A 49,965-nucleotide genomic window follows, 5' to 3' on the forward strand; every position below is an offset into this window, starting at 1 on the left:
CGAAGGATAAGCTCCGCTCGACTTGCATGTATTAGGCACGCCGCCAGCGTTCGTCCTGAGCCAGGATCAAACTCTCCAATAAGGTTATTGAAAAGAGCGATTCGCTCATTTTGAAACATCTGACGAGAATTTGCATTCTCATTTTTGGACTTCACTTTCGTGAAATCCCACTCACTCGATGTTCAGTTTTCAAAGATCAAGTTCTCGTTTTTCTTCATCGTTGCTTGTCAGCAGCGACCTTTATAATATATCACAGCGCCCTTATTTCAGTCAAGCGTTTTTTTGATTTAATTTTTCGCTTTGCTTATTGGCAAGCTATCAAAGAATATCTTGTCCAAAGGGCCGAGACTTAATGTATCATAAATCAAGAACCCGCGTCAACCTCTAAAACAAAGTTATTTTCAAACCTATAAGCATAAGCACTCCCGGAAGACCAAGAACCGTTACAGCGCCTATAGTCGCAGGATTCAGAGGAATGTAAATCTCCGTGATTAGCCCGGAAAAATTCACTACATAAATGCCAAGCGCCGCCAGAAGTAGATGAGTGCCAAACAGACTGAGCCAAGCCCAGCCCAACTTTTTTCTAATAACGATCATAATCAGTAAAATGCCCGATATCACCAATACAGCAAAAGCCGCCGTTCTTAGCATGATGCTCCTCCTTTGTTTTTGGCCTTCTAAACTTAGAGTTGACTGCGGTTGAGCCCCAGACTTTTGGCGTGCTTCAGATGGATCTGATATTTACGCTCTGCAGCCTCCAAAATATATATCGCATAATCAATCTGATCCTGACCCAGTGCCTCATTGAACATCAGGTGCGCCCTTTCCCACTCTGATTGCGCCTTGCGAACCTCAAGAAACACGTTCCACTTCTCTTCCTGTCCCAAGCTGTAATCCTCTTCTCCGCCAGCCTTTTTCTTCAACGCTCTCCACCAAGCCATGCCCATTCCTCCTAAGAATAACTTCAGGGCGTCATCCAGCAATTCACCCTTATGTATTCTCATTCATATCGAAATGGGGACAAACTTAGAACTAAAAACGGCGGATAAAATTGAATGCCCGATTCATGCAAGAGATAAAAAAAGAAGCCCTAGCGGGCTTCCTGCATTCAAATATAACGTCAGCGCTGCTTAGAACAGCTCACGACGGCCTTCAAGAGCCTTGGACAAGGTGACCTCATCCGCATACTCAAGATCGCCGCCTACAGGCAGACCGTGGGCTATCCTGGTGATTTTGATCTCAAAGGGGCGGACAAGACGTGAGATGTACATAGCCGTGGCCTCACCTTCAATATTGGGGTTGGTCGCCATAATAAGCTCCTTCACCCGCTCATCGCTCAGACGGGTCAGCAGCTCCTTCAGACGGATGTCATCCGGGCCGATCCCCTCCATCGGTGAGATTGCCCCCTGCAGAACATGATAATAGCCGTCGAACTCCTTGGTCCGCTCAATAGCCACAAGATCTTTGGATTCCTGGACTACGCAGATTACGGAAGCATCGCGGGTTTTGTCCTGGCAGATGCGGCATGGATCTGTGTCGGTGATATTACAGCATACCGAGCAATAATGAAGATTGCGCTTAACGCTGACCAACGCTTTGGCAAAATCAATTACCTCGTCCTCTTTCATGTTCAATGCATGAAAAGCCAGCCGGGCGGCCGACTTCGGTCCGATTCCGGGCAAACGCGTAAAAGCTTCGATCAGCTTGGCTAGCGGTTCTGGATAATACAAGGTGATAGTTCTCCTTTGGACTGGATAAAGTACGGCTTAGAACAAACCAGGAATCTTCATTCCGCCGGTGAATTTACCCATGTCATTATTAGCCAGCTCTTCAGCTTGGGTAAGGGCATCATTTACAGCAGTCAGCACAAGATCCTGCAGCATTTCGATATCCTCAGGATCAACAGCCTCAGGCTTAATCTGGATGGCGAGTACTTTCTTGTGGCCGTTGACTTGAACGGTAACCACACCGCCGCCAGATGAGCCTTCAATAGTTTTGCTGCCCAGCTCTTCTTGAGCCTTAAGCATTTGTTCCTGCATTTTTTTAACCTGCTTCATCATTTGGTTCATATTATTCATACATCGTCTCTCCTTTTGGATGCGCACTTGGCGCTGATAGGCTAAAATACTACTCTTTTATGACAACAAGGTCTTCCCCAAAGAGCTGGATCGCCTCGTCAATCCATGGTTCAGTCTGTGAATCTGCAGTTTCATGCTCATGCTCCAGCCGCAGCTCCTCTGTACCGGTCTGTGCAACAGACTTCACAGCTGCCTCATTCCAGTCACGCTGCATCATCGTTACCAGACGGTAAGGCTTGCCCAGGCGGGCAGCAAACACATTCTCAATAACCTGTCTATTAGCCGGCTTCTCGGTTGTGTCGCGATGGATCGTGTTCTTAAAAGCAACCAGTATTGCATCCTCCATAACGGAGACTGGCTCACCATCTACAAACCACGCATGAACCGTTACCTTCTCCTCCTTCACTCCCTGCAGGACAAGGCTCCACTGCTTATACACATCGGCAAAATCGGCACTGTCTTTGCCAGCGATAAATTTATCCAGTTGCGGAGGGAGCTTGGAGTGAGAGGATACCCGCGGAGCCTGGCTCTGTGCGGCCGCTTGCTTCTTCGCAGCTCCCTGATCACGTCCTCCACCAGAAACCGCCCCGGACTGTAAGGCCTGTTCCAGCTTCTTCTCCAAAGCGGCAATCTGCCGTTTGAGAAGCTCCAGCTCACCGGGATTTGCAGTCTGAGGCTGGCCGCCGGAGTGACTGGAAGCAGTTGCTGCAAAATTAGGCGCAGCCTCCTGAAGAGAGGCCCCTTCCTGCTGCAGGCTGCACAGCTTCATCAATGCCACTTCAAACAAGGTCTGCGGATGAGTGGCATATTTCATCTCACCCAGATAGCGCGTCAGCGTCTCAACAATCGTAAACAACCGATCCCTGGAAAATGCAGCCGCCATATTGCGGAAATCTGCCGGGTTTAAAACACGATCCGTTAAATGATCCGCTCCCGGCACCATTTTGATCATCAGTAGATCCCGGAAATAGTACAGCAGGTTCTCCAGACATTTATCCGCACTCTTGCCTTCATGCATAAGCTGCTCGACAAGCTCCAGAAGCAGTCCCATATCCCCTTCCAGAATAGCAGTAGCCAGGCGCGCGAACTGCTCGGAGGGAATTCCCCCGGTCATCCCCAACACCTGCTGATAAGTTACATTACCATCTGTAAAGGACGATATCTGGTCCAGTATGCTGAGCGCATCGCGCATTCCGCCATCGGACAGACGGGCAATGTACTGCAGCGCATCCGCGTCTGCTGCAATTCCTTCCTTCTCACAAATCTCGGTTAGGCGGGCCGTCTGCTCTTCCAGCGAAACCCTGCGGAAATCAAAACGTTGACAGCGGGATATAATCGTCGCCGGCAACTTATGGGGTTCAGTCGTCGCCAGGATGAACATCACATGGGGAGGCGGCTCTTCAAGCGTCTTCAGCAGCGCATTAAACGCTTCTGTTGTCAGCATATGCACTTCATCAATAATATACACTTTACGGCGCACTTCGGTAGGTGCATATTTCACCTTATCCCGCAGGTCCCGAATCTCTTCAACACCCCGGTTAGACGCCGCATCAATCTCCTGTACATCCATTATGTTGCCTGCAGTGATCCGCAAGCAGGAGGGACATTCATTACATGGCTCCGGCCCCGCACCCCGCTCGCAATTGACCGCTTTGGCGAGCACTTTGGCAGCGGTTGTCTTGCCGGTTCCCCGAGGGCCGCTGAACAGGTAGGCATGCGAAACCCGCTGTTCACGAATCGCATTCTGCAGCGTTTGAATAATGTGCTGTTGCCCTACCATGTCATGAAACGACTGCGGCCGCCAAGCACGGTACAGCGCGATATGTTCCACTATGCATTACCCTCTCTTAAGCTGCCGCTTTCGGCATTTGTCGCTAACTTATTATACTATATTCACCAGACTTTGACCAAAAACAAAAAGCATCTTCGCTTGTGGCAAAGATGCTATTCTTCGGCAATATGTAAACCGCGCACCTGTTATTGATGGCTGCGATCCAAGCGGCAACCCTACAACACTGCTCGGGCTAGGCCACCCTCCGGCACAAGAGTAGACTTACTTATGGCTGCTTCCTTCCGGACCTGACCAGGTTCATAAGCACTCATTGCGGAGGACCCAACCGTCAACACAGCCCGTAGGGACCAAGGCCTCACATCGACAGCACCTCTAACAGGAATTCAACCTCGCTACAGCGGATTGCGAGTTACAGGGCACCGCTACCTCCCCGTCTAGCGCGGCGAAGATAAGTATAGCTTACGGCTGGACAAAAATCAAGGCTCCAGATAAAGGAGAAGCTCCCGGATATTGCATCCAGGAGCCAATGTAATCCTTAAACCGCTAAGCGGCAAAATGATTAGATACCATATTTCTTCTTGAATTTATCAACACGTCCGCCGGCATCCAGGAATTTCTGCTTGCCAGTGTAGAACGGATGGCAACTGGAGCAAATTTCGACTTTCAGCTCTGGTTTAACGGAGCCAGTTTCGAAGGAATTGCCACATGCGCAGGTCACCTTAGTCAGATGGTACTTTGGTTGAATTGCTTCTTGCATTTGAATTTCACCTCTCATGCCCTAAGCCTCATGCGGACCTAGAGTTATTAAAATACACAACGGTATTCTAGCACGAAAAGATGGATTCCGCAATATGTTTGGATTCTATTTATTCTGCTACATGTGTACGCGCCGCTGCTTGGCACGGGCCAGGTCTGCAGGCGGAACATGCGTGTAGGAGCCTATAACAACGTTCGGAAGTTCTTCGCGGAAGATCTCAAGCATCGTCTTCATCCCCAGAATCTCCCCTTGAGCCGGGGGAATCAATTCCAGATAGCTCTCCGGATCAATATTGAGGTTGCGCATCTGAATCAGCTTCAAATCCGTACGTCTGACGAATTCCACCATTGCCTCAATCTCTTCCTCACGATCTGTTACTCCCGGGAAGATCAAATAGTTGATTGAGGTGTACACTCCTTGTGAGGCGGCATACTTCAGAGACTTCTCCACATTAGCCAGCGTGTAGCCGCGCGGTTTGTAGTAAGCGTTGTAGTGCTCATCCAGTGCACTGATCGTGCTCACCCGCATTAAATCCAGGCCGGCGTCAACGATTCCCCGAATATGATCACTCAGGCCAGCGTTCGTATTGATATTGATATACCCCATATCTGTGATGGAACGGACTTCACGAATGGACTCAATGATCAGCTTGGCCTGGGTGGATGGCTCGCCTTCGCAGCCTTGGCCGAAGCTTACTATGGACTGCGGTGTCTTGAGGTGCTCCAGCATCACTTGAGAAATTTCATTCACTGTAGGGCGGAAGTTCATCCGCGTCTGTGGAGATACAAAGCCGCTGTCATCAGGCTGTTCGGAAATGCAGCCAAAGCAGCCGGCATTACAGGAATAGGATACGGGAACAGCTCCCTCCCAGCGGCCTAAAAAGGTATTGGAAGAGGTCAGGCATTCATAGCCAAGCGCACAGTTGGAGAGATGGTCATACAGACGGTTCTCCGGGTACTTGGCGGTCAGGTTACCGACACCCGTTTTTACCTTCTCCCGGTCACAATTCAAAGGGTTCCACTGCTCTGGATCATCGGTAAGATCAGCAGCCACGTAAAAGCCGCCATCTTTCCACACTACTGCGGAATAGCCAAAGAGCGGGAGCTTATACGACTTGTCTGTCTTGACATACCCGGGAAGACATAGACGGGTAAAGCCCTGCGGCAGCAATGCCCCCACTGCCTGGGACCCTTCCGGCAATGACAGCATTTCACCCGTCTCAGGGTTCATGCCCACTGCCCGCGTGTTCGGCAGACCGACTAAGGTAGCGCCCTCGGGCAGCGGAATTAATTCTTCCTCCAGTATCTCAACAATCATATCTCCGCTGCGGGCCAGCCCGTGCAGCTCGGGATGATCATATACATTTCCTTGCTCATCGGCATATACCAAATACATGTTAGTCTCCTCTTGTTATCTTTTCTCAGGTTGTAGGAACAGAGGGCGTCTTCGGCCGCGTTGTCCGGCGCGCGGATGAACCGCTGTTAGAGGTTCCCCCATTACTGGCCGTACTGCTCGGAGATGAGGCTTCTTTGTTCCCTGCAACATCAAAGGATGCCAGGAATTCGGCATTTGTCTTGGAATCACGCAGCTTTTTGAGGAAGCCCTCCACAAAGTCGTAGGACTCGTTCATATTTTTGCGGATCGCCCAAATGGTATCCAGCTCTTCCTTGCTCAGCAGCACCTCTTCGCGGCGTGTGCCTGAGCGGCGGATATCAATGGCCGGGAAAATGCGCCGTTCCGCCAGCTTGCGGTCGAGGTGAAGCTCCATGTTGCCTGTACCTTTAAATTCTTCATAAATAATGTCATCCATACGTGAACCGGTATCAATAAGCGCTGTCGCAAGTATGGTCAAGCTTCCGCCCTCTTCCACATTCCGCGCAGAACCGAAAAACCGCTTAGGACGGTGGAATGCCGCCGGATCAATCCCCCCGCTGAGTGTTCGTCCGGACGGTGGAACGACGAGGTTATAGGCACGGGCCAGACGGGTAATGCTGTCAAGCAGTATCACGACATCCTTTTTATGCTCGACTAAACGCAAGGCGCGTTGCAGCACCAGCTCGGCAACTTTGATGTGATTCTCGGGAAGCTCATCAAATGTGGATGCCACTACCTCACCTTTCACAGAACGCTGCATATCGGTTACTTCCTCGGGACGCTCGTCGATCAGCAGTACGAATAGGGAAATATCAGGATTGTTAGTGGAAATACTGTTGGCAATTTCTTTTAAGAGGAGCGTTTTCCCTGCTTTGGGAGGTGCTACAATCAAACCGCGCTGCCCCAGACCAACAGGAGCAAGCAAATCCATTATTCGGGTAGATAAATGGGTAGGGGATGTTTCAAGCGGCAGCTTATCTTGCGGATAAAGAGGTGTTAGCGCCGGAAAATGCAGACGCTCCGCTGCACTGGCAGGATTCTCGCCGTTGACGGCGTTGACTTGAAGCAATCCGAAGTAACGTTCGTTTTCTTTGGGTGTCCGGCATTTGCCGGATACAAGATCTCCGCTTCTGAGATCAAACTTACGAATCTGTGAAGCCGAGATATAAATATCCTCTGCACTGGGCAAGTAGTTGATCGGCCTTAGGAAGCCATAGCCTTCCGGCAGAATTTCGAGTACGCCTTCCATAAACATAAGACCGCTCTGCTCTGCCTGTGCCCGAAGAATTGCAAAGATCAGCTCCCGTTTCTTGAGCGTCCCGTAGTATGGAATCTGGTATTTCTTAGCCAGTTTATACAAATCGGTCAGCTTCATTTCTTCCAAATCGGAAATTTGAAGATCCATGTAATAACCACCTATTCAATTTTTATAATGAGTTCATCTATCATGTCATCCGGGAAAATAGGAATCTATTAAATCCGCCTATAAGGATATCATTACCCAAACTGGAAGGGGATATGCAATTCCCGGGCAGAAATCCCCCTCCAGTCCAGCGGATAATTCCATTCTATTCTATTTCGTTCTCACGCCATACTTCGGCTCCCAGGTTACGCAGGTTGGTGACCAGATTGTCATAACCGCGGTCTATATACTCCACACCCGTAACTTCGGTAATCCCTTCCTCTACCGTCAGCCCGGCAATAACAAGCGCCGCGCCGGCGCGCAGATCAGAAGCCTTTACCTTTGCGGCATTAAGCTTGCTGCCTTCGATAATAGCTGAACGTCCTTCGACACGGATTTTGGCTCCCATGCGAACAAGCTCCGGTACATGCTTAAACCGGTTACTGTATACAAAATCACTGAGTACGCTAACACCTTCTGCCTGAGTGAGCAGACTTGTCATCGGAGATTGCAAATCGGTGGCAAAACCGGGGTAAATCAATGCTTTAACATCCGCATGCTGGTATTTGGCTCTGCCGATGACCCGGATGCTCTCATCCAGCTCCTCAATGCCCACGCCCATCTCCAGCAGCTTGGCGGTCAGCGCCTCCAAATGCTTCGGAATAACATTATCTATCAACACATTGCCGCGCGTAGCCGCTGCTGCAATCATGTAAGTTCCAGCTTGAATCCGGTCAGGAATAATGGAGTGGCGGCAGCCGTGCATTTCCGCAACGCCTTCGATCCGGATAGTTTCGGTACCGGCGCCTTTAATAACAGCGCCCATAGAGTTCAATAGGGTAGCTACATCTATAATCTCAGGCTCTTTAGCCGCGTTTTCAATAATTGTTGAGCCTTTAGCCCGTGAAGCCGCCAGCATAATGTTAATGGTGGCCCCCACGCTCGAAACGTCCAGGTAAATTTTCGCACCGCGCAGTTCTTTGGCGTATAAGTGAATAGAGCCATGATCATTGGTCACAGTCGCACCCAGTGCCTCAAAGCCTTTAATATGCTGGTCAATCGGACGCGGCTCAAAGTTGCAGCCGCCAGGAAGACCAATTGTCGCTTCCTTAAATCTTCCAAGAAGCGCCCCCATCAAATAATAGGAGGCCCGGAGTTTCTTGACCGGTCCGTTAGGCATTGGGATGGATACGATACGGGAGGGATTAATTCTCATTTGGTTGCCTGTCCAGGAGACAGTAGCACCAAGCTCTTCAAGAATTTCGGAGTAAACAGCTACATCACTAAGGGCTGGCAAGTTATCCAGAACAACTTCAGATTCGGCCAAAATCGCCGCAGGAATAAGCGCAATTGCGCTATTCTTCGCACCGCTGATGGTTACAACGCCCTCTAATGGACGTCCACCGCCAATCATTAATTTTTCCATAAATTTATCTGGTTCCCCCTACGTGTATTGCAGCTTGCCCAGGCAATACCTGCTGTGGCTTAAGTATGACAAGTAGAAACGGTTGCGCCGTCCTTGCATCAAGGACGGCACCCGTTTCTGCAACAAATATAAGGGCCGGCTGGCTAATGCAGCACTTGACTCCTTATATTATGGAAAGACACCGGCTAGGCGGTGTGCTCTCCTCATCTTAGATATTCAGTTCAAATACTTATATTCATAGGCAGCATAAAGATGCCTGTCCGCTCACGGCATGAATAAATTAGGCTTTGTTGTTGGAACCGAACTCGCGGATTTTACCGATAACGGTTTGTTTGATGGCTTCACGGCCTGGTGCGATGAATGTACGAGGATCGTAAGCATCCGGTTTAGCAGCGAGAACTTCACGAACAACCTTAGCAAATGCAATTTGGTTCTCGGTGTTCACGTTGATTTTGGAAGTACCCAGGGAGATGGATTTCTTGATGTCATGTTCAGGAATACCTGTACCGCCATGAAGAACCAGCGGAAGCTTAACTGCATCGCGGATTTCTTCCATTTCTTTGAATCCGAGGTTAGGCTCGCCATGGTAAGGACCATGTACGGAACCAAGAGCAGGAGCCAAAGTGTCGATGCCTGCTTCTTTGACGATGCGTACGCATTCGTGCAGGTCAGCATATTGGATGCCGCCGATAACGTCGTCTTCTTGTCCGCCGACAGTACCTACTTCAGCTTCTACCGAAACGCCTTTAGCGTGAGCATACTCAACGACTTTTTTAGTCATTTCGATGTTCTCGTCGATAGGGTGGTGGGAGCCGTCGATCATTACGGATGTGAATCCGGCGTCAATAGCTTCTTTACATTTCTCAAAGCTGGAACCGTGGTCCAGGTGAATGGCAACAGGAACAGTGATCTTCATGTCATGAACAAGGCCTTCAACCATCTTAACAACAGTGTAGAAGCCGCCCATGTGACGAGCTGCACCTTCGGATACGCCAAGGATTACCGGTGATTTCTCTTCTTCTGCTGCACCAAGAATCGCTTGAGTCCACTCCAGGTTGTTGATGTTGTACTGACCAACAGCGTATTTTCCTTCAAGTGCTTTGTTTAACATGTCTGTCATAGATACTAATGGCATGGTTTCAATCCTCCTAAGAATGTTGGGTTGCCTATAAAAGCCGACATCACATACAGGCCTATTATAGCACATCCTGTGTCAAATACTAAATAGGACAAACAAAAAAATGTCCCGGTGGGACGATATTCACCCAGCCCATGCCTAAAGCAAATTCTTCCTCTTTAGAGTATCCATAACAGGACATACTCAAACTGCCGGTTCCCGGGTCAACTGCACTCTTCAATCGACTTACTATTAAGATGCATATTAACCGCTACCCGCATCTCATCAATATCAAAAGGCTTGGTGAAATGCATTAACGCCCCCAGCTTTGTCGCTTCTTTAATCATATCCAGCTCTCCATAAGCTGTCATCATAATAACCTTGATCGCCGGGTTGATATCCTTCAAATGCTTCAAGATTTCAAGTCCGTCCATTCCCGGAATCTTCATGTCGAGTAAGACCAAGTCGGGCGACTCGCTGCGGACAATGTCTAAGGCCAATTTTCCGTTAGCTGCTTGAAATGTGGCATACCCTTCACTATTGAATACTTCCATGAGGAGAATCCGGATACCGTTCTGATCATCGACTATTAATACTTTTTTCTTTTCCATACCATACCCTCCCAGAATTTAAAGCAGATTGTCCATTCCGCGCACTCGTCACAGCTAACGACCCCTTGACAGCATAGTCTATACGAAACCTATTATTCGTGCTTTACAGTCAAAATCCTGCTAATTGGTTAAAATGCGTAAAACTATGTCATATAATGGACCGCAATCAGGCTGATGAGAACAGGGGATTTGAGGGCTGAAGCTTCGTGCTGGCAGGTATAGTTATATTTCTATAAAGAAAGCCTCCTGGCGGAGGCTCTCAAAGGCCTGTAGGGCCTGAATTATCTGTATTTTACAGTTGTTCGGAATGAGTCAACGAAGCTTTGACAAATTCACGGAAAAGCGGCTGCGGACGGTTCGGACGGGAGGTAAATTCCGGATGGAACTGTACCGAAAGGAACCAAGGGTGGCCCGGAAGTTCGACAATTTCCACCAAACGGCCATCCGGGGAGGTTCCGGAGATCACGAGACCCGCTTTTTCAATCTCATCACGGTAGGCATTGTTGAACTCATACCGGTGACGGTGGCGTTCGTATACCAATTCATCGTCATAGCAGGACATCGCCAGTGATTCAGGAAGAAGCTTGCATGGGTATAGGCCCAGGCGCATCGTTCCGCCCATATCCTCGATATCCTTCTGCTCCGGCAGCAGGTCGATCAGCGGATACGGTGTAGATGGGTCAATCTCGGAGCTGTTCGCACCGGCCAGTCCCAGAATGGAGCGGCCATATTCGATTACGGAAACCTGCATCCCCAGGCAAATGCCGAAGAAAGGAATGGATTGTTCACGGGCATAGCGGATGGCAGAGATTTTACCTTCGATTCCCCGGTCGCCGAAGCCGCCTGGAACCAGAATGCCGCCAATTCCGCCCAGCAGCTCGTCCACATTCTCGTCAGTCACCAGCTCAGCGTCCACCCAGCGGATTTTGACTTCCGCGTTAGCTGCGAAGCCGGCATGCGAAAGTGATTCCACTACGCTCAAATAAGCGTCATGCAGCGCTACATATTTGCCGACAATGGCAATCTCAACGGTGCGTTCCAGCTTCTGAATCCGCGCCAGCATGCTCTCCCATTCACGCATATCCGGTGCAGGGGTAGTCAGCTTCAAATGGTTAACTACGATCTCATCCAAGCCTTCATCGCGCAGGTTAAGAGGAACCTCATAGAGCGTCGAAGCATCGCGGCATTCCACTACTGCATTTGCGTCGATATCGCAGAACAAGGCAATTTTGCCCTTCATATCTTCAGAAAGCGGATATTCTGTGCGGCAGACAATGACATTCGGCTGAATTCCGATGCTGCGCAGCTCTTTTACGCTATGCTGTGTCGGTTTTGTCTTCACTTCTCCCGCAGCCTTGATGTAAGGAATCAGGGTTACGTGGATGTACATCACATTTTCACGGCCGATATCGCTTTTGATCTGACGGATCGCTTCCAGAAACGGCAGGCTCTCGATATCGCCCACGGTACCGCCGATTTCGGTAATTACCACGTCAGAGCCTGTCTCGCGGCCTGCGCGGAATACGCGTTCCTTGATCTCGTTCGTGATATGCGGAATGACCTGAACCGTACCGCCCAGGTACTCCCCGCGCCGCTCCTTGCTGATGACGGAGGAATAAATCTTACCGGTTGTCACGTTGCTGTTCTTCGAAAGATTGATATCAATAAACCGTTCATAGTGCCCAAGGTCCAGGTCCGTTTCCGCGCCATCGTCGGTTACAAACACTTCGCCATGCTGGTAAGGACTCATGGTTCCAGGGTCTACGTTAATATAGGGATCGAATTTCTGGATCGTTACCTTCAAACCTCTGTTCTTGAGCAGCCTGCCCAGAGAAGCGGCGGTAATGCCTTTGCCCAGGGAAGACACAACACCACCCGTTACAAAAATATACTTTGTCACTGTAAAACCCTCCTAAATAAAGTCCAGAAATTCAGGCGACGCTTGCTGTTTATCGTAACCCTTTTTTCCATTATCAAAACAGGGAACCCAAAAGTTACTTTTCCACTCTATCCGGGAAAAAACCATTTAAAAAAACAAAAAAGTGACACCCGTAGAGCCGGGGCACTTTTTATTTTAGAAAAAATATTAACTTCCATCAGAAGCCCATGCAATAGTTTACTCTGACGGTCCCACCCATGTCAAGGGAGGAATTATGCCTGAGCACGCTCTTCTAATATTTGTCGTCTTCGTCCTCATCATCCATATCCTCAGAATCGCTGTCTTCGGAATCCTCGTCTTCCACATCGTCTTCGTCGATGTCATCTTCATCAATCACAACATCTTCGTCAACTTCGTCTTCGCTGTCGTCGTCGGAATAGAGATCGTCGCGGTCTTCGTCGATGGCGTCGAAATCCTCTTCTTCCGCAGCGTAGTTGTCTTCTTCCTCGGTGAAATCGTCGTCTTCCAAATCGTCATCCTCGTCATTGATGATACGCGGACGTTTGGAGTTGCCGACGGGGTCATCGGAGCGTTCCAGAGGATACCAGCGTTTGAGTCCCCACAGATTGGTTCCGACACAGGCAAAACGCCCGTCAATGTTGATCTCGGTATATAGCTGGGCAATAGTATCGTTGGTTTGTTCGTCTGTCATACCGCGCAGCTTGGCCACTTCGACCATCAGGTCACGGTAATAATAAGGTGTATTGGCCGCTTTGAGCACCAGGAAAGCCAGGTCCACCATCGGCATTTCTTTAACTTTCTCAGGGTCCAGCTTTAAATTGAGTGGCGTACTCACTAAAGGACACTTCCTCTCACGCATATTAACAAAACTAAGTAAAACCTATTTGGCAGCAAATTGCAAGTCAAATGCGGCAGGGCTGCCGGAAGAAGCCGCCTCCAGGTTCCCGTACAGGCATCTGCTTGTCCACCCTTTGTCCAAAAGAAAAGCTTCCAGGAAAGGAAAACGGTTGCCAGTTGAATTATGTAATCGACAGTTCCAGCATAAAATTGAATTCTGCAATACAAAGGCGGAGGAAATCCCTCCGCGCATGACTGTACCCACGCCAAGGATCGGCTCCTTACGGGATGTTGCAAAGAGAGCTTAACCTCTCTTCGATTTATTTTATGTAAAGTCCCGCCTTTTGACACGATGGGCAGCCCATTTCGCTAAAAAAGGGCAAGTTCCCATTCGGAAGCCCGCCTCCGTTCATACAATATGGCAGCACGGCACCGAGGAGGGGACGGCATAACCTATGAATTACTACGGATTTTGGCAGATGCTGCTTGATGAGATATCGGCTGCCCCCAAAAATGCTGAACGGCGCATCGTTACCTTCAATGATCCGCGCCAGTATGCCGGAGCACTGTCGCAGTGGAAGTCGCTGAAGGCAAAAACTCCCGGGCTTGCGCAGGTACGGATTTCTCCGCTGATCCGTGCATTTTTTGTGCCCGCTGCCGGAGCAGCGAAACTGCTTGATAAATTTGCCGACGCGCTATGTGTAGAGGAAGACCACCGGATACAGGTCCACTCTCTTGCCGCTGAAAAAAGCGGCTCAGCCATGCTCCCATGGGGCGTGAAAGCGATTCATGCTCCACAGGCCTGGTCCAGATCCACCGGGGTGCAGGTAAAGATCGGCGTTATTGATACGGGAGCCGATTACCGCCACCCCGATCTCAAGCATTCGCTGGCAACAGGTGTTAACCTGCTGCACCGCGGCATGCTGCCGCTTGATGACAACGGACACGGCACCCATATTGCCGGCACGCTGGCGGCGGCGGGCGGCACACGGGGAATGATGGGCGTAGCCCCCCGGGCGCTGCTGTATCCGGTGAAGGCTTTTGACCACAGCGGCTCCGCCTATGTGTCGGATATTGTGCTTGGCATCGACTGGTGTGTGCAGAACAAGGTCGATATCATCAATATGAGCTTCGGGATGAAAACAAGAAGCAAAGCGCTTCATGATGTGGTGATCAAGGCCTACCGGTCCGGGATCGCCATCATCGCCTCCTCTGGAAACGACGGCAAACGCGGCGGCGATTACCCCGCCCGCTACCCTGAAACGATCGCCGTCGGCGCTCTTGATAAAAGACACCGCGTAGCGGCCTTCAGCAACCGCGGTCCGTACATTGATGTATACGGACCCGGTGAAGGAGTGACCTCCTGCTGGCTGAGAGAGGGCTACAAGGAGATGAGCGGCACCTCCATGGCGACCTCCCATGTCACGGGAGCCGCTGCACTGCTGCTCGCGCTGCGACCGGGCCTCTCGCCCCGGGAGCTGAAGCTGCTCCTGCGCCGCACAGCCTCGCCGGTGCGGCTGCGCAAGGGCCAGCGCCGCGCAGCCTTAGGCGGCGGCGCAGCCGATGCCCTGCGCCTGCTGCGCGCAGGCGCAAGGCGCAGGACCGCCGCGAAGGGATAGCGGCGGGACTGCCCCGGCCCCCGGCGCTGCGGGGGGCCGGGAAATGCTGCAAGCGGGGCTGCGCCGCTTGCAAAAAAGCAAAAGCACCGCCCCCCGGGTACATGGGGGCGGTGCTTTTGCGCTGAAGCCGGACCGTGTTACATCCGGTCCGGCGCGGTAACGCCAACGAGGCGCAGCACGTTGGCGATTGTGGTCCGCGCCGCGCCCAGCAGGGCGAGGCGGGCTACGGTCTGAGCGGCATCCTCGGTGATGACGCGCTCCGCTTTGTAATAGCTGTGGAACAGCGAAGCCAGATCGTACACATAGCGGATCAGGCGGTGCGGCGCATAGCTCTCGGCGGCAACCGCGATTTCTGCCGGCAATTCACCGATTTTACGCAGAAGCTCGTATTCATGGGCGGCCGTCAGCTTGGAATAATCAATCTGGGCGGCATCCGGCAAGGAGATTCCCTGCTCCTCTGCCTGGCGGAAAATGCTGCAGATCCGCGCATGAGCATATTGAACATAGAACACAGGGTTCTCATTAGAAGTCGAAACGGCAAGATCCATGTCGAAATCCAGATGCGAATCCATGCTGCGCATCGTGAAGAAATAACGGATGGCGTCAATGCCAACCTCATCCATCAGGTCTTCCATCGTTACCGCTTTACCCGTGCGCTTGGACATTTTGACTTTCTCGCCGTTCTGGAAGAGGCTGACCATCTGGGCGATCAGCACGACAAGCTTCTCGGGGTCATTGCCAAGCGCCGACATGGCTGCTTTCATCCGGGGGATATAGCCGTGGTGATCGGCTCCCCAAATGTTGATCATTGTATCGTAGCCCCGGCTGTACTTGTCGTTGTGATAAGCGATGTCCGGGGTCAGGTAAGTGTAAGTGCCGTCGTTCTTAATCAGCACGCGGTCCTTGTCATCGCCGTATTTGGTCGTCTGCAGCCAGGTTGCCCCATCCTGCTCGTACACTTCGCCGCGGTCGCGCAGACCATCCAGTGAACGCAGCACTTCTCCGCTCTCATACAGCGAGGTCTCGCTGAACCAGATATCGAAATTGACGCGGAACCGGGTAAGGTCGCGTTTGATTTTGTCCAGCTCTTTGGCGAGGCCGTAGGTACGGAAGAAAGCGGCGCGGTCGCCCGGAGTCATGGACAGCAGAGAGTCGCCTTTTTCAGCCACAAGCTCTTTGGCAAAACCCTTGATATCTTCGCCATGGTAACCGTCCTCCGGCATTTCTGCATCCTGGCCCAGCTCCTGAAGGTAGCGGGCTTCAATAGATTTGCACAGATTCGCTACCTGGTTCCCGGCATCATTGATGTAATACTCGCGGGTCACTTCGTAGCCGGCAAAATCCAGCACGTTGCAGAGCGCATCGCCAACAGCAGCTCCGCGGGCATGACCCAGATGCAGACTGCCGGTAGGATTGGCGCTCACAAATTCCATCTCGACTTTCTTGCCCTGGCCTGCACTGATGCGGCCGTAGTTTTCTCCCTGTTCGGCTACAAGGGCAATCACCGGATAAAGATAGCTCTTGGACAAGGTAAAGTTGATGAAGCCCGGTCCGGCGATCTCCGCTTTCTCGATAGAAGCGCTTTTGGTATCCAAATGCTCAATAATCGCCTCGGCAATTTGCCGTGGATTGCGCCCCACAATCTTGGTGAGCTGCATCGCAGCATTGGTCGCCAGGTCGCCATGGGCTTTGTCTTTCGGCACTTCCAGTGCGATGGCCGGAAGCTCCTCTCTGGTGACCAGGCCTGCGGCCAATATAGCACCCGCAATCGCTTCCTTCACCCGTTCGTTGGCTAGCTGAAGCGGATTTTGACTTTGTGTCATAATTGTGTTTCCTCCTGTATATGCAAACTTATAGCGAACTGACCCGATAGCTCCTCGTATACGTAGAGATCATATTCCCAAGAAACCGTAAGCGACCTTCCATCACGCTTAATATCCAGCTTCCGGGTGTCTGTAGAGAGATTAAACTGTGTATAAGGAGAACGGTAGAATCCCGGCAGACGTTGTCCCCGCTCAAAAGCCTGCTCCGACTGAATGCCGCCGTGACGCATCAGCTTCAGCCCGCTGTCCGAAAGCTTCAGGGTGGTGCGGACAGAAACATCCTCGCCCTTTGGCCCCCGCTCGATCTCTTCATAACGGATATACAGCAGATTCCCTTTGGCTATGACCTCTCCTGCAGCTTGTACTATATTTCGTTCCCCGCCCTGCACGCTTTCCAGGGTTATGAAAACACCGTATTTGCCTTGCTGATCTTCAGTCATCAACCGTTCCTCGCTTATTCTTGCTTCTATTTAACTAAGCGGCATATTCGCTTTCCCATTGTACACTATATCCAGATCGGCAGAGCAATTCAATAGTTATCAAGTTATAGCGGCAGCAGCTTAACCGTATCCTTGCTCCGCAGCTGCTCTACCATAGACGTCCAGGCCTCCGGCTTGTCCGCCAGCACGGTGTAATAGCGGGTCAGAAAATCGGCAACCAGAGCCGCATCCACCTGCTCCAATTCCTCATCCCCGGGCATAAAACACAGATCAAGACCGGATACCGCCTCTCCGTCCCCTTGCCATGAAGGATGAACATAAGGAAAATCAAGACGCTTGTAGCCCAGATGCGACAGCACCTCGCGGCGGACAAACGGGTCCATCGGCTTGATGCCTCCAAAAGCGTACTCTACCCGGTATGGATCATAAATTTCAGCGAACATGCCATACAGCTCCTTACCGCTCTCGGCTGCGAGCTTCCGCAGGTCTTTAAGGCGGCTCTGCGCCAGGAAGCGGCCTACACCAAGCCCCTCCCGGCCAATTATGGTGAAGTCGGTCATCGCCACATTCCAGTCGGCATAATAACGGTATTCCGTGGTGCCCACAACAGCGCCTTCATGCACAGCGGCAAATACACGGATGCCCGGATCTTCCAGCGGCTCCTTCCACAGACTGAATTCGAGCACTTCCTCCGGGGGAAATACCTCCGACAGCAGGTTATGTACTTGTCTGAACAATGGATCAGCGACGCTCGTAATTCTTCTATATTCCATAATCAAGGATCTCCTCCGGTTCCGAAATTGTCTTCTTTATTTATAGAAAAGGATTCCGCCACTCCATCAGCGCGGCGTAATCGCCCGACTCCTCGTCTTCCAGATAATCGGCCACTACCCCAAGCGGCGTCCGTCCGCAGCGCAGCAGGAAGGTAATCACAGGATCGGACCATTTGCCGGCGGTCACGCCAGCCAGGTATTCTTCCGCCGTCATATGGGAGGCCTGAAGGTGATAACCAGGCATTCGGCCCGCCCCCAGCAGCCGTTCCAGCTTCTGCTCCACCACAGCGTGGTAGAGCGACTGCACCAGCTCCTTGCCTAGCCCCAGCTTGCGGTGCTTAGGACGGACGCACAAATCGGCAATATACAGCGTGTTCCCGTCCGGCTGGTGTGTCGTGAGATATCCGTCCGCCGTAACCTCAGACCAGGTATGATGAGAAGCTGGAGCCTCAGGGTCAAAATGGATCTTCAGCCCAGTTACTGACCCGGCCAGCTCCCCGTTCACTTCCACACATAATGCGCCTTCCGGAAAAAGCGCCACATGATTCTCTAGTTGCTCCCGGTTCCACCACAATTCAGCAGGGTATGGGGGCGGAAATGCCTCAGACTGAATCGTAATCAGTTCAGCAAAGTCAGCCTCCGTATAGCCGCGGATGACCGCAGGGACCGGAATTTTTCCGTCAAAAGCATAGAATGTCTTGTAATACATGACCTTCGGCCTCCTTACGTCCAATCGGTATACAGATCCGTTCTGCGGTCCCGCCATGTGGTTACCGACCCGCGTTCGCGGACACGGTACAGCAGCTCCAGATCGAGATCGGCGGTAATAATCATATCATCGTTGATCTCGCCCACGGCCAGCAGTCCCTGCGGCGGAAACGGAATATCATTGGGTGTAATGATTGCCGCCTGCCCGAAGTTGGCCCGCATCAGATCGACGGTTGGCAGCGAGCCTACGGTTCCTGTCAGCACAACGTAGATTTGATTTTCAATGGCACGGGCATGGCTTGTGTATCTTACGCGGTGGAAGCCGTGGCGGTCATCCGTACACGAAGGGCAAAAAATCACATCCGCCCCCTTGGCCCGGGCCATGCGCACAATCTCAGGAAACTCGATATCATAGCAGGTCAGCATGGCGATGGTCCCTTTGTCCGTCTGGAACACCTCCAGCCCCTCTCCCGCGCCCATGTTCCAGCCTTCCACTTCAGCCGGTGTAATGTGCAGCTTGGCCTGCTCGGCGATCCTGCCATCCGGATAGAACAGATGCGCCACATTATACAGCTTATCGTTTCTGCGCAGCACATGGGTCCCGCCGATAATATGCACGGCATATTTCTTGGCAAAGCCGGAGAACATCTCGCGGTAACGGTCTGTAAACTGCGGCAGGTCTTCGATGCTGAGCGCTTTGCCCTGTTCATCGCCAATAGACATGAGCTGTGTCGTCAAAAATTCAGGAAAGAGGATAAAATCGGCACCGAACTCCTCGGCAGTTTTTATATAATGCTCGCACTGGGCAGCAAACTCCCCGAAGGAGGAGATGGTATGCAAATGATATTGTACTGCGGATACACGAAAGGCCATTTCAGCAGTCCTCCTAAGCGGGATATAGGCGTGCTTTTAGTAAAGTACCTAAAATTTTACCATAACGGACCACAAATTCACACATGGAGGAACTGCCCTATCCCGCTCCGGGGAATTTTAAGGTAAAATAATGAGGAAACGTAAAAACACAGCTCCGGTCGGTAGTCCGGACGCACGGAGAAGATGTTCAGCGGCGGTGCGAATGAGGCCACGCGTTCTCTTGAGTTTTCCGTGTCAGTAGCCTTCCCCCTCGGGATGTCCCTCGTTTCTTAATTAATATTGAGAGGGGGAATACCGGTGAAGTTAACGGTATTTTTCGAAGAGCCTTTCTGGGTGGGAATTGTTGAACTAACGGAAGATGGTGTAGTTAAAGCCGGGCGCTATGTATTTGGAAGCGAACCGTCACAGGAGGAGATTTTGGATTTTGTCCGGTTCCGGCTGCTGGAGGTCGTCGAAGGATTAAGCTGTGGCGTCGCCACAGGCAAGGCGGCCACGATAATCCGTAATCCCAAGCGCAGAGCGCGGGCAGCGGCTAAAGAATCGCGCGGCTCAGGCAGCAGCACGTTCAGCCAGCAGGCTATCAAGCTGGAGCAGGAAAAACGCGGGGCAGAATCGGCCCGGCGGAGCAAAGCCGCCCGGGAGGAGCTTGCCCTGAAGAAGCGGGAAATCGCCCGGCAGAAGGCGAAGGACAAGCATCGCGGACGGTAATTAGCGCCAGGTCAACCATATCCGCTCCTATTCCATTACACTAGTTAAGAAATACAAAAGACCCACAGGAGGCACTTTTTTTAAAGTGCCTTTCTTGTGGGCCGCTGTAGCTCGTCAGACTCTAAATGTTGGAATTCAAACGATGCTCCGCCAAATAGAGTAGAGATCACGCTGCAGGCGTATCAGGCCCCGCGAACAGAATCATCTTCTGATCATCGGAAGAGTCAGCCCGTTTGTAACGGACTGAGCCGCTCTTATTTCTACTGGAAGTCATTTTTCCGCAAGTTAACGGACTTCAGAGCCTTTATGGGTGGACATTCACCCTAAATATACCTGCCGAAGAGGCGATAAGCGCGTTACTGTCCGTTAGCTCGGCTAAATGTACCCCTTTCGGGAAAATAAGGGCCTTACGGTCCGCAAGGAACAGGAGGATGGATATGACGAATCCCTCTCTCTCCGTTCTAAATCTGTTCCCTTAAAAGCAAATATTACTTAATTCTTATGGTTACATCTCCGGAAGGATCGGTAACTCCGTAAGAGCCCGGGTTAATTTTAATCTCAGCCTTTGCCGGTATTCCTGTATAATGATCCGTCCGGCGATTGTAATCCGCTGAGAACCAGGAGTCGCCGGGATCAGGATGGACAAGCTGCCCATTTACCTTTAACACTGTTCCATACATAATACGGATGGTTTGAGGGGCTTTTGTTTGAATATACAAATCGTCCCCTTCCTGAAAATACGTGTATTCTATCTCATAGCCGTTACTCAGCTTAAGGGCAAGCCGCTGCTTCTCCTTCGCCGGATTAGGCAGCCTTGACCAGTTCGAGATCAGGTTGCGCTCCACCCTCACTGCGCCGGACAGATATAACGTCAGGTCCCGGCCACTCCAATCGGTATTTTGCGACAAAAACCAAAAGTCTCCGCCGTTGCCTTCAGCCTGTTCGATCTGCTGCCCGGCAATCATCTTATCCCCTGCCTTCAGCTTCACATCGTTATACCAAAAAACCTTGCCCTGCGGGTCTTCTATGTTAAGCGCCTGCTCTCTGCCGTAAGAGATTCCAACCTGCAGCGGGGATAATGACAGCTCCTGAAGCGAAATCCCACTTAGGGTACGCAGTTTCTGATCCGGCGTCAGCGCATGCAGACTGGAAGGCTCGGTCGCTTGTGTGAAATCGACAGAAAAATCAATTGCCCATTCCCCGGCAACAGTCTTAACCGTGTCCATATATGAATAATATAATTCGCCTCTCTGGATCTGCGCTTCAGAAAACCCGTTTAAATTGATGATGTCCGTATACAGCCCCTGTTTATCCACTGAACGATTTCCGGCCAATACCTCCGTATTTCCCACTCTAAGCAACAGCCCTTTTGAAGCCTTCTGGGCTTTTGCTTTCATAGCCAAAGTGTATTGAACGGTCAGTTTATTATCTTTACGCTTTACGGAATGAAGGGAGATTATATCTGACTGTCCAAAGGCCCGCTTTACCGAGTTAGGGTTGATAATACCTGACTGTCCAAATGTTCGTGAAGAGCTGAGCTCCCCTTGTAAAGCCCCCTTCAGGACAATATCCTTCTGCTTAGAGAGCCGCAGGTCTTTGACTGAAAGACGGTAGCTGCCGGCAGTCTTCGGTACTCCGATTCCGTTGATATCATACATTTTCGACAATACACCGCCCTGCTCACCTTGCTTAAAGCCGCCTCCCGGCAATTCCTTCGTCTCCCTCGTGGATCTGTCCGTTAAGCTTTCTTCAGCAAATTCAACTTGGTCATATTTCGATCCGCCATTCAGTTCCAGGGAAACAAACAGGCGCATTAAGGATTCGCCGCCAGCATACTCCGGCACTGCCGCTACATTGTCCAGCGTAAGTGTTACACCGTTCAAATCTGTTTTTTTATTGATGGTCTGGCCTACCTGCGCTGGCGGGTGTCCAGAACTATTTTCCACAGTAAACAGAATCAGGGCCGGTATGAACACAAGACAAATAGCAGCCGCACTCGCCAGCAGCAGCCGCTGAGCTTTGGTACGCTTCGGCTGCGCTTCAGAAAGACCTTCACCATTACCGGACCTCCCTTTGATCCATCCTGATTTCCGGCCCGCAGCCTCCTCCTGAATCCGCAGCCACATTGCAGCATAGTCGGGTGAGCGCTCCGGCAGCTTTTCCAGGCACTGTGAAACTACATCTTCATTGTCTGCTCCCATGGCAGGTAGCCCCCTTTCTTCATCCATTGACTTCTTCTGAGCATCCGCAAGCCCCGGTTAATTCTGGATTTGACGGTTCCCTCCGGTATTCCCAGCACAGCCGCTGTCTCTTTGATGGACAAGTCCCCTGAGTACCGGAGTGTCATGACCTGCCTTATTTTCAAGGGAAGACGGCTGAACAAGATATCGAACTGCCGGGACAGCTCATGCTGTTCTGCCGCAATCTCTACAGGATTCTGTAGCACCGCCCGCTCACTCAGAAAAAGACTCCGCTCCTTCTCCCGGCCTCTTGCCCTCCTGCTAAGCAGTGAGTTGCTCTCATTAACGGCAATCCGCATAAGCCAGGCCTTCATGTTCTTCACCTCAGACCGGTCGGCAAGCAGCGCCTTAACAAAAACCTCCTGGCAGACATCCTCCGCATCGGACACATTGTGCAGCAGGTAGCGGCAGACTTTATAAACACTCTCTTTATAGGTCTCAAATAGCTCTTTATCCTCCATACCCTCACCTCTCAAGAAACGTGGCCCACCCCTCCATACGTGGCGGATGTAAATAAGACTTTCTATACAGGTTCTAGGTTCGCCTTTTTATTTTCAAGAGGAGGAACCAACGCAAAAAAGCGGCTCCTCTGAATGGAGCCGCTTCTGCCTAAAGAAAATTCAATCAAAAATTTTGCCGCCTATTGCTCCGTTCCCTTAAAAGCAAATTTCAGCTTCCAGGTCGAGCCTCCATCCTCCGTAGCATATAGGGAGGAGGTGTTCTGACCTCTAACTGCCATCCAGCCTTCTTTGACACTCGTAAAGGAGATGATGTTGTCATACCCCGGAATGGATGGGAGGTTCGTCCACTGCTTACCGGCGTTATAGGAGCGGCCAACCGCTACCTTTTCTGCTGCCGGAGAGAACCCTGCCAGAAAGGCAGATTTGCTTCCGATCAGTACCATATTGCCCGGTTTGCCGGAAGCTGGGCCGCTCTTGAACTGCGCTGGTCCACTGCCCGGTGCACGACCTCCGCCTGCGGTATCCTGGGCGATGACGCGGCTCCAGCTTCTGCCTTTATTGCTGCTGGCATAGAGCGAATAGGAGGTCTGCGACATCCCTGTTCCCCCGTACAGCAGGGCATACACTTGATCGCCGCTCGCATATATCCGTCCACTCTCAGGTTCAGCAAAGGAGGATTTCAACGAAAGCTGCCATGTGGCTCCTCCGTCTGTGGTTTTCATGACCCGGTATCCGGCTCCCGGTGCAACCACAACCGCCCAGCCGCTGCTGCGGCTGGTGAACTCGGCCCCGCGTGTATTCTTCGGAGTGGGGATTTGGCTCCAGCTAAGCCCGCCATCCTTGGTGTAGTAAGTGGAGGTCCCGTTATAGCCGAAGCCTTGCTTACTATCCTTAAAATCAATCCGTTCTAAAGCCGGCACCGTACCCGGCAGCCGCTTCCAGGTTGAGCCGCCGTCTGTGGTGGCAATAAGATAGGCTGCGCCTGTGTCCTGCGCAGAAGCCAGTGCCCAGCCCTTTACGTTATCAGGAAAATCAATCTGCTTGAAGTTCCACGGCCCTTGATAGATCTCTTGAAAATGGCAGCCGCCATCCGAGGTTCCGATCATAAATCCATTGCCGGCGGCACGGCCTATATCGGCATTTAGAAACTGAATGTCAGAAAAACCAAGCGGTGCTGACTCAGTTGCGGAATGCTGCGCTTGAAGCTTCTGCAGCAATCCATGATCACCGGTGCCGCAGGCCGGTGCTGCCTTCGCCGCTGCTTGGGCAGGCAGTGCTGCAACTCCCCAGGCGGAAACAGCCAAAAGTCCGGCTGACAGGAGCGTTAACGTCCGATGATGCAATTTTTTTGTCCAATTCATGATGACACCTCCTGGATTATATATACCCTTTCCTATAGACACTACTCTGTTATACTGCCCCATCTGCACTTCTATCTACCCGGATAAGGTCACAAAAAGAAGACAATTTGGTTACCGTTTGCCAGCGTATACACCTGATATGAATATCTGCCCTTTTCCTTCCCCATAATGAGAATGGACAATTGAAACGAAAGGGAGCCTGATGCCATGCCGCGCGATTCTGTTAAACCTCCAAAACCTAAACGCCGCCTCCGCCGGCTGTTCCGGCTGCTGGCTGTTATGGGGCTGCTTGCTGTGCTGGCGGCAGGGGCGCTGCTCGGCTACTTATACCAGAAAGATCTCCCCCCAATCGCCGATGCCATCCGCTCCAAGCTGCTCGATTCCAGAGGGAATGTGCTGACCACCTTCACTACAGACGGACGCAGCCGCACTCCCGTAACCCTTAATCAAATTTCGCCGCTGCTTATACAAGCTACACTGGCAGTGGAGGACCGCAAATTCTATGAACATTCGGGCTTCGATCTGAAGGGCATGGGCCGGGCCGTACTAGCCAATCTGGAGGCGGGAGACCGCACCCAGGGGGCCAGCACCTTAACCCAGCAGCTTGCGCGGAATCTCTATCTGACCCATGAGAAGACATGGACGCGCAAGGCCAAGGAAGCTCTCTATACAATGCAGCTTGAAATGAAATACAGCAAGGACGAGATTCTGAATATGTATCTAAATGAAATTTATTACGGTCATGGAGCCTATGGCATAGAAGCTGCTTCCCAAATGTATTTCGGCAAAAAGGCTGCGGATTTGGATCTGGCCGAGAGCGCCATGCTTGCCGGAATCCCCAAGGGGCCAACCTATTATTCCCCTTACACCCATATGGACAATGCCAAGAAACGGCAGAAGATCATTCTGGCGGCAATGACGGAAATGGGCGATATTACGTCTGCACAGTCGAACGCTGCCCTAGTGGAGAACCTGAGCTTCAAACCCCAGGGGGAAAAGAACACCAACGTTACCGCGCCCTATTTCCGCGATTATGTGCGCAGTCTGGTTATTGATTCCCTGCACATCAGCAGCGATGAGCTGGACCAGGGCGGACTGAACGTGTATACAACCCTGGACCCCGATATGCAGCAGGCAGCCGAGGATGCCGTCAACAAGGGAATGGACCCCGGCAGTGAGCTGGAGACCGCTCTCGTCTCGGTTGATCCCCGCACAGGCTATATCAAAGCAATGGTGGGCGGCAAAAACTACCGCAACAACCAGTTCAACCATGCGCTGGCCACCACTCGCCAGCCGGGGTCGTCCTTCAAGCCCATTATGTACTTGACGGCGCTGTCCTCCCGGAATATGACCGGACTGTCCGTCTTCAACAGCCAGCCGACGCTGTTCCATTATGACAACGACCGCAAAACCTATCAGCCCCGGAATTTCGGTGATAAGTATCTCGGGGAGATTAATATGCGGCAGGCGATTGCCGCCTCCGACAATATTTATGCCGTGAATACGATTATGAAAATAGGTGCGGACAAGGTCGCCGAGATGGCGGCCAAGATGGGTATCGGCAGCCCGCTGCAGCGTGTGCCCTCTTTGGCCTTGGGCACCTCCCCGGTCAGCCCGCTGGAGATGGCCTCGGCCTTCGCCGTCATTGGCGGCGGCGGCGAGAAGCAGCCGGTTACAGCCATCCTGAAAATCACCGATGCCAATGGACGGCTTCTGTATGAAGCCCCTGAGGCGCAAGGGGAGAAGGTTGTAGAACCGGCGGCGGCCTATGTGCTGACCCGGCTGATGGAAGGGGTCTTTGAGAGCGGCGGAACGGGCAACCGTGTAGCTTCGATTATCAAGCGGCCGGTGGCCGGCAAGACCGGCACTACCGATACCGACGGCTGGATGGTCGGGTTCACACCTGAGCTGTCAACGGCGGTCTGGGTCGGCTATGACAAGGGCCGCGATATCGCCACGGCGGACGGGCGCCGCGCGGCGCCCATCTTCGCCCAGTTCACGGAGAAAGCGCTGGAGAACGTTCCGCCGAAAATTTTCCCGATTCCTGACGATGTTGTCAGCGTCTATATCAACCCGGAGTCCGGGAAGCTGGCGACAGCGGCTTGTCCCGACAAAGAGCTGGAAACCTTTATTAGCGGAACGGAGCCTACGGAATATTGCGACCAGCACGGTGCAGGCAGCTCTGCCGATCCTGCCAAGGAAGGCCCGGGCGGCGAACCCGCTGCCTCCAAAGGGAACCGTTCTCTGTGGAGCGAGATCAAACGCTGGTGGCTGAACTGATCCCGGTTGCTCTGCTGGCTGGATATTCCGGGCGGGCATTTGTGGCTGGAGCAAGGCGACCCGCCCGAGTCTCTGGATATTGCAGCAGCTCCCCGTATTAACATACCGTATGCCGAAGAATACGCGCAGCTTCCCTGGCGCTTCTATATCCTGGGCAATCCGTATGGTCTGTGGCCGATAAGGCGGCCAGGGTTTCAGGCTGACATAAAAACGGCCTCCGCTGTTTCGGAGGCACTGTATTGGGTAAAGACAATAGAACCCTAATTAACCTCTCCGTTCGGACTTCCTGGACGGAGAGGTTTTAAATTTCGTTATCTTCTTCCTTTTTTGACAAAAAAAATCATAATTTGAATGCGCTTACCCGTTCTCTAAACTTACAATTACTGCTATAATCATAGATATCCACAAAAAATATAAAGATGTAAATGAGGGACATGGGATGAAGGATACAGGCATGATCCGGAGTTTAGACAGTCTTGGTAGAATTGTGGTTCCCGTAGAAATCCGCATGACACGAAATATTGACATTGGGGATCCTATCGAATTTTTTATTTTGGATGACGAAGTTATTGTGCTTAGAAAGTACACCTCAACCGAATGCACGTTCTGCAGAAGCCTTGATCACGTGACCTACTATAAGGACCAGTTTATTTGTAACAACTGTCTGAAGGAGCTTGGCAATCCGGATCGTACGGACGAAGAGATCATACAACCGCTGATTGCCTCAGAAGACAGTCCTGAACCCGGCCGCGGAGGCCGGCGGACAAAGACAGAAGAAATGAGCCAACGTCTGGAGAAGGCCATAGAGGAGCATCCCTATGCCAACCAGAAGGAGCTCGCCGAGGTTCTTGGCATCAGCCAGGCCCGGGTTAGCCAGCTAAAGCGCAAACTCAGCATGCTCAGCAGATCCTAGACAGATCAGGCACACTGTTACCTTCATACAAAACGGCCAGGCCCTCCAGCTTGCAGGAGAGCTTGGCCGTTTTTAAATTCCAGTTGTATATTCACTCTTTAAGACAAAGCGGCTTTCAGCTCTTCTGAGGAGCCGTTCCACCAATCTTCATTGTGAGCGACCAGCAGCGACTTCAGTGCAGCTTTCTCTTCGGCTCCCAATCCCTCCAGAATGATTTTCCGCTTCAGGGCTGAATCCAGCTTATTCACATGATCGGCAAGAATCTTCCAGCCGCGCCGGGCCTCAGTGTCAATCCACATTTCGCAGGCGGTGATTCCTCCGTAGGATTGTCCTTCCGGTGTACGGTCCACCGCTACCCACACGACCCAGACCTGTCTGCCATCCGGAACATCCTCCCGGTTCACGCTGAACTTAATCCCTTTCTCCACCTTGCTCTTGGCATGCATGGCACCGATATCAATAACAGCTTCACCACCGTCAATAATAACCGGCGATACATTATTCAAGTCAATGGAGCCTGCGCCGAAGCCTTTATGCTTGCTCTTGGCATTCACGATATTTAGAGCTATCGGCTTCTTGCCCTCCGGTTGGTTGTTATCCACAAGTGCACATCCTTCCCTTTCACTAATAGAACGTGAACTTGAGAATGTCAGGCTCATTCTCAAGTTCATCTTATATAATTTAATTTTAGCTAATAATGCGGCGAATGCAAACATATACATCCCGTAGATGCTTGTCACGGGAGGAATCACAGTATGAAGCTACTGTCATTAAGGTACACCCTTATCTTTGCAGCCCTGGCCGCTCTCACCCTGCTGGGCAGCGCAATCTGGGCACTCTCAGGGCACAGCCCTGCCGTTTCAGCCGCTGTTCCAAAAGAGGCCAAGTCCCCCTCAGCCGCACAGACCAAAACGCTCCAGCCCATTCTTCCTGAGAGTAAGCCGCTCCCTGTCTCGGAGGCCTTAAGCGAGCGGGTAGCAGAGTATCATATTGCGGCGCAGCTTATTCCGGGTTCAGAGCTGCTGCAGGCTTCTGAGACGGTAACCTGGACCCACCCCGGTCAAAAACCGGTACAAGACCTCTACTTTCACCTGTACCCCAATGCCTTCGCATCTAAAGATACCACATTCATGAAGGAGTCCGGAGGCAAGCTTCGCGGAGATGCCATGCCTGCAAATGGCTACGGAAGTATGACTTTAACCGATCTGCGGACCTCAGAAGGTATCTCGCTCATGCAGCGGCTGCAATATGTTCAGCCGGACGACGGCAATATGAAAGACAAAACACTGGTAAAAGTACACCTCCCGCAGCCGGTGAACGGCGGAGAAAGTGTCACACTCAAGCTGAGATTTGACGTCCAGTTGCCGAAAATTTTCGCCCGCATGGGGGTATCCGGGAGTTTTGTAATGGCAGGACAATGGTTCCCCAAAATCAGCGTGTATGAGCCTGCCGGTACCCGTGGTGTAAAGCAGGAGGGCTGGAATCTGCATCAATATCACGGCACCTCCGAGTTCTACAGCGACTTTGGCATTTATAACGTAACCCTGTCTGTTCCCTCCAACTATATAGTTGCCGCAACAGGCTTTCCGGTAAAAAACCCCAGGTTGAAGCAGGATCAGAAGATCTACCAGTTCTACGCCGATGATGTCCATGATTTCGCTTGGGCAGCTTCCCCCGACTTTGTGGTCTCAGAAGAAGCCTTCTCAACCGCTGAGGTACCTGGTGTAAGGATCAAGCTCTATCTGGACCCGTTGCACAAGGACCTGCAGGAGCGTTACTTCCAGGCCGCCAAAGCTGCTCTGAGCGCCTTCAGCAAATGGTACGGCCCTTATCCTTACTCGACGCTCAGCATCGTTGTTCCTCCCAAAGGGGGGAACGGGGCCGGAGGGATGGAATATCCCACGCTTATCACCGCTGCCGCCGCAGGCGACGATGCTCCGGGCACCCAGCTTGAACGTACGGTTATCCATGAAATCGGGCATCAGTTTTTTTACGGTATGGTAGCGAACAATGAATTTGAGGAAGCCTGGCTGGATGAGAGCTTCACCTCTTATGCAGAAGACCGGCTGATGGAGCAAGAATACGGGGTGATCGCGAGCCTTCCGCTGCAGACCAGCCTGGTGACCTCTCCCCAGCCGCTTAATCTGGAGACCTGGAAGTATACCGGAGATGATTCCTACACCCGCAACGTGTACATCCGGGGCAAGCTGGTGCTGAAGGATATGGAGAAGCAGGTGGGAACCAAAACAATGGACAGCATTCTGTCCGCCTACGCGCGCAAATACCGTTTTCATCATCCTACCACCGCCGATTTTCAGAAAGTTGTGGAAAAGGTGACCAAAAAATCATGGCAAGCCTACTTCGATCAATACATCTACAGCGGCGGTGCGCCTGACTTTGCCGTAGATAACATCACAATTGCCATGAAAAAAACAGGGACAGAACCCCCCCGCTATGAATCATCGGTGGAAGTCAGCAACAAAGGAAGCCGTTATGGGGAGGTTCCAATAAAGTTCATGTTCTCGGACGGGTACACCGTTCAAAAATATTGGAGTGGTGAAGAGAAGAACACTACAATTCAGCTATCCTACAAAGCACCGCTTATCTCGGCAGAGATTGATCCGGCGCACTCCATTCTGCTTGAGAGCAAGCATCTTAATAACTTTAGACTGTCGGAGCTGCGGCCAGCTACACTCTCACGTTGGACGCTTAGCATAACTAACCTGCTTGAAAACCTGCTCGGAACTCTTGTCTGGTGAGGTGAAGGATTGTGAAGAGAGCGATAACCCGCGGCTGGCACAGCATGAAAGAGCAATTTTATATTCTGATTCTGTTATTTATCTACCGGCTGTTCTGGAGCTATTTCATGTACAAGTTCATCAAAGACGCTGTCATCTCGGTGCTGCTGCGTTATCCCGATCAATATGCTGGCGGCAGCGCAATAGGCAGACTCCTGTATTATATCGAGGGACAGCTTGCTCTAGGCAACGATCCTGATGTGCAGCGCTGGCTGTGGATGCTTCTCCTACTTAGCGCAGTGCGGCTGCTGGTCTCCCCCTTTATCCGGGCGGGACTGCTGCATGAGCTGCATCAGGAGCGCAAAGGCGAACGTGGAATGTTCTTTTTTCCGGGTATGAGACGGTATGGGCTTCCGGTCCTGCTGTTCAGCATAGCGGAATGGGCGCTTTCGTTCCTTCCTCTGTACTGGCTGCTCCCCAAAATGTACAGTCTCCTGCTAAATGGCATCCTTGATTATAAAATGCTGCTCAAGCTCGTTCCCTATATTCTGGTCTGGCTATTATATCTTTTCTTTATCCGCAAGCTGCTGCTGTACATGCAGTTCGGCTATACCGCCGGAACAGGCATATTCTCCTCCCTGCTGGTTTGCCTGAAAGTGCTGCTGCCATCCGTGGGCATATCCGTTCTGATGGGGGTCGGCGGGCTGGCGGTGCTGCTCATTTGCGGATTGTCAGCGATATTCAGCCCTGGACTGCCCGCATTTCTCCTTAAGCAGCTCTCCCCCCTTCCAACCACTCTGTTCAAAATGTGGGGGACAGCCGCGCAATATCACCTCTGGTGCAGTAAAACATTTCCACAATAATTACACTGCCAGATCGGCATAATAACAAGAGTCACTGCTTCTCTAGGGGGAGCGTGACTCTTTTCTTGTGTACCTGCGCATGCGACAAATCTTACCTATTTGCAAAACAGCAGACCCTCTGGTACAATGATGCCTGTACCACTAGTAACAATTTTGTAATCTTTGCAGAACTGTTTGTCACATCTGATTTACGCTTCGCAGCATTTAAGATTGTCGATTTGTCACTGTTCGGTGCATAATACGCCAAATTCCCTGCACCGGGAAGTGGGGGAACCATTTTTTGGGTGAATTGATCTCGCTTTAGAGGGGTCATAGGGGAACCTTCTACCGAATCCTTAAGCTAACCTCGCCGGCCTTGGAAGGAGTACATCTTTTGAAAAGTCACAATTTTAAGAAAAAATGCACCGCAGCAGCATTAGGGCTGGTAATGGTATTCACGCTGGGAGCTGGCAGCGCTTTCGCGGATTCCAAAATGGACAATGTGATCACAAAAACACTGGGAACTACATATAAAACCGGGGGCACCAGCACTGCCGGCTTCGATTGTTCCGGATTCACCTCTTATGTGTTCAAAAGCGTAGGTCTTACCTTGCCTCGCACATCGAAAGCGCAATTTAAGGTCGGAACTGCCGTATCACGCAACAATTTGCGTTCGGGCGATCTGGTATTCTTTAACACTTTGGGCAGTGGGATTTCCCATGTCGGGATTTATGTTGGCAACGGAAAATTCGCACAATCCTCCAGTTCACGCGGAGTGACCATAACTTCGATGAGTCAAGCCTACTGGGCCAACCGCTATGTTGGCGCCAAACGCGTGATGAGTACAACAGCTTATCAGGCTGTCGCTTACGATTAATTATCCCCGCTGACAATGACAACCTCTAACAACTAAATGTAGCTTATACAAACCCGGAAGCTGATTATTGCCGTAATCAACCTTCCGGGTTTTTCCTTTTTGCTCTACATGTCAATAAGCCTATCGTAAATCTGACCTGGCATGTTATTGTAAGCCCTTTATAATAAATTAAACTCACAAAAATCGCAAAAAATATGCAAGAATATGTTTTTAGTGATTGCCAAGTGCTTCCGTCTTTGCTACAATTATCGCAGTGAGTTGATAGTAACATTTTTGTAATTATTCAAAGCAGTTTTACAAAAGTTTTGTCATGTATAGATCCGTAAGCTAATCCTAATCAACAGTCGTGCCGAGTTCCCTAATCATTAGGGGAACGGGGGAACCGATTTTGGGTGAATTGACCTCCTATTCACAGAGGGGTCATAGGGGACCTTCAACCGAACCCTTAAGCTAACCTCGTAGGCATTTGGAAGGGGTATTTACTTTTGAAGAAGAAGCTAGCAGCAGCACTACTGAGCTTTTCCATTGTTCTTACTATCGGAGCAGGAAGCGCTTTCGCGGATTCCAAAATGGATCAGGTTATCGACAAAGCCATCGGAACCAAGTATGTATCCGGCGGTATCTCGACAAACGGTTTTGATTGCTCCGGATTTACAATGTACGTTTTCGATAAGATCGGCATCAACCTTCCTCACCAATCAGGCTCCCAATATCAGATGGGCACAGCCGTTTCCCGTGACAGTATCAGACCGGGAGATCTTGTATTCTTCAATACAAGCGGAAGAGGTGTATCCCACGTCGGCATTTATGTCGGTGACGGCAAATTCGCACATGCATCGTCCAAACGCGGTGTAACTGTTAGTTCACTGAATGACAGCTACTACGTTAACCGCTACGTTGGCGCCAAACGGATTATGAGCACAGATGCTTATCAGTCTGTAGCCTCCGATTCCCAAGACAATGACGATGTACAATAAAATGTCATAAGGCAAGCTCTTCTCCAGGATTTTATCGAAATCTTGGAGGAGGGCTTGTTTTTTTGTCTACATTAAATACTTACCCCTTCAATATATTAACTCCCCCTTAAAGTTTGTGCATCGGAAAGAGACTGTATTGTATATAATTAGATAAATAAGGTTTTGTTGTCTTGAAAGGAGGTCGGTGGCCTTATGATGAGTTCCCCGGTAACTTTTCACGTTGTGCCTATGGAAGTCACGCATGCCGCAGAAATCTGCGAATGGAATTACAAGCCCCCGTACAACATCTACGGATGGATGCCCTGGGAGCAAATGCAGGCTTTGGAAATTGAATTCGGTGATCCGCGGCTGCGAAGCGAACAATACGTCTCCGTAGTAAACGGGCAAGGCTCCCTTTGCGGATTCGCACAGCTATTCCCGATGGAAGGTGTAGTGCGGCTGGGGATTGGCATGCGTCCCGAGCTGTGTGGTCAAGGTATGGGACATCTGTTCACAGCTGCTGTCGTTGAGGCAGCCCTGGCACGTTATCCAGAGCGCGAGATTGACCTTGAGGTGCTGACCTGGAACCAGCGGGCCATCCGTGCTTACCAGAAAAGCGGGTTCACTATAACCGACACCTATGAACGCCGGACCCCAACTGGCGACAAGCCATTTTACTGCATGGTCTATGGTAAATAAAACGTTCATTTTTTTGACACAAAGCTATGATAACGCTTTACCTTCTTGTATAATGTAGGAAGCAGCTTACATGGAGGGGACGGATGCAGATGCAGAAATGGATCATGAGCGGTTTGTTTTTTGCCGCCTGCGCCTTTGCGGTAGTCTTAATATTTACCTTACCCGGCAAAGCTGAGGTCGCTGAGGAGAATAAGCCGACGATGCCGGCGGTCGAGCTGAATGCGGCCAGTGCGGAGTCAACGGTTAAGCTCAATTGCATCACCTGCCACGGCGATCAGCTTCAGGGCGGTGTAGGACCGAGTCTCCAGCAGGAAGGCGGCAAGCATGATGCAGAGGGAATCTTCGGTATCGTGACCAAGGGACGCGGGCAAATGCCCTCCTTCAAAGAAAAGCTGAAACCCGAGGAGATCGCGAACGTTGCCATGTGGCTTGCCGAGAAGAAATAGCTCGTGCACTACAAACACAAAATGCCCAGCAAGGATGCAGCAGCTCCTATGCGTGGGCATTTTTTATATAATAATTTAGAGTAATCTTCGCTATCCCTTGGATTAAGTATGCTAACGGGTTTTCTCAAAGGCTTCATTAAATTCATGAGCTTCACGAATATCAAGCGCTGTAATTCCGCATTCCTCATCTGCAGCCAGCCGCAGCGTGACGGTCTTGTAATCAATTGTAATATGCGGATGGTGTTCGAAGGCTTCCGATATGGCCGCTACCTCATCTACGAATGCAATGCCCTTCATATATTCGCTGAACACGTATTTGCGCACCATCTTATTCTTCTCCAGCTTCCAGCCCTCCAGCTTGCCTACCTGCTCCCGCAGCTCTTCCTCCGTAAATTGCAATGTTCTTCCTCCCTTACTTAATTTGCATTAAACAAAACATCCCTCAGCTTATAAAGTCCAAGGGATGCGCCAGGATGAAGGCTTTTTTTCGGTTTAATGTATTCAAAAATCCCGGCAAATAGTACTCGGCTCCATCAATTTTACCACGATGCGAAGGCTGCGGGCAAACCGCCCTCAGGCTGCAGCCTGCCTCCTAGACCAGAAGGACCGAAGCCAGATCCTCTTCTCCAAGCAGAATGTTAATCCGGTGCGTATCCTTATCGTAGATCACAACGCCGCTGCCAACCTCTATAACCGGCTCATTGCCCAGAGCATAGAACAGGTCCTCAGCAAGCGCTTCCCAGACCTCCAGCTTCGATTCCTGCGGCAGCTCCTGCCACTCATCCGGCTCCATTTCAAAAAATAAATACCCGTCCGAAATCCTTCCTACCGCTTCTGTCAGTTCACTCAAAATTTCGCTGTAATCTCTGCCATGCTTCACACCCACGTCAATCACTCCGTTTTCTCCACAGATGAATAATATTACCCTACTCATTATAGCCGAAAAAATGACTTCACAAAAAAGGGAATGCTGTCGATAAATAAGAATATACGTTATTGGTCAGACAGAGTGTCCCACCGCTGTTCATGGATGATACACGCGGTATAGTCGGATCACTTCCTAATTCTCATGGACGAGGTGCGTAAATGGAAATTTCAACAATACTTGGTTTGATTTTTGGTTTGGTTACAATAGTATGGGGGATGTTCCTAAAGGGGGCCCCGTTAAAAGCCTTGGAAGCCCCTGCAGCTTACGTAATTATCCTGTTGGGTACAGCAGCATCACTGCTCATGGCTTTCCCGATGTCGGAAATCAAGAAACTCCCCAAATTGTTTAAACTAATATTTGTGAGCAAGAAAATGGTCAGCAAACCTGAACTCATCACCATGTTCATGGAATGGGCCTCTATTACCCGCCGTGAAGGCTTGCTTGCCTTGGAATCTAAGGTCGATGAAATTGAAGATAACTTCCTTCGCAACGGCATGCGGATGATTATCGACGGTAACGACCAGGAGTTTGTCCGCGATGTATTAATGGAAGATATTCACGCTACAGAGGACCGTCATAAGGCCGGAGCGCTGATTTTCTCACAAGCAGGTATGTACGCTCCAACGCTAGGGGTACTCGGGGCCGTTATCGGGCTGATTGCCGCACTATCGGATATGAGCGCGGTAGAAAAGCTGGCACACGCCATCGGGGCAGCCTTCATTGCCACCCTGGTCGGTATCTTCACAGGTTATGTGCTTTGGCATCCGATTGCGAACAAGCTGAAACGGCTCTCCAAACGCGAAATTGAGGTCAGACTGATGATGGTGGAAGGCCTTTTGTCCATCCAATCCGGGGTATCGACCATCGCCATCAACCAGAAGCTTTCCGTCTTCCTTACGCCTTCTGAACGTGCGAAGCTAGCTGACAAGGAGGGTGCTTCGAGTGAGCAAAAAGACTAGACATGAGGAGCACGAAGAGCATGCCGATGAATCCTGGCTATTGCCTTATTCGGATCTAATGACCCTTCTGGTCGCTCTGTTCCTTGCTATGTACGCTATGAGCGCTACAGATGCCAAGAAATTTGAAGAAATGGCCCAGGCCTTCAAATCCGTATTTAACGGTGGAGGCGGAGTGCTGGAATATAAATCAGATGCTCCTACGAATACCCAGCTTGACCAGGGTAAAGAAGAAAAAATGAATAATGTATTGTCCCAAAGTACCGGTAAAGATGATTTGAACAAGCTGAAGCAGAAAGAGCAAGAGGATCTGGAGAAGCTGAAGAAGCAATTCGATCAGTATATTAAGAATAACGGACTGACCGATCTGCTCAGCACCAAGCTGAATCAATCGCAGCTAATGATCACCATCAGCGACAACGCTTTGTTCGCTTCCGGACAAGCATTCGTTAAGGATGACTCCCGTCAGCTTGCAAAGTCCATCTCGGCCATGTTGCAGCAATTTCCCGATTATGAAGTGCTGGTACAGGGGCATACGGATAACGTTCCGATTTCCAACAGCATCTACTCCTCCAACTGGGATCTCAGTGTGGCCCGGGCGCTGCAATTCATGAAGATTTTGCTGCTGAATCCTAACTTGAACCCGGTGAAGTTCAGTCCCATCGGGTATGGCGAATATCATCCGATTGCTCCCAACACTACACCTGAAGGCCGTGCCAAGAACCGCCGTGTGGAAGTGTCCATCCTTCGTAAATATCAGGATGCGACGCAAACCACGAATGTCCCCACTTCCGGCAATTAGATTTATTGTACAATCAAACAAAGAGCTGATCCGAAGGTCTCCTCAAGACCTTCAGATCAGCTCTTATTCTTTGCTTACTGCAGTTGGTAGTTCAGATTAGCTCCCAGCTCCTGCTTCTCCTGTGCAGTCAGGTCACGCCACTCCCCCGTTTTCATGGCTCCAAGATGAATATTCATTATCCGAATGCGCTGCAGCCGTCTGACCTCATAGCCAAACGCCATACACATCCGGCGGATTTGCCGGTTCTTGCCTTCTGTAAGAATAATGCGGAAGACCCGCTCGGTGACCCGCGTCACTTCACAGGGCAGCGTGCGCCCACCCAGTATTTTGACACCGCTCGACATCCCCGTAATAAAGGATGGTGTAATAGGGCGGTCTACAGTGACTATATATTCTTTCTCATGCTTGCCTTCCGCCCGCAATATTTTATTGACGATATCCCCATCATTCGTAAGCAGAATTAATCCTTCGGAGTCTTTATCAAGCCGTCCGATCGGAAAGATCCGCTCATGATGTCCAACAAAATCGACAATATTCCCTTGAATATGCGCTTCTGTGGTGGAGGTGATACCCACAGGCTTATTCAGAGCGATGTATACGACCTTGTTGCCCGTTTCAAGAAGCTTGCCGTCTATTCGCACCTCATCCCCCGTCTCAGCCTGACTGCCGAGCACAGCGCGCTCTCCGTTGATGGTAACCCTGCCGCCTTCCACCAGCTTGTCTGCTTCACGGCGTGAACAGTATCCTGTCTCACTGATGAACTTATTAATCCTCATGTATGTCTTCACTCCGTTCTTCATTCATGCTCTGCCCGGGTGCAACCCCGCCAGCCGCAGGCAGCTTAATTGTTACTTCAGCCCCGCATCCGTATTCACTGCGGATTTCCATACTGCCCTTATGGGACTGGATAATCCGCTGGCTGACCATCAGCCCGAGTCCGGTTCCCGTCTCCTTGTTGGTGAAGAACGGCTCACCCAGCTTGGGCAGCATTTCCTCAGGAACGCCTACTCCCTCATCGGAAATCACTATGACTACATAACCGTCAACGGTATCCTGCTCCAGTGTAATTGTGCCACCCTCAGGCATAGCTTCAATCGCATTTTTGACGACATTGATAAATACCTGCTTAAGCTGATTCTCTTCGCAGTGGACCGTTGCCGGCAGCTTCGAGAACTTCGTCTCGAACTCTATTCCGAAAAGATGTGCTTGGCTGTTCAAGAGAGAGACCACATCACTTAGGATGTGCCGGACATCCTTCTGCTGAAAATGGACGGCCTGCGGCTTGGCCAGAATCAAAAATTCACTGACAATAAGATTAATCCGCTCCAGCTCCGAGAGCATAAGCTCAACATGAAGCGGAACCAAAACCTTCTTCTCCTGCTGAAGCTGCAGAAATCCCCGCAGTGTGGTCAGCGGATTTCGGATCTCATGCGCAACCCCGGCGGCAAGCTGGCCAACTGTAGTCAGCTTCTCGGAACGTCTCAGCAGCTCCTCAATCCGATTCCGCTCCGTCATATCGCGCGACACATGGACAAAGGACTGTGGCTCTCCTTCCTCATCGCGAATAACCGAGGTGCTGACACTGACTTCAACAAGTGAGCCGTCCCGTTTAAGCCTTATGGTCTCCAGGGGAGGCAGAACCGCTCCATTCTTCAGCTCCTTCAGCCTGATTTCTTCCTGCTTCTGAGCTGTGGCAGGTACCAGATAAGGCGTCCTAGGTAATGTATCAGTCGCACTCCAGCCGTACAGCTCTTCAAAAGCCCGATTCGTGCTGGTAATCCGGCCATCCATATCCATTGTATGAATGGCATCAGAGGTACCGTTGATTACCGACTCCAGATGTTCCTTGACTGCCCGGTTCTCTTCCAGCGTCTGCCCCAGCCGGTTGGTATGCTGCAGCAGATGTGAGGTCATGGCATTAATCCGGTGGGCCAGTTGTCCCAGCTCATCACGGCTGTCTACTTTTAACGGAGTTTCGAACTTGCCTCTGGCCACATCGTTTACCTTTGCCAGTATATCCTTAATCGGCCGGGTAACAATACCCGCCAGAATATAGCTCACGACAAAAAAGACTACAAGCAGTATAACTGAAGTGCTGACATTATTAATCAACTGCTTCTTGATGACGGAAGAAATGACCGAATAATCCATAACCACACTGATGACATAATTCTCTGTACCCGCTTGCATAATTGGGATGAAGCTTTTGAGCACTCTTTTGCCAAGCGCTTGTGTATCCAGTGTGATCGGCTTTCCACCGCTTACCGCCTCCATAACTGCCGCCTTATCCTCCTCCACGTTGCCAAAGGTATAGGTACCATATTTAATGGGACGAGTTCGCAGCTTTTGATTGGCTGAATCGCTTCCATCCGGCTGCATGCCGGGTGATCCAAAGGTTTTGGGATTTATGCCTGTGATTTCCAGAATTCCCGGGTTCACCTCTTTGGACTGCCGGACGATCTCATCAGGATTCATAATTCTAATATAATCACTCACCGCTGTGCTGCGAATGTAAGGATCTATAATGTAGTTTCTTGCTTTATCATGATAGTATCCCCACTTCTCAATATACTTCGGATTGGAGGTCGAGTATTCAAACGGTCCGGACCAGAAATTCTCAAAGCTCTCTCCCTGCTCAACCGATACCTCCTGACCCGTAAACAGCTCAAGGAGGGCTACATACCAATAACCCATCCCATTGGTAGACAGACCAAGCTCACTTGGATCTGAGGATTTGGCAACTACTATATCATCATCAGTCTTGACCAGAAGTGAAATATTAGACACACCAAGCTTAAGAGCAAGCGCCCGCAGCTGCTCATTCTTCACATTCTTGATATCAGGATCAAGCTCCCTGGAGGCCAGGATAGCGGTCATTCGCAGGTTCCGGGCGATTTGGTGCTGCACATAATTAGAGCTGTAACTGCTCTGCTCGACGGAAACGGCAATTTGCTTGGCGGTCATCTTCATGTTGTTTATACTTTCATTACGAAGATTGCTCCGGGCAGCATGAAGATTAAGGGTAAGGGTAAGCGTCAAAATTAGAAGCACCGAACCAAAAATAATTGCCGATAATTTTATTTTTATGGACAAGCTGTTTTTTCACCTCTTACCGCTGGTAAATCCTAGCGGAGTGTTCAATAAACATCATACCTTTTGCCCCTCCATTTGAAAAGACATTTCACAAAGGCCCTCTGTTTCGCGAAATATTGAATTTCACTGACACTTTCTCTACAATGGATGAGAAACCATCCACAGGTTATGCACATATAAACATTTTATCAGATAGCTATGTGTACAACATTGTGCATAAATCGGGTATTATCCACAGAGTTGTGCACAGTTTGTTAAGAACGAATATTTGTTCGTTGTACAAGGAACGATTGCAGAAGGGAAGATGAGTTTGGATAGGATACATAATGAACTGCCACCCGAGGATTTGGCGATACATGAATTTTGGATGAGAGAAGCGATTGCGGAGGCCAAGAAGGCAGAAGCGCTGGGAGAAGTCCCCATTGGTGCGGTTGTTGTCCGCCAGGGTGAAATTATTGGACGCGGCTATAATCTGCGCGAGACGACAATGGATTCCACCGCCCATGCTGAAATGGTGGCCATCCGCGAAGCCAGTGCCGCACTGAATTCATGGCGTTTGCTTGATTGCCAGCTGTACGTTACACTGGAGCCATGTCCCATGTGTGCCGGAGCGATGGTCCAGTCCAGAGTACCGCTTACCATATATGGCACCCCTGATCCCAAAGCCGGTTGCGCAGGAACTCTCATGAATCTTCTGGAGGAGCCGCGGTTTAATCACCGTACCGAGATTATCCAAGGCATATTACAAAAGGAATGTGCAGAGCTGCTGACCACCTTTTTCCGCCGCTTGCGCCAGAAGCCTTCCAGGCCCTAAACATCCCAGAGCACTGCTATATCAAAAGGGAGGAACCCACATGACTATTAAGCTATACGACACTACTCAAGGCATTTATATTTCACTGCTGCAGCTTGTGGATGCCGACGAATTACTTACGCTGCGCCTTCGCAATAAAGAGCAGCATCAACCATTCGAGCCTCTGCGTGAGGAAGACTACTTCACGCTGGAGAGCCAGCAGCAGCTCATCAGCCAGCGCCTGGAGGAATCCCGGCAGGACAAGGGATATATGTTCGGCATCTTTCTGCTGGACGGTCAGCTGGTCGGGCAGATCACCATTTCCAATGTAGTCCGCGGCGTCGGACAATATGCCGATATTGGCTATTTTATTGATTCTGCGATACAAGGAAAAGGATACACTAGCGCTGCCGTAGGCCTCATTCTAAAGTTCGCCTTCCGCTCCCTTGGCCTGAACAGAGTGCAAGCCGCCATCCTGCTGCACAACACTGGCTCCCGCAGAGTTCTGGAGAAGAACGGCTTCCAGGCTGAAGGGGTAGCCCGCCGCTTCATTAAGATCAATGGAGAATTCCAGGATCACCGCACCTACGCCATCCTCGCCGAAGATGTCGTGCAATAGGAAGAAGCGTATATTTTCTAAAAAAATCCCGCATGCGTGATGAAATTTCACACATGCGGGATTTCTATTGCTACGTGAGTTTAATAAGAGCCCAGACTACCAAACTGCTGCTGCAGTTCTTCCATGGTAATAACATCCTCGCCTTTAGGAATACCGATCTTAAACGTCTGCTTCTCATTAATCTTGCTGTATTGATTGCTCGCGCTTACGGATAAGCTGACATTCTCGCCTTTGTCCGGATCATTGACCTTGAAATCCATCAGCAGATCCTGGTACACAGGGTAATTATCTTTGTTGATCGCAGTATTGAGATGGAATTGGTTGATCGTCAGATACTTGCCGAGGTCAGCCAAGTCCTTGTCGAACTCCTTGCGGGACTCACTGGATTGCAGCTCTTCCTTAGCTTTGGACAGATCGGTGTCACCAATATTCAGCATACCCTTGTATTCTTCCTTGCCCAGGATATCAATGATCTTCGGCAGGGCGTTATTCACAAGAACGGTGAGCGCTTCTTTGACATTATCATTGGTCACCTTGAACTGTACAACCTGTTCGGCCTGTACGCCTTCCGGCAAGCCTGCATCCTTCAGTTTGATATCGCTAAAATATTTTGCTTCATCATACTCGCCCATCAATGTGTTCAGCACCTCGTTGGAGAGCTTCTGCATCTTCTGAGTATCCATAGTGGCAGGATTCCAGTCGGTTCCTCCCTGCTCTGCCAGTTCCTTAGGATCAAGCTCTATAAACTTGCCAACAACTGATTCCGGGAGCGGCAAAAATGGAATTGACGGGATTTTGATGTACATCTTCTCCCCTGCCATAACCATAGGAATGTTGAAGGACATCGTCATATCGCCCTTCAGATTCAACACCATTGTTAATTCAGTCTGCAATGGCTCTGCCTGATATACACCCTCAACTGAAATGTCAGCGTTCTTGAGCATACTGAGCACCTGCGCAGTTGTCGCATCTGTCTCACCACCGGTTGGCGCATCAATAGTCAAATTGTTAATGACCACCTTGCTTTTCATTTCATATGACTTCAGTGTAGTCGCTTTGATAGCGGCGGACTTCAAAGCTTCTTTAGGTGCTTCCTGCTTGTTAGCACAGCCAGGCAAAATTACTGCGGCTGTAAGCAACAAAGCAGCAGCGGATAACCCCCATCTTTTTTTCATTAAAAATCTCCTCTCCCATGTATAAAGATTCTTCCCCTCCTTAATGATAAACCATTTGGCAAATAACAGAAACCATTTGTTTCATATTATCCCATGTTTTCAGCCTTGCGGGTTATGATGGTCCACATGATTGGCCTGTTTTACCTTTTTGGAGCCGGAAAGCGGCTCAGGTCCGGAGGATTTATGATCGTTACGCCGGCTTTGACGGGTTTCCTCGGTTCCAGGAACAGGCACACTTTTGGGTTTGCTCATTACGGTTACCTCCTATGGATTGGTCAAGCCTTGAAGCGCCTGGGCACATTCGTGAATCTGTCTCGTGTACTGCTGCGCCAACTGTTGAATAGCGCCGGCACGTTCATCCGTATGGCGTCCATCCTGCTCGACGTCGATCAGATTCACAGACACCTCACGGCTATCGACATAAGTACAGCGGAAATCAAGGGTATAGGCTTGATGTCCGGCGGCATTAAAATGAATCAGCAGGCTGTTACGGTCCGCCTCATCACCCTGTACGCTAAAACTGTCTCCATCCTCCATTAGGGCAGGCAAACGCTCCTGCCACGCAGAAACCAGACTTTGCTGATCCATCTGCAATTGTCGGTTCATTGTTCTTATCAGCCTCCTTCTCTAATACATTGCGGAGAAATGGGGCTTTTTATTCTATATAGGTTGAACAATAGATTTTCATATTGGGGCCTGGTCGTAACTGCGGGGAATGTTTGGACTTCCGGCCGCTGTTGTCTGCAGATTTCTTCAATTTGTACCGCTCTTCGCGGTGGAAATCCGCAGACAAAGGCGGACGCGTTCGCTCCTACAGTTCCAAACTTCCCCTCCGTCACTTCTGCCCTTTTAATATTTTCTTTGTTCAACTGATACAGTTGGCACAGGTTCCAATAACAATATAAAAAGCCACCCTCCAAGGAAGGCAGCTTATATCTGTTCATATTTTAGCTATTAAAGGAATGGCGGAGAGGATGGGATTCGAACCCATGTGAGCTTGCACTCTAACGGTTTTCAAGACCGCCCCGTTATGACCGCTTCGGTACCTCTCCAATGCATCAAAATTTCACATGCATTAGGATTGTACCACACATTCCAAGAAAAATGCAACTATAATTATTGATTAGCTTTAGGGCTAATCACTTTAACATTCCGCATGTACGGCTGCAGCGCTGTAGGGATCAACACACTGCCATCCTCTTGCTGATAATTCTCCAGAATGGCAGCTACTGTCCGGCCAACAGCCAGAGCGGAGCCATTCAGCGTATGAACGAATTCAGGCTTGGCCTTAGGCTCCTTACGGTAACGGATATTTGCCCGGCGCGCCTGGAAATCCTCAGTATTGGAGCAAGAGGAGATTTCACGGTACATCCCGCATTCCGGCAGCCATACCTCCAGGTCATACGTCTTGGCCGCGGTAAAGCCCATATCACCTGTGCAGAGCGCGAGCACACGGTACGGCAGCTCCAACAGCTGCAGTACGCGCTCTGCGTCTGCTGTCATCTTTTCCAGCTCCTCATAGGAGGTCTCAGGTGTGGTGAGCTTGACCAGCTCTACCTTGTTGAACTGATGCTGGCGAATCAGCCCGCGGGTATCACGGCCCGCCGAGCCGGCTTCAGAACGGAAGCAGGAGCTGTAAGCCACATGATATTTTGGCAAATCTGCAGCGGTCAGGATCTCTTCACGATAGTAATTCGTAACCGGGACCTCAGCCGTAGGAATGAGATAATATTCAGTATCCCGCAGCTTGAACAGATCCTCTTCGAACTTGGGAAGCTGGCCAGTGCCGTAAAGGCTGTCCCTGTTGACGATATATGGCGGCAGCATCTCCTCGTAGCTATGCTCCCCGCTGTGAAGGTCCATCATGAAGTTAATCAGTGCACGTTCCAGCCGCGCTCCCAACCCTTTATAAAAAGCAAACCGTGAGCCCGTAACCTTGGCAGCGGCTTCAAAATCAATAATATCCAGTTGCTGCGCCAGCTCCCAATGTGACTTCGGCGTGAACCCAAATTCACGCGGCTGTGACCAGCGGCGCACTTCAACATTTTCTTCCTCTGATTTGCCTACAGGCACAGACTCATGGGGAATATTCGGAATACTCATAGTCAATTCTTCAATTCGGGCCTCAAGCTCGCGCACCTCGTCATCCAGCTCTTTGATCCGGTCAGATACGGTACGCATTTCTGTGATCAGGTCATCGGCAGGCTCGCCGTTCTTTTTCTTCTTGGCAACTTCACCGGACACGGTATTCCGGCGGTTCTTCAGTCCTTCTGTCTCTTGCAGCAGCTCACGGCGGCGCAGATCGAGCTGCGGAAATTCAGCGATCAAATCAAGCGACTTGCCGCGCTTCCCAAGCGCCTCTTCGACCTTGGCGTAGTCACTGCGCAATACTTTTACATCTAACACAAAGTTTCCCTCCTGAAAACAATCATAACTCTTTCAAATTGCTGTTCACAGCTTTGAAAGAGTCAGGATGTTCTTATATGCAGTTTTATTGGTTGGCTGCTACGCTATCCTTCACCATATTGGCAAAGTATTGGTGCAGCCTGTAATCATCTGTCAACTCCGGATGAAAAGAGGATACAAGCAGATTGCCCTGGCGTGCGGTCACAATCTCGTCGTTATAGACCGTCAGCACATCGACCTCAGGACTAACCTCGTTGATGAGTGGTGCGCGAATAAACACAGCCCGCACCGGCTCATCAATACCTTTAACCTCCAGATCGCATTCAAAGCTCTCCCGCTGACGGCCAAAGGCATTGCGGGCAACGGTAATGTCCATAAGCTCCAAATGACCCGGTTCGCCACCTGCAATACGCTTAGCCAGTACAATCAGACCGGCGCATGTCCCGAAAATCGGCTTGCCTTGCCCGGCAAAATCGCGTATGGCTTCAATAAAGCCGTACTTCCGCATAAGCTTGCCAATGGTTGTGCTCTCTCCGCCGGGAATGATTAGCCCCTGGACCTCCTCAAGCTGCTCTACACGCTTGATTGGCAAGCCTTGCGCACCGGTCTTCTCTATACTGACAATATGCTCTGACACGGCGCCTTGAAGCGCCAATACTCCTATCTTCATCCGGACAACCTTCTCTCTATTAACGACCGCGTTCCGACATGCGTTCTGCTGGTGACAGTGTGGCAATGTCGATTCCCTTCATCGGGGTGCCGAGATTCTTGGACACTTCTGCAATCAATTTGTAATCCGTATAGTGAGTCGTTGCTTCAACGATTGCACGGGCAAACTTCTCTGGGCTGTCCGATTTGAAAATGCCAGAGCCTACGAATACACCGTCTGCGCCCAGATGCATCATTAAAGCAGCATCAGCGGGAGTTGCTACACCACCAGCGGCAAAGTTGACAACCGGCAATTTGCCAAGCTCATGTACTTCAAGCAGCAGCTCATAAGGAACACCCAATGTCTTAGCTTCATTATATAGCTCATCGAGTGAAAGATTGGCTACTTTACGGATCTGGCTGTTAATATAGCGCATATGGCGAACAGCTTCAACGATATTGCCTGTTCCCGGTTCACCCTTGGTCCGGATCATGGAAGCACCTTCGTTAATGCGGCGCAGCGCTTCACCCAGATCCTTTGCCCCGCATACAAACGGAACCGTAAATTCACGCTTATTGATATGGAACACTTCATCAGCGGGAGTAAGCACTTCACTCTCATCCAAGTAGTCCACACCCAGTGATTCCAGAACCTTAGCTTCTACGTAATGACCGATACGAGCTTTGGCCATAACCGGAATGCTTACCACCTTGAGAACCTCTTCTACAATTGTAGGATCGGCCATCCGTGCTACACCGCCCGCTGCGCGGATATCAGAAGGTACGCGTTCAAGAGCCATAACGGCTACTGCACCCGCAGCCTCAGCAATTTTAGCCTGCTCTGCATTCATGACGTCCATAATGACGCCGCCTTTTTGCATTTCTGCCATACCTCTTTTAACTCGCGCTGTTCCTGTTTCCATGTCCAAGCCTCCCGACTAATCTTCCTTAATCTAACTAATAATTTTACCGCAAGGCGGCAATATATACAACGTATTTACTCGGAATATCTCCAATTTTCAACATTTAGCGCCATTAGAACAAGTTCTTGATTCCTTTAAACAGATCGGCAAAAAATTCTCCGATTGCTCTCATCAGCAGCTTGAACCAGCCGGCCTTCTCAGCCTCTTCTGCCGTAATCAGATTAACGGTTTTCTCCTGAACCTGAGAAATCCCTGCCACCTGGTATGAGTAGGTAACCTTACCCACCTTGGTTCCTGCCGGAATCGGCGCAACCAAAGTCGCTGGATCATTGGTTACAACGGTGGTTTTGATTTGCGGAGAAGTGGTTCCCTTAGGCACGATAAAGGTAACTCCGGCGTCCGTAACTACGGAAACGTCTTTGTTCTTGCCCTTCAGCACAGGCACTGTCTCATTACCGGCAATCACAGCCTTAGGTGCTACAACTTGTTTGACCTCAAAATTATTGAAGCCAAAATCAAGCACCTTCTTCGTTTCAGTGAAACGGTGGGCCTCGGAGTTGGCTCCCATTACAACACTGATCAGCCGCATTCCATTCCTAACGGCAGTACCTGTGAAGTTGTTGCCCGCCTTGGTAGTATGCCCTGTCTTCAGTCCATCAAGGCCTGGATAGGCATAGGCCTTGAAGTTAGGGATGTTCTTGTTCGCTTCAAGCATCCAGTTATAGTTGATGATCGGCTTCGCATCACGTTCACGGAACTTATAAGACTGTATAGTTGTGAAATCCGAGAAATCAGGATGATCGGTAACAATATATTTGGCGAGAATGGCTGCATCCATAGCAGACATTACGGTTTCACGGTCAGTCTTGGGTTGGAATTTCGCAGGCATATCGGCCCGGTCAAGGCCGGTTGAGTTAATGAAATAAGCTGTCTTCATGCCCATCTTCTGCGCAGTTTCGTTCATTAATGCTACAAATTGCTGCTCAGATCCTGCTACCTGCTCCGCCAAAGCTACAGTGGCATCATTTGCAGAGCCTACCGCCATCGCTATATAGAGCTCTTTTACAGTATGTTCATCCCCTTGTGCCAGAAAAATACGCGAGCCAATTTGCTTGGAGGCATTCTCCTGCACAATGACCTTCTGATCCCAAGAGAGCTGGCCTTTCTTTACGGCATCCGCAACAAGGTATTCCGTCATCATCTTCGTCATACTTGCCGGAGGCAGAGCAACGTCCGCATTCAAGGACATAAGCACCTCACCCGTGGAGGCTTCAATCAATACCGCCGATTTCAAGTTAAGTCCAAGACTCTCTACCGAAGGAATCTTAACTGCAGTTGTCTTAGGAGTTGTTGTTGCTGCCGTGCCCGACTTAGTCGTTGCCGGTGTCTTCGCCGCTTCAGCCAGTACCGAACCTACAGGAAATGCTAACATATTTAAAAGCAGACCTACTGCCGCTGTCTTAATCACAAATTGTTTACCGCTGAATTTACGCTTGTGCTTCAATGATTACTACTCTCCTTTTTGCCCTCATATTATTGCTTGTTCTATTCTAACACAGGGGTACCTGCAAAAAAAGACAGGCAGGACGAATTAGTCCTGCCTGTCCATAAAATATACGCCAAATTACAAGGAATAGTTAGGAGCTTCCTTTGTAATCTGTACATCATGCGGATGACTCTCGCGCAACCCGGCTCCGGTAATCCGGATAAACGTAGTATCGTTACGCAGCTCTGTCAAATTCTTCGTTCCGCAGTATCCCATACCTGAGCGCAGGCCGCCAATCAGTTGATGAACCGTATCGGAAAGACTTCCTTTAAAAGCAACGCGCCCTTCAATGCCTTCCGGAACCAGCTTCTTGTCATCATCCTGGAAGTAGCGGTCCTTACTGCCCTGCTTCATAGCACTCATACTGCCCATACCACGGTACACTTTGAATTTGCGGCCCTGGTAAATTTCCGATTCCCCCGGGCTTTCTTCCGTACCGGCAAACATGCTGCCCATCATAACAGCAGATGCTCCAGCAGCGATAGCTTTGGTAATCTCTCCGGAGTATTTAATCCCGCCGTCCGCAATAATTGGAATACCATACTCGCGGGCTACTGTAGCACAATCATAGATCGCTGTAATCTGAGGTACACCGATACCGGCAATTACACGTGTGGTACAGATCGAGCCAGGACCAATTCCCACCTTAACTACTGAAGCTCCGGCTTCAATCAGCTCACGGGTTGCTTCTCCGGTGGCCACATTGCCGGCTATAATTGTAAGATCCGGGTACAGCTCACGCAATTTGCGGACAGCATCAATAATATTGATATGGTGACCATGTGCGGAATCGACAGTAATAAGATCGACTCCGGCTTTTACCAAAGCTTCTGTCCGTTCAAGCATGTCCTTGGAAATCCCAATCGCTGCACCAACCAGCAGACGGCCGTGAGCATCCTTGGCACCATTCGGGAATTGAATGGCTTTTTCGATATCTTTTATAGTAATCAGACCCTTGAGAATGTTGTTCTCATCCACCAGAGGCAGCTTCTCAATCTTATGACGCTGCAAAATAACTTCTGCCTCCTGAAGCGTAGTACCCACGGCAGCGGTGACCAGGTTATCATGTGTCATTACTTCTTTGATCTGAATATTGAAATCATGAATAAAGCGAAGATCGCGATTCGTTAGAATTCCAACCAGCTTATTGCTTTCATCGACGATAGGCACACCGGAAATACGGTATTTCCCCATCAGGACTTCAGCATCGGATACCAAGTGTTCTGGTGTAAGAGAAAAAGGATTCGTAATAACGCCACTTTCGGAGCGCTTCACGCGGTCCACCTCTTCCGCCTGCTGCTCCACGGACATATTCTTATGAATAATGCCGATCCCACCCTCACGGGCAATTGCAATCGCCATAGCTGCTTCCGTGACCGTATCCATACCCGCACTCATCAAAGGGATGTTCAGCTTCACATTTTTGCTTAGTACCGTGGCCAGATCTACTTCCTTCGGCAGCACCTCGGATTTACGCGGCACCAGCAGCACATCATCAAAAGTTAATCCTTCTTTGCCAAACTTATCTTCCCACACCTGGGTCATTCCTCCTCGATTATATGTTATTCTAACTGCCCGCAAACTTTATGATGAAGAAACTAAGGCTCAAGTCCATACCAGACAGACACCGATAAAGACCTGAAAGCTAGACGTATCCGTATCTTCAATTAAGGTTTGAGATGCTTGTCCAAAAATATATTATTGCCATCTTAGCAAAGGGCTTTTGGCCTGTCAAGAATATTACATCATCTGAGAAAGTATTCGGAAAACGGACACCGGGTAAGCGAATTCTTGGACGAAAGTCCGTATAGAGTGGACAATTCTGCAATGCGTATCCATGATTTAACACTGTCCATAGGATCAGAAAAGTATATAATTCCAACAAAAAAAAGCCACTGTCGATTGCTCAACAATGGCTTCATGTTGCTTGGCGGCGTCCTACTCTCCCAGGACCCTTCGGTCCAAGTACCATCGGCGCTGGAGGGCTTAACGGTCGTGTTCGGGATGGGTACGCGTGGAACCCCT

The 49,965-nt window shown here is 50.5% G+C and carries 49 protein-coding genes, 1 tRNA gene, 2 rRNA genes, 1 other RNA gene and 2 riboswitches; of the genes, 15 read left to right on the forward strand and 38 right to left on the reverse strand.

The window, feature by feature from the left end:
• From AC0LWN_RS30980 to rpoE, 15 genes are all read right to left on the reverse strand, one after another.
• Positions 1-82, reverse strand: a 16S ribosomal RNA gene (locus AC0LWN_RS30980); the annotation flags it as partial.
• Positions 83-384: 302 nt separating this feature from the next.
• A complete protein-coding gene (locus AC0LWN_RS30985; RefSeq protein WP_474672199.1) occupies positions 385-651 on the reverse strand; it encodes a pro-sigmaK processing inhibitor BofA family protein in 267 nt (88 codons plus the stop codon).
• 32 nt (positions 652-683) lie between these two features.
• Positions 684-941: a hypothetical protein gene (locus AC0LWN_RS30990; protein ID WP_474672201.1), complete on the reverse strand. Its 258-nt coding sequence runs from the start codon at positions 939-941 to the stop codon at positions 684-686.
• Positions 942-1,130: 189 nt separating this feature from the next.
• Positions 1,131-1,730 carry a recombination mediator RecR gene (gene recR / locus AC0LWN_RS30995; RefSeq protein WP_474672203.1) on the reverse strand — a complete coding sequence of 200 codons (600 nt, stop codon included), beginning with the start codon at positions 1,728-1,730 and terminating at the stop codon, positions 1,131-1,133.
• Positions 1,731-1,766: 36 nt separating this feature from the next.
• Complete coding sequence (locus AC0LWN_RS31000) at positions 1,767-2,078, reverse strand: YbaB/EbfC family nucleoid-associated protein (protein ID WP_458967791.1); 312 nt, start codon at positions 2,076-2,078, stop codon at positions 1,767-1,769.
• Positions 2,079-2,127: 49 nt separating this feature from the next.
• Entirely contained in the window at positions 2,128-3,909 is a 1,782-nt protein-coding gene (gene dnaX / locus AC0LWN_RS31005) for a DNA polymerase III subunit gamma/tau (protein WP_474672205.1), read from the reverse strand.
• Between the two features lie 135 nt (positions 3,910-4,044).
• Positions 4,045-4,313: signal recognition particle sRNA large type (ffs, locus tag AC0LWN_RS31010), an RNA gene on the reverse strand.
• Positions 4,314-4,429: 116 nt separating this feature from the next.
• Positions 4,430-4,627, reverse strand: a complete 198-nt coding sequence (rpmE, locus tag AC0LWN_RS31015) for a 50S ribosomal protein L31 (protein ID WP_028531059.1) — start codon at positions 4,625-4,627, stop codon at positions 4,430-4,432.
• A gap of 117 nt (positions 4,628-4,744) precedes the next feature.
• Positions 4,745-6,022 carry a radical SAM family protein gene (locus AC0LWN_RS31020; protein ID WP_474672207.1) on the reverse strand — a complete coding sequence of 426 codons (1,278 nt, stop codon included), beginning with the start codon at positions 6,020-6,022 and terminating at the stop codon, positions 4,745-4,747.
• A gap of 25 nt (positions 6,023-6,047) precedes the next feature.
• Positions 6,048-7,406 carry a transcription termination factor Rho gene (rho, locus tag AC0LWN_RS31025; RefSeq protein WP_458967788.1) on the reverse strand — a complete coding sequence of 453 codons (1,359 nt, stop codon included), beginning with the start codon at positions 7,404-7,406 and terminating at the stop codon, positions 6,048-6,050.
• 163 nt (positions 7,407-7,569) lie between these two features.
• The gene (murA, locus tag AC0LWN_RS31030) at positions 7,570-8,829 is read right to left on the reverse strand and encodes a UDP-N-acetylglucosamine 1-carboxyvinyltransferase (protein ID WP_474672209.1); all 1,260 of its coding nucleotides are present in this window, start codon (positions 8,827-8,829) and stop codon (positions 7,570-7,572) included.
• Between the two features lie 280 nt (positions 8,830-9,109).
• Positions 9,110-9,964 (reverse strand): class II fructose-1,6-bisphosphate aldolase, encoded by an 855-nt coding sequence (gene fba, locus AC0LWN_RS31035; protein ID WP_474672211.1) that lies wholly within the window; start codon positions 9,962-9,964, stop codon positions 9,110-9,112.
• A 206-nt stretch (positions 9,965-10,170) separates the two neighbouring features.
• On the reverse strand, positions 10,171-10,557 hold the full coding sequence (locus AC0LWN_RS31040) for a response regulator (protein WP_019914405.1): 387 nt from the start codon (positions 10,555-10,557) through the stop codon (positions 10,171-10,173).
• A 292-nt stretch (positions 10,558-10,849) separates the two neighbouring features.
• Positions 10,850-12,457, reverse strand: coding sequence for a CTP synthase (gene pyrG, locus AC0LWN_RS31045; protein ID WP_474672213.1), 1,608 nt, complete (start codon positions 12,455-12,457; stop codon positions 10,850-10,852).
• 271 nt (positions 12,458-12,728) lie between these two features.
• Entirely contained in the window at positions 12,729-13,292 is a 564-nt protein-coding gene (gene rpoE / locus AC0LWN_RS31050; protein WP_458967783.1) for a DNA-directed RNA polymerase subunit delta, read from the reverse strand.
• Positions 13,293-13,749: 457 nt separating this feature from the next.
• Between rpoE and AC0LWN_RS31055 the strand changes: the two genes are divergently transcribed.
• Entirely contained in the window at positions 13,750-14,913 is a 1,164-nt protein-coding gene (locus AC0LWN_RS31055; protein ID WP_474672215.1) for a S8 family peptidase, read from the forward strand.
• Between the two features lie 137 nt (positions 14,914-15,050).
• On the opposite strand, the gene argS is transcribed toward AC0LWN_RS31055, so the two are convergent.
• The 5 genes from argS to AC0LWN_RS31080 all read right to left on the reverse strand — a co-directional run bounded on the left by argS (position 15,051) and on the right by AC0LWN_RS31080 (position 19,530).
• Positions 15,051-16,736 carry an arginine--tRNA ligase gene (argS, locus tag AC0LWN_RS31060; RefSeq protein WP_474672217.1) on the reverse strand — a complete coding sequence of 562 codons (1,686 nt, stop codon included), beginning with the start codon at positions 16,734-16,736 and terminating at the stop codon, positions 15,051-15,053.
• Positions 16,733-17,176: a YwiB family protein gene (locus tag AC0LWN_RS31065; RefSeq protein ID WP_474672219.1), complete on the reverse strand. Its 444-nt coding sequence runs from the start codon at positions 17,174-17,176 to the stop codon at positions 16,733-16,735. Before AC0LWN_RS31065 ends, argS begins: the two co-directional genes overlap by 4 nt.
• A 104-nt stretch (positions 17,177-17,280) precedes the next feature.
• Positions 17,281-17,949, reverse strand: a complete 669-nt coding sequence (locus AC0LWN_RS31070) for a GNAT family N-acetyltransferase (RefSeq protein WP_474672221.1) — start codon at positions 17,947-17,949, stop codon at positions 17,281-17,283.
• A 40-nt stretch (positions 17,950-17,989) separates the two neighbouring features.
• Positions 17,990-18,658, reverse strand: a complete 669-nt coding sequence (locus tag AC0LWN_RS31075; RefSeq protein ID WP_474672226.1) for a GNAT family N-acetyltransferase — start codon at positions 18,656-18,658, stop codon at positions 17,990-17,992.
• A 14-nt stretch (positions 18,659-18,672) separates the two neighbouring features.
• Complete coding sequence (locus AC0LWN_RS31080) at positions 18,673-19,530, reverse strand: carbon-nitrogen hydrolase family protein (protein ID WP_458967777.1); 858 nt, start codon at positions 19,528-19,530, stop codon at positions 18,673-18,675.
• Positions 19,531-19,827: 297 nt separating this feature from the next.
• Here AC0LWN_RS31080 and AC0LWN_RS31085 point away from each other — a divergent pair, with 297 nt between their 5' ends.
• On the forward strand, positions 19,828-20,238 hold the full coding sequence (locus AC0LWN_RS31085) for a YjdF family protein (RefSeq protein WP_474672228.1): 411 nt from the start codon (positions 19,828-19,830) through the stop codon (positions 20,236-20,238).
• Between the two features lie 488 nt (positions 20,239-20,726).
• Here the strand turns inward: AC0LWN_RS31085 and AC0LWN_RS31090 are convergent, their stop codons facing one another.
• The 3 genes from AC0LWN_RS31090 to AC0LWN_RS31100 all read right to left on the reverse strand — a co-directional run bounded on the left by AC0LWN_RS31090 (position 20,727) and on the right by AC0LWN_RS31100 (position 24,300).
• Entirely contained in the window at positions 20,727-22,439 is a 1,713-nt protein-coding gene (locus AC0LWN_RS31090) for a hypothetical protein (RefSeq protein ID WP_474672230.1), read from the reverse strand.
• Complete coding sequence (locus AC0LWN_RS31095; protein WP_474672232.1) at positions 22,415-22,939, reverse strand: RNA polymerase sigma factor; 525 nt, start codon at positions 22,937-22,939, stop codon at positions 22,415-22,417. The genes AC0LWN_RS31090 and AC0LWN_RS31095 overlap by 25 nt, the downstream gene beginning before the upstream one ends.
• Positions 22,940-23,118: 179 nt before the next feature.
• Complete coding sequence (locus AC0LWN_RS31100; RefSeq protein WP_474672234.1) at positions 23,119-24,300, reverse strand: WD40/YVTN/BNR-like repeat-containing protein; 1,182 nt, start codon at positions 24,298-24,300, stop codon at positions 23,119-23,121.
• Positions 24,301-24,507: 207 nt separating this feature from the next.
• Here AC0LWN_RS31100 and AC0LWN_RS31105 point away from each other — a divergent pair, with 207 nt between their 5' ends.
• The 3 genes from AC0LWN_RS31105 to AC0LWN_RS31115 all read left to right on the forward strand — a co-directional run bounded on the left by AC0LWN_RS31105 (position 24,508) and on the right by AC0LWN_RS31115 (position 27,493).
• Positions 24,508-26,580, forward strand: coding sequence for a transglycosylase domain-containing protein (locus AC0LWN_RS31105; protein ID WP_474672236.1), 2,073 nt, complete (start codon positions 24,508-24,510; stop codon positions 26,578-26,580).
• Positions 26,581-26,619: 39 nt separating this feature from the next.
• On the forward strand, positions 26,620-26,844 hold the full coding sequence (locus AC0LWN_RS31110; protein WP_474672238.1) for a DNA-3-methyladenine glycosylase: 225 nt from the start codon (positions 26,620-26,622) through the stop codon (positions 26,842-26,844).
• A gap of 175 nt (positions 26,845-27,019) precedes the next feature.
• Positions 27,020-27,493 (forward strand): AbrB/MazE/SpoVT family DNA-binding domain-containing protein, encoded by a 474-nt coding sequence (locus AC0LWN_RS31115; RefSeq protein WP_458967772.1) that lies wholly within the window; start codon positions 27,020-27,022, stop codon positions 27,491-27,493.
• A 98-nt stretch (positions 27,494-27,591) separates the two neighbouring features.
• On the opposite strand, the gene AC0LWN_RS31120 is transcribed toward AC0LWN_RS31115, so the two are convergent.
• Positions 27,592-28,095: a YwhD family protein gene (locus tag AC0LWN_RS31120; RefSeq protein WP_474672240.1), complete on the reverse strand. Its 504-nt coding sequence runs from the start codon at positions 28,093-28,095 to the stop codon at positions 27,592-27,594.
• Between the two features lie 153 nt (positions 28,096-28,248).
• On the opposite strand from AC0LWN_RS31120, the gene AC0LWN_RS31125 reads away from it, so the two are divergent.
• The 6 genes from AC0LWN_RS31125 to AC0LWN_RS31150 all read left to right on the forward strand — a co-directional run bounded on the left by AC0LWN_RS31125 (position 28,249) and on the right by AC0LWN_RS31150 (position 34,051).
• On the forward strand, positions 28,249-30,252 hold the full coding sequence (locus AC0LWN_RS31125) for a M1 family metallopeptidase (RefSeq protein WP_474672242.1): 2,004 nt from the start codon (positions 28,249-28,251) through the stop codon (positions 30,250-30,252).
• A gap of 11 nt (positions 30,253-30,263) precedes the next feature.
• Positions 30,264-31,094, forward strand: coding sequence for a hypothetical protein (locus tag AC0LWN_RS31130; protein ID WP_474672243.1), 831 nt, complete (start codon positions 30,264-30,266; stop codon positions 31,092-31,094).
• A 231-nt stretch (positions 31,095-31,325) separates the two neighbouring features.
• Positions 31,326-31,464, forward strand: a riboswitch (cyclic di-AMP (ydaO/yuaA leader).
• A gap of 57 nt (positions 31,465-31,521) precedes the next feature.
• A complete protein-coding gene (locus tag AC0LWN_RS31135) occupies positions 31,522-31,950 on the forward strand; it encodes a C40 family peptidase (RefSeq protein WP_474672276.1) in 429 nt (142 codons plus the stop codon).
• Between the two features lie 337 nt (positions 31,951-32,287).
• Positions 32,288-32,430: riboswitch (cyclic di-AMP (ydaO/yuaA leader) on the forward strand.
• Positions 32,431-32,435: 5 nt separating this feature from the next.
• Positions 32,436-32,927 carry a C40 family peptidase gene (locus AC0LWN_RS31140; protein ID WP_458967768.1) on the forward strand — a complete coding sequence of 164 codons (492 nt, stop codon included), beginning with the start codon at positions 32,436-32,438 and terminating at the stop codon, positions 32,925-32,927.
• Positions 32,928-33,119: 192 nt separating this feature from the next.
• Complete coding sequence (locus AC0LWN_RS31145; RefSeq protein WP_474672245.1) at positions 33,120-33,605, forward strand: GNAT family N-acetyltransferase; 486 nt, start codon at positions 33,120-33,122, stop codon at positions 33,603-33,605.
• Between the two features lie 89 nt (positions 33,606-33,694).
• Positions 33,695-34,051 carry a c-type cytochrome gene (locus AC0LWN_RS31150; protein WP_474672278.1) on the forward strand — a complete coding sequence of 119 codons (357 nt, stop codon included), beginning with the start codon at positions 33,695-33,697 and terminating at the stop codon, positions 34,049-34,051.
• Positions 34,052-34,162: 111 nt separating this feature from the next.
• Here the strand turns inward: AC0LWN_RS31150 and AC0LWN_RS31155 are convergent, their stop codons facing one another.
• Together AC0LWN_RS31155 and AC0LWN_RS31160 are read right to left on the reverse strand one after the other, a co-directional pair.
• On the reverse strand, positions 34,163-34,450 hold the full coding sequence (locus tag AC0LWN_RS31155; protein ID WP_458967765.1) for a 4a-hydroxytetrahydrobiopterin dehydratase: 288 nt from the start codon (positions 34,448-34,450) through the stop codon (positions 34,163-34,165).
• 193 nt (positions 34,451-34,643) lie between these two features.
• Entirely contained in the window at positions 34,644-34,937 is a 294-nt protein-coding gene (locus AC0LWN_RS31160; RefSeq protein WP_458967794.1) for a hypothetical protein, read from the reverse strand.
• 200 nt (positions 34,938-35,137) lie between these two features.
• Between AC0LWN_RS31160 and motA the strand changes: the two genes are divergently transcribed.
• Positions 35,138-35,938, forward strand: a complete 801-nt coding sequence (motA, locus tag AC0LWN_RS31165; RefSeq protein WP_474672247.1) for a flagellar motor stator protein MotA — start codon at positions 35,138-35,140, stop codon at positions 35,936-35,938.
• Positions 35,922-36,737, forward strand: coding sequence for a flagellar motor protein MotB (gene motB, locus AC0LWN_RS31170; RefSeq protein WP_474672249.1), 816 nt, complete (start codon positions 35,922-35,924; stop codon positions 36,735-36,737). Before motA ends, motB begins: the two co-directional genes overlap by 17 nt.
• A gap of 74 nt (positions 36,738-36,811) precedes the next feature.
• On the opposite strand, the gene rluF is transcribed toward motB, so the two are convergent.
• Both rluF and AC0LWN_RS31180 read right to left on the reverse strand, forming a co-directional pair.
• On the reverse strand, positions 36,812-37,513 hold the full coding sequence (gene rluF, locus AC0LWN_RS31175) for a 23S rRNA pseudouridine(2604) synthase RluF (RefSeq protein WP_474672251.1): 702 nt from the start codon (positions 37,511-37,513) through the stop codon (positions 36,812-36,814).
• Positions 37,503-39,830, reverse strand: a complete 2,328-nt coding sequence (locus AC0LWN_RS31180) for an ATP-binding protein (RefSeq protein ID WP_474672253.1) — start codon at positions 39,828-39,830, stop codon at positions 37,503-37,505. The genes rluF and AC0LWN_RS31180 overlap by 11 nt, the downstream gene beginning before the upstream one ends.
• 304 nt (positions 39,831-40,134) lie before the next feature.
• Here AC0LWN_RS31180 and tadA point away from each other — a divergent pair, with 304 nt between their 5' ends.
• Together tadA and AC0LWN_RS31190 are read left to right on the forward strand one after the other, a co-directional pair.
• On the forward strand, positions 40,135-40,644 hold the full coding sequence (gene tadA, locus AC0LWN_RS31185) for a tRNA adenosine(34) deaminase TadA (RefSeq protein ID WP_474672255.1): 510 nt from the start codon (positions 40,135-40,137) through the stop codon (positions 40,642-40,644).
• A 40-nt stretch (positions 40,645-40,684) separates the two neighbouring features.
• Positions 40,685-41,242 (forward strand): GNAT family N-acetyltransferase, encoded by a 558-nt coding sequence (locus AC0LWN_RS31190; protein WP_474672257.1) that lies wholly within the window; start codon positions 40,685-40,687, stop codon positions 41,240-41,242.
• An 80-nt stretch (positions 41,243-41,322) separates the two neighbouring features.
• On the opposite strand, the gene AC0LWN_RS31195 is transcribed toward AC0LWN_RS31190, so the two are convergent.
• The 10 genes from AC0LWN_RS31195 to rrf form a co-directional block, all read right to left on the reverse strand.
• Positions 41,323-42,417 carry a DUF6612 family protein gene (locus tag AC0LWN_RS31195; protein ID WP_474672259.1) on the reverse strand — a complete coding sequence of 365 codons (1,095 nt, stop codon included), beginning with the start codon at positions 42,415-42,417 and terminating at the stop codon, positions 41,323-41,325.
• Positions 42,418-42,516: 99 nt separating this feature from the next.
• Positions 42,517-42,669, reverse strand: coding sequence for a small acid-soluble spore protein P (locus AC0LWN_RS31200; RefSeq protein ID WP_458967757.1), 153 nt, complete (start codon positions 42,667-42,669; stop codon positions 42,517-42,519).
• Between the two features lie 12 nt (positions 42,670-42,681).
• A complete protein-coding gene (locus AC0LWN_RS31205) occupies positions 42,682-43,023 on the reverse strand; it encodes a hypothetical protein (protein WP_474672262.1) in 342 nt (113 codons plus the stop codon).
• A gap of 357 nt (positions 43,024-43,380) precedes the next feature.
• Positions 43,381-43,469 (reverse strand) — tRNA-Ser (locus tag AC0LWN_RS31210).
• A gap of 64 nt (positions 43,470-43,533) precedes the next feature.
• Positions 43,534-44,823, reverse strand: coding sequence for a serine--tRNA ligase (serS, locus tag AC0LWN_RS31215; protein ID WP_474672265.1), 1,290 nt, complete (start codon positions 44,821-44,823; stop codon positions 43,534-43,536).
• Positions 44,824-44,908: 85 nt separating this feature from the next.
• The gene (gene pdxT, locus AC0LWN_RS31220) at positions 44,909-45,493 is read right to left on the reverse strand and encodes a pyridoxal 5'-phosphate synthase glutaminase subunit PdxT (protein WP_474672267.1); all 585 of its coding nucleotides are present in this window, start codon (positions 45,491-45,493) and stop codon (positions 44,909-44,911) included.
• A 19-nt stretch (positions 45,494-45,512) separates the two neighbouring features.
• On the reverse strand, positions 45,513-46,394 hold the full coding sequence (gene pdxS, locus AC0LWN_RS31225) for a pyridoxal 5'-phosphate synthase lyase subunit PdxS (RefSeq protein WP_474672269.1): 882 nt from the start codon (positions 46,392-46,394) through the stop codon (positions 45,513-45,515).
• Positions 46,395-46,506: 112 nt separating this feature from the next.
• Complete coding sequence (locus tag AC0LWN_RS31230; RefSeq protein ID WP_474672272.1) at positions 46,507-47,898, reverse strand: D-alanyl-D-alanine carboxypeptidase family protein; 1,392 nt, start codon at positions 47,896-47,898, stop codon at positions 46,507-46,509.
• A gap of 120 nt (positions 47,899-48,018) precedes the next feature.
• Positions 48,019-49,476 (reverse strand): IMP dehydrogenase, encoded by a 1,458-nt coding sequence (gene guaB / locus AC0LWN_RS31235; protein WP_458967751.1) that lies wholly within the window; start codon positions 49,474-49,476, stop codon positions 48,019-48,021.
• 389 nt (positions 49,477-49,865) lie between these two features.
• Positions 49,866-49,965: ribosomal RNA gene (gene rrf, locus AC0LWN_RS31240) — 5S ribosomal RNA — on the reverse strand; the annotation flags it as partial.

The sequence above is a fragment of the Paenibacillus sp. sgz302115 genome, assembly GCF_056120445.1.

What these genes read in the sequence shown, in the direction of transcription:
- AC0LWN_RS31105 (WP_474672236.1), top strand. Translation starts at nt 24,508, where the DNA reads ATGCCGCGCGATTCTGTTAAACCTCCAAAACCTAAACGCCGCCTCCGC.
- AC0LWN_RS31100 (WP_474672234.1), bottom strand. Translation starts at nt 24,300, where the DNA reads ATGAATTGGACAAAAAAATTGCATCATCGGACGTTAACGCTCCTGTCA.
- AC0LWN_RS31070 (WP_474672221.1), bottom strand. Translation starts at nt 17,949, where the DNA reads ATGGAATATAGAAGAATTACGAGCGTCGCTGATCCATTGTTCAGACAA.
- AC0LWN_RS31145 (WP_474672245.1), top strand. Translation starts at nt 33,120, where the DNA reads ATGATGAGTTCCCCGGTAACTTTTCACGTTGTGCCTATGGAAGTCACG.
- murA (WP_474672209.1), bottom strand. Translation starts at nt 8,829, where the DNA reads ATGGAAAAATTAATGATTGGCGGTGGACGTCCATTAGAGGGCGTTGTA.
- AC0LWN_RS31190 (WP_474672257.1), top strand. Translation starts at nt 40,685, where the DNA reads ATGACTATTAAGCTATACGACACTACTCAAGGCATTTATATTTCACTG.
- AC0LWN_RS30990 (WP_474672201.1), bottom strand. Translation starts at nt 941, where the DNA reads ATGGCTTGGTGGAGAGCGTTGAAGAAAAAGGCTGGCGGAGAAGAGGAT.
- AC0LWN_RS31020 (WP_474672207.1), bottom strand. Translation starts at nt 6,022, where the DNA reads ATGTATTTGGTATATGCCGATGAGCAAGGAAATGTATATGATCATCCC.
- AC0LWN_RS31115 (WP_458967772.1), top strand. Translation starts at nt 27,020, where the DNA reads ATGAAGGATACAGGCATGATCCGGAGTTTAGACAGTCTTGGTAGAATT.
- motA (WP_474672247.1), top strand. Translation starts at nt 35,138, where the DNA reads ATGGAAATTTCAACAATACTTGGTTTGATTTTTGGTTTGGTTACAATA.
- tadA (WP_474672255.1), top strand. Translation starts at nt 40,135, where the DNA reads ATGAGTTTGGATAGGATACATAATGAACTGCCACCCGAGGATTTGGCG.
- pdxT (WP_474672267.1), bottom strand. Translation starts at nt 45,493, where the DNA reads ATGAAGATAGGAGTATTGGCGCTTCAAGGCGCCGTGTCAGAGCATATT.
- AC0LWN_RS31075 (WP_474672226.1), bottom strand. Translation starts at nt 18,658, where the DNA reads ATGTATTACAAGACATTCTATGCTTTTGACGGAAAAATTCCGGTCCCT.
- rho (WP_458967788.1), bottom strand. Translation starts at nt 7,406, where the DNA reads ATGGATCTTCAAATTTCCGATTTGGAAGAAATGAAGCTGACCGATTTG.
- AC0LWN_RS31135 (WP_474672276.1), top strand. Translation starts at nt 31,522, where the DNA reads ATGGTATTCACGCTGGGAGCTGGCAGCGCTTTCGCGGATTCCAAAATG.
- AC0LWN_RS31195 (WP_474672259.1), bottom strand. Translation starts at nt 42,417, where the DNA reads ATGAAAAAAAGATGGGGGTTATCCGCTGCTGCTTTGTTGCTTACAGCC.
- AC0LWN_RS31000 (WP_458967791.1), bottom strand. Translation starts at nt 2,078, where the DNA reads ATGAATAATATGAACCAAATGATGAAGCAGGTTAAAAAAATGCAGGAA.
- AC0LWN_RS31065 (WP_474672219.1), bottom strand. Translation starts at nt 17,176, where the DNA reads ATGACTGAAGATCAGCAAGGCAAATACGGTGTTTTCATAACCCTGGAA.
- rpmE (WP_028531059.1), bottom strand. Translation starts at nt 4,627, where the DNA reads ATGCAAGAAGCAATTCAACCAAAGTACCATCTGACTAAGGTGACCTGC.
- pdxS (WP_474672269.1), bottom strand. Translation starts at nt 46,394, where the DNA reads ATGGAAACAGGAACAGCGCGAGTTAAAAGAGGTATGGCAGAAATGCAA.
- AC0LWN_RS31080 (WP_458967777.1), bottom strand. Translation starts at nt 19,530, where the DNA reads ATGGCCTTTCGTGTATCCGCAGTACAATATCATTTGCATACCATCTCC.
- argS (WP_474672217.1), bottom strand. Translation starts at nt 16,736, where the DNA reads ATGACACAAAGTCAAAATCCGCTTCAGCTAGCCAACGAACGGGTGAAG.
- AC0LWN_RS31040 (WP_019914405.1), bottom strand. Translation starts at nt 10,557, where the DNA reads ATGGAAAAGAAAAAAGTATTAATAGTCGATGATCAGAACGGTATCCGG.
- AC0LWN_RS31125 (WP_474672242.1), top strand. Translation starts at nt 28,249, where the DNA reads ATGAAGCTACTGTCATTAAGGTACACCCTTATCTTTGCAGCCCTGGCC.
- AC0LWN_RS30985 (WP_474672199.1), bottom strand. Translation starts at nt 651, where the DNA reads ATGCTAAGAACGGCGGCTTTTGCTGTATTGGTGATATCGGGCATTTTA.
- AC0LWN_RS31095 (WP_474672232.1), bottom strand. Translation starts at nt 22,939, where the DNA reads ATGGAGGATAAAGAGCTATTTGAGACCTATAAAGAGAGTGTTTATAAA.
- AC0LWN_RS31090 (WP_474672230.1), bottom strand. Translation starts at nt 22,439, where the DNA reads ATGGGAGCAGACAATGAAGATGTAGTTTCACAGTGCCTGGAAAAGCTG.
- fba (WP_474672211.1), bottom strand. Translation starts at nt 9,964, where the DNA reads ATGCCATTAGTATCTATGACAGACATGTTAAACAAAGCACTTGAAGGA.
- AC0LWN_RS31200 (WP_458967757.1), bottom strand. Translation starts at nt 42,669, where the DNA reads ATGAGCAAACCCAAAAGTGTGCCTGTTCCTGGAACCGAGGAAACCCGT.
- AC0LWN_RS31150 (WP_474672278.1), top strand. Translation starts at nt 33,695, where the DNA reads ATGCAGAAATGGATCATGAGCGGTTTGTTTTTTGCCGCCTGCGCCTTT.
- AC0LWN_RS31055 (WP_474672215.1), top strand. Translation starts at nt 13,750, where the DNA reads ATGAATTACTACGGATTTTGGCAGATGCTGCTTGATGAGATATCGGCT.
- rluF (WP_474672251.1), bottom strand. Translation starts at nt 37,513, where the DNA reads ATGAGGATTAATAAGTTCATCAGTGAGACAGGATACTGTTCACGCCGT.
- AC0LWN_RS31205 (WP_474672262.1), bottom strand. Translation starts at nt 43,023, where the DNA reads ATGAACCGACAATTGCAGATGGATCAGCAAAGTCTGGTTTCTGCGTGG.